This is a genomic window from Myxococcales bacterium, from assembly GCA_016703425.1.
Lineage (GTDB): Bacteria > Myxococcota_A > Polyangia > Polyangiales > Polyangiaceae > JADJCA01.
The window spans coordinates 113,903-169,928 of sequence record JADJCA010000008.1 but is presented as its reverse complement, the minus strand read 5'-3'; the positions used below and the strand labels follow the sequence as shown (position 1 = coordinate 169,928).

General features: G+C 67.1%; 53 protein-coding genes, 1 other RNA gene and 2 pseudogenes (2 of these 56 cut by a window edge). 30 read left to right on the top strand and 26 right to left on the bottom strand.

Annotated features, from left to right (window positions below; genetic code table 11):
- Positions 1–1,441 carry the 3' portion of an ATP-dependent DNA ligase gene (locus IPG50_15760; protein MBK6693642.1) on the top strand. The gene continues 428 nt to the left of window position 1, outside the view, so 1,441 of the gene's 1,869 nt are visible here — the last part of the coding sequence; its start codon lies off the left edge, out of view; its stop codon occupies positions 1,439–1,441.
- 44 nt (positions 1,442–1,485) lie between these two features.
- Here the strand turns inward: IPG50_15760 and IPG50_15755 are convergent, their stop codons facing one another.
- The 5 genes from IPG50_15755 to IPG50_15735 all read right to left on the bottom strand — a co-directional run bounded on the left by IPG50_15755 (position 1,486) and on the right by IPG50_15735 (position 4,287).
- Positions 1,486–2,496 (bottom strand): hypothetical protein, encoded by a 1,011-nt coding sequence (locus tag IPG50_15755; GenBank protein ID MBK6693641.1) that lies wholly within the window; start codon positions 2,494–2,496, stop codon positions 1,486–1,488.
- Positions 2,497–2,640: 144 nt separating this feature from the next.
- A complete protein-coding gene (locus IPG50_15750; GenBank protein ID MBK6693640.1) occupies positions 2,641–2,889 on the bottom strand; it encodes a hypothetical protein in 249 nt (82 codons plus the stop codon).
- Between the two features lie 98 nt (positions 2,890–2,987).
- Positions 2,988–3,647, bottom strand: coding sequence for a methyltransferase (locus tag IPG50_15745; protein ID MBK6693639.1), 660 nt, complete (start codon positions 3,645–3,647; stop codon positions 2,988–2,990).
- Entirely contained in the window at positions 3,644–3,964 is a 321-nt protein-coding gene (locus IPG50_15740) for a hypothetical protein (GenBank protein ID MBK6693638.1), read from the bottom strand. The genes IPG50_15745 and IPG50_15740 overlap by 4 nt, the downstream gene beginning before the upstream one ends.
- Entirely contained in the window at positions 3,961–4,287 is a 327-nt protein-coding gene (locus IPG50_15735; protein MBK6693637.1) for an FKBP-type peptidyl-prolyl cis-trans isomerase, read from the bottom strand. The genes IPG50_15740 and IPG50_15735 overlap by 4 nt, the downstream gene beginning before the upstream one ends.
- Positions 4,288–4,463: 176 nt before the next feature.
- Here IPG50_15735 and IPG50_15730 point away from each other — a divergent pair, with 176 nt between their 5' ends.
- Entirely contained in the window at positions 4,464–7,007 is a 2,544-nt protein-coding gene (locus IPG50_15730; GenBank protein MBK6693636.1) for an FHA domain-containing protein, read from the top strand.
- A 42-nt stretch (positions 7,008–7,049) separates the two neighbouring features.
- On the opposite strand, the gene IPG50_15725 is transcribed toward IPG50_15730, so the two are convergent.
- Positions 7,050–7,388 (bottom strand): hypothetical protein, encoded by a 339-nt coding sequence (locus IPG50_15725; protein MBK6693635.1) that lies wholly within the window; start codon positions 7,386–7,388, stop codon positions 7,050–7,052.
- 288 nt (positions 7,389–7,676) lie between these two features.
- On the opposite strand from IPG50_15725, the gene IPG50_15720 reads away from it, so the two are divergent.
- A complete protein-coding gene (locus tag IPG50_15720; GenBank protein ID MBK6693634.1) occupies positions 7,677–9,065 on the top strand; it encodes a hypothetical protein in 1,389 nt (462 codons plus the stop codon).
- 24 nt (positions 9,066–9,089) lie between these two features.
- Here the strand turns inward: IPG50_15720 and IPG50_15715 are convergent, their stop codons facing one another.
- Entirely contained in the window at positions 9,090–9,500 is a 411-nt protein-coding gene (locus IPG50_15715; GenBank protein MBK6693633.1) for a hypothetical protein, read from the bottom strand.
- A gap of 261 nt (positions 9,501–9,761) precedes the next feature.
- Between IPG50_15715 and IPG50_15710 the strand changes: the two genes are divergently transcribed.
- Positions 9,762–10,280, top strand: coding sequence for a bifunctional (p)ppGpp synthetase/guanosine-3',5'-bis(diphosphate) 3'-pyrophosphohydrolase (locus IPG50_15710; GenBank protein ID MBK6693632.1), 519 nt, complete (start codon positions 9,762–9,764; stop codon positions 10,278–10,280).
- Between the two features lie 33 nt (positions 10,281–10,313).
- Here IPG50_15710 and IPG50_15705 read toward each other — a convergent pair whose 3' ends face one another.
- Complete coding sequence (locus tag IPG50_15705; GenBank protein MBK6693631.1) at positions 10,314–10,586, bottom strand: hypothetical protein; 273 nt, start codon at positions 10,584–10,586, stop codon at positions 10,314–10,316.
- Between the two features lie 80 nt (positions 10,587–10,666).
- A complete protein-coding gene (locus tag IPG50_15700; GenBank protein ID MBK6693630.1) occupies positions 10,667–11,527 on the bottom strand; it encodes an extensin family protein in 861 nt (286 codons plus the stop codon).
- 215 nt (positions 11,528–11,742) lie between these two features.
- Between IPG50_15700 and IPG50_15695 the strand changes: the two genes are divergently transcribed.
- The 3 genes from IPG50_15695 (at position 11,743) to IPG50_15685 (ending at position 15,320) form a co-directional block, all read left to right on the top strand.
- Positions 11,743–13,332, top strand: a complete 1,590-nt coding sequence (locus IPG50_15695; protein MBK6693629.1) for a hypothetical protein — start codon at positions 11,743–11,745, stop codon at positions 13,330–13,332.
- A 33-nt stretch (positions 13,333–13,365) separates the two neighbouring features.
- Entirely contained in the window at positions 13,366–14,508 is a 1,143-nt protein-coding gene (locus IPG50_15690; protein MBK6693628.1) for a DUF4388 domain-containing protein, read from the top strand.
- Positions 14,509–14,624: 116 nt separating this feature from the next.
- Positions 14,625–15,320 (top strand): Bax inhibitor-1/YccA family protein, encoded by a 696-nt coding sequence (locus tag IPG50_15685; protein MBK6693627.1) that lies wholly within the window; start codon positions 14,625–14,627, stop codon positions 15,318–15,320.
- 104 nt (positions 15,321–15,424) lie between these two features.
- On the opposite strand, the gene IPG50_15680 is transcribed toward IPG50_15685, so the two are convergent.
- From IPG50_15680 to IPG50_15670, 3 genes are all read right to left on the bottom strand, one after another.
- Positions 15,425–16,216, bottom strand: a complete 792-nt coding sequence (locus IPG50_15680) for a hypothetical protein (protein MBK6693626.1) — start codon at positions 16,214–16,216, stop codon at positions 15,425–15,427.
- 298 nt (positions 16,217–16,514) lie between these two features.
- The gene (locus IPG50_15675; GenBank protein MBK6693625.1) at positions 16,515–16,748 is read right to left on the bottom strand and encodes a hypothetical protein; all 234 of its coding nucleotides are present in this window, start codon (positions 16,746–16,748) and stop codon (positions 16,515–16,517) included.
- Positions 16,749–16,844: 96 nt separating this feature from the next.
- On the bottom strand, positions 16,845–18,041 hold the full coding sequence (locus IPG50_15670) for a hypothetical protein (GenBank protein MBK6693624.1): 1,197 nt from the start codon (positions 18,039–18,041) through the stop codon (positions 16,845–16,847).
- Between the two features lie 317 nt (positions 18,042–18,358).
- Here IPG50_15670 and IPG50_15665 point away from each other — a divergent pair, with 317 nt between their 5' ends.
- From IPG50_15665 to IPG50_15650, 4 genes are all read left to right on the top strand, one after another.
- Entirely contained in the window at positions 18,359–19,129 is a 771-nt protein-coding gene (locus IPG50_15665) for a D-alanyl-D-alanine carboxypeptidase family protein (GenBank protein MBK6693623.1), read from the top strand.
- A 103-nt stretch (positions 19,130–19,232) separates the two neighbouring features.
- A complete protein-coding gene (locus tag IPG50_15660) occupies positions 19,233–20,150 on the top strand; it encodes a L,D-transpeptidase family protein (protein ID MBK6693622.1) in 918 nt (305 codons plus the stop codon).
- A gap of 95 nt (positions 20,151–20,245) precedes the next feature.
- Positions 20,246–20,947, top strand: a complete 702-nt coding sequence (locus tag IPG50_15655) for a hypothetical protein (protein MBK6693621.1) — start codon at positions 20,246–20,248, stop codon at positions 20,945–20,947.
- A gap of 209 nt (positions 20,948–21,156) precedes the next feature.
- On the top strand, positions 21,157–22,839 hold the full coding sequence (locus IPG50_15650) for a protein kinase (GenBank protein MBK6693620.1): 1,683 nt from the start codon (positions 21,157–21,159) through the stop codon (positions 22,837–22,839).
- A 7-nt stretch (positions 22,840–22,846) separates the two neighbouring features.
- Here IPG50_15650 and IPG50_15645 read toward each other — a convergent pair whose 3' ends face one another.
- Positions 22,847–23,818, bottom strand: coding sequence for a DUF72 domain-containing protein (locus IPG50_15645; GenBank protein MBK6693619.1), 972 nt, complete (start codon positions 23,816–23,818; stop codon positions 22,847–22,849).
- 87 nt (positions 23,819–23,905) lie between these two features.
- Between IPG50_15645 and IPG50_15640 the strand changes: the two genes are divergently transcribed.
- The 4 genes from IPG50_15640 (at position 23,906) to IPG50_15625 (ending at position 26,576) form a co-directional block, all read left to right on the top strand.
- The gene (locus IPG50_15640) at positions 23,906–24,346 is read left to right on the top strand and encodes a hypothetical protein (protein MBK6693618.1); all 441 of its coding nucleotides are present in this window, start codon (positions 23,906–23,908) and stop codon (positions 24,344–24,346) included.
- A 59-nt stretch (positions 24,347–24,405) separates the two neighbouring features.
- Positions 24,406–24,777: a transfer-messenger RNA gene (gene ssrA / locus IPG50_15635) on the top strand.
- Positions 24,778–25,490: 713 nt separating this feature from the next.
- On the top strand, positions 25,491–25,805 hold the full coding sequence (locus IPG50_15630; GenBank protein ID MBK6693617.1) for a hypothetical protein: 315 nt from the start codon (positions 25,491–25,493) through the stop codon (positions 25,803–25,805).
- A 48-nt stretch (positions 25,806–25,853) separates the two neighbouring features.
- Positions 25,854–26,576 carry a phytanoyl-CoA dioxygenase family protein gene (locus IPG50_15625; protein ID MBK6693616.1) on the top strand — a complete coding sequence of 241 codons (723 nt, stop codon included), beginning with the start codon at positions 25,854–25,856 and terminating at the stop codon, positions 26,574–26,576.
- 134 nt (positions 26,577–26,710) lie between these two features.
- Here IPG50_15625 and IPG50_15620 read toward each other — a convergent pair whose 3' ends face one another.
- The 3 genes from IPG50_15620 to IPG50_15610 form a co-directional block, all read right to left on the bottom strand.
- The gene (locus tag IPG50_15620; protein ID MBK6693615.1) at positions 26,711–27,715 is read right to left on the bottom strand and encodes a hypothetical protein; all 1,005 of its coding nucleotides are present in this window, start codon (positions 27,713–27,715) and stop codon (positions 26,711–26,713) included.
- Positions 27,716–27,783: 68 nt separating this feature from the next.
- Positions 27,784–29,127 carry a DUF4388 domain-containing protein gene (locus tag IPG50_15615; GenBank protein ID MBK6693614.1) on the bottom strand — a complete coding sequence of 448 codons (1,344 nt, stop codon included), beginning with the start codon at positions 29,125–29,127 and terminating at the stop codon, positions 27,784–27,786.
- Between the two features lie 228 nt (positions 29,128–29,355).
- Positions 29,356–29,967 carry a hypothetical protein gene (locus IPG50_15610; protein ID MBK6693613.1) on the bottom strand — a complete coding sequence of 204 codons (612 nt, stop codon included), beginning with the start codon at positions 29,965–29,967 and terminating at the stop codon, positions 29,356–29,358.
- 780 nt (positions 29,968–30,747) lie between these two features.
- Here IPG50_15610 and IPG50_15605 point away from each other — a divergent pair.
- The 3 genes from IPG50_15605 to IPG50_15595 are packed head-to-tail and all read left to right on the top strand — an operon-like array spanning position 30,748 to position 33,858.
- Positions 30,748–31,698: a hypothetical protein gene (locus IPG50_15605; GenBank protein ID MBK6693612.1), complete on the top strand. Its 951-nt coding sequence runs from the start codon at positions 30,748–30,750 to the stop codon at positions 31,696–31,698.
- Between the two features lie 58 nt (positions 31,699–31,756).
- Positions 31,757–31,948, top strand: coding sequence for a hypothetical protein (locus tag IPG50_15600; GenBank protein ID MBK6693611.1), 192 nt, complete (start codon positions 31,757–31,759; stop codon positions 31,946–31,948).
- Positions 31,949–31,995: 47 nt separating this feature from the next.
- The gene (locus IPG50_15595) at positions 31,996–33,858 is read left to right on the top strand and encodes a serine/threonine protein kinase (GenBank protein MBK6693610.1); all 1,863 of its coding nucleotides are present in this window, start codon (positions 31,996–31,998) and stop codon (positions 33,856–33,858) included.
- Positions 33,859–34,073: 215 nt separating this feature from the next.
- On the opposite strand, the gene IPG50_15590 is transcribed toward IPG50_15595, so the two are convergent.
- Entirely contained in the window at positions 34,074–34,655 is a 582-nt protein-coding gene (locus IPG50_15590) for a hypothetical protein (GenBank protein ID MBK6693609.1), read from the bottom strand.
- Between the two features lie 37 nt (positions 34,656–34,692).
- On the opposite strand from IPG50_15590, the gene IPG50_15585 reads away from it, so the two are divergent.
- From IPG50_15585 to IPG50_15570, 4 genes and pseudogenes are all read left to right on the top strand, one after another.
- Positions 34,693–34,887 carry a hypothetical protein gene (locus tag IPG50_15585; protein MBK6693608.1) on the top strand — a complete coding sequence of 65 codons (195 nt, stop codon included), beginning with the start codon at positions 34,693–34,695 and terminating at the stop codon, positions 34,885–34,887.
- Between the two features lie 287 nt (positions 34,888–35,174).
- On the top strand, positions 35,175–36,275 hold the full coding sequence (locus IPG50_15580) for a hypothetical protein (GenBank protein MBK6693607.1): 1,101 nt from the start codon (positions 35,175–35,177) through the stop codon (positions 36,273–36,275).
- A 197-nt stretch (positions 36,276–36,472) separates the two neighbouring features.
- Positions 36,473–36,664, top strand: coding sequence for a hypothetical protein (locus IPG50_15575; GenBank protein ID MBK6693606.1), 192 nt, complete (start codon positions 36,473–36,475; stop codon positions 36,662–36,664).
- A 184-nt stretch (positions 36,665–36,848) separates the two neighbouring features.
- Positions 36,849–37,211, top strand: a pseudogene (locus IPG50_15570) (transposase).
- Positions 37,212–37,377: 166 nt separating this feature from the next.
- On the opposite strand, the gene IPG50_15565 reads toward IPG50_15570, so the two are convergent.
- Genes IPG50_15565 through IPG50_15555 form a run of 3 tightly spaced genes read right to left on the bottom strand, consistent with a single transcriptional unit; the run spans position 37,378 to position 39,745 of the window.
- Positions 37,378–37,719, bottom strand: coding sequence for a hypothetical protein (locus IPG50_15565; protein ID MBK6693605.1), 342 nt, complete (start codon positions 37,717–37,719; stop codon positions 37,378–37,380).
- A gap of 12 nt (positions 37,720–37,731) precedes the next feature.
- The gene (locus tag IPG50_15560; protein ID MBK6693604.1) at positions 37,732–38,808 is read right to left on the bottom strand and encodes a DMT family transporter; all 1,077 of its coding nucleotides are present in this window, start codon (positions 38,806–38,808) and stop codon (positions 37,732–37,734) included.
- A 16-nt stretch (positions 38,809–38,824) separates the two neighbouring features.
- Positions 38,825–39,745 (bottom strand): cation transporter, encoded by a 921-nt coding sequence (locus IPG50_15555; protein ID MBK6693603.1) that lies wholly within the window; start codon positions 39,743–39,745, stop codon positions 38,825–38,827.
- Positions 39,746–40,047: 302 nt separating this feature from the next.
- Between IPG50_15555 and IPG50_15550 the strand changes: the two genes are divergently transcribed.
- The 7 genes and pseudogenes from IPG50_15550 to IPG50_15520 all read left to right on the top strand — a co-directional run bounded on the left by IPG50_15550 (position 40,048) and on the right by IPG50_15520 (position 48,998).
- Positions 40,048–40,398 (top strand): hypothetical protein, encoded by a 351-nt coding sequence (locus IPG50_15550; GenBank protein ID MBK6693602.1) that lies wholly within the window; start codon positions 40,048–40,050, stop codon positions 40,396–40,398.
- Between the two features lie 84 nt (positions 40,399–40,482).
- The gene (locus tag IPG50_15545; GenBank protein ID MBK6693601.1) at positions 40,483–40,776 is read left to right on the top strand and encodes a hypothetical protein; all 294 of its coding nucleotides are present in this window, start codon (positions 40,483–40,485) and stop codon (positions 40,774–40,776) included.
- Positions 40,777–40,780: 4 nt separating this feature from the next.
- A complete protein-coding gene (locus tag IPG50_15540) occupies positions 40,781–42,145 on the top strand; it encodes an efflux RND transporter periplasmic adaptor subunit (protein MBK6693600.1) in 1,365 nt (454 codons plus the stop codon).
- A 2-nt stretch (positions 42,146–42,147) separates the two neighbouring features.
- Positions 42,148–45,263, top strand: a pseudogene (locus IPG50_15535) (efflux RND transporter permease subunit).
- Between the two features lie 62 nt (positions 45,264–45,325).
- On the top strand, positions 45,326–45,802 hold the full coding sequence (locus IPG50_15530; protein MBK6693599.1) for a TlpA family protein disulfide reductase: 477 nt from the start codon (positions 45,326–45,328) through the stop codon (positions 45,800–45,802).
- 8 nt (positions 45,803–45,810) lie between these two features.
- Positions 45,811–47,139: a TolC family protein gene (locus tag IPG50_15525; GenBank protein MBK6693598.1), complete on the top strand. Its 1,329-nt coding sequence runs from the start codon at positions 45,811–45,813 to the stop codon at positions 47,137–47,139.
- 20 nt (positions 47,140–47,159) lie between these two features.
- Entirely contained in the window at positions 47,160–48,998 is a 1,839-nt protein-coding gene (locus IPG50_15520) for a hypothetical protein (GenBank protein MBK6693597.1), read from the top strand.
- A gap of 99 nt (positions 48,999–49,097) precedes the next feature.
- Here the strand turns inward: IPG50_15520 and IPG50_15515 are convergent, their stop codons facing one another.
- The 6 genes from IPG50_15515 to IPG50_15490 form a co-directional block, all read right to left on the bottom strand.
- On the bottom strand, positions 49,098–50,561 hold the full coding sequence (locus IPG50_15515) for an ATP-dependent DNA helicase RecQ (GenBank protein ID MBK6693596.1): 1,464 nt from the start codon (positions 50,559–50,561) through the stop codon (positions 49,098–49,100).
- 70 nt (positions 50,562–50,631) lie between these two features.
- On the bottom strand, positions 50,632–51,504 hold the full coding sequence (locus IPG50_15510; protein MBK6693595.1) for a nuclease: 873 nt from the start codon (positions 51,502–51,504) through the stop codon (positions 50,632–50,634).
- Between the two features lie 454 nt (positions 51,505–51,958).
- Positions 51,959–52,816 (bottom strand): hypothetical protein, encoded by an 858-nt coding sequence (locus IPG50_15505; protein ID MBK6693594.1) that lies wholly within the window; start codon positions 52,814–52,816, stop codon positions 51,959–51,961.
- 300 nt (positions 52,817–53,116) lie between these two features.
- Positions 53,117–53,971: a hypothetical protein gene (locus IPG50_15500; GenBank protein MBK6693593.1), complete on the bottom strand. Its 855-nt coding sequence runs from the start codon at positions 53,969–53,971 to the stop codon at positions 53,117–53,119.
- Positions 53,972–54,652: a helix-turn-helix transcriptional regulator gene (locus IPG50_15495; GenBank protein ID MBK6693592.1), complete on the bottom strand. Its 681-nt coding sequence runs from the start codon at positions 54,650–54,652 to the stop codon at positions 53,972–53,974.
- Positions 54,649–55,443, bottom strand: coding sequence for a TIGR04255 family protein (locus IPG50_15490; GenBank protein MBK6693591.1), 795 nt, complete (start codon positions 55,441–55,443; stop codon positions 54,649–54,651). The genes IPG50_15495 and IPG50_15490 overlap by 4 nt, the downstream gene beginning before the upstream one ends.
- A 299-nt stretch (positions 55,444–55,742) precedes the next feature.
- Here IPG50_15490 and IPG50_15485 point away from each other — a divergent pair, with 299 nt between their 5' ends.
- Positions 55,743–56,026, top strand: the 5' end (the start) of a protein-coding gene (locus IPG50_15485) for a hypothetical protein (GenBank protein ID MBK6693590.1). 1,120 nt of this gene lie beyond the right edge of the window; the window shows 284 of its 1,404 coding nt (coding positions 1–284); the start codon lies at positions 55,743–55,745; the stop codon falls past the right edge of the window.

Here is a 56,026-nt window from a genome sequence, read left to right as displayed (position 1 = left end):
GCCGCTGCGCGACGTCGCGGAGATCGCCGAGGCCTTGGCCCGCGCGCCAGCCCGCGAATCGAAGACCGATCTCGTCGCCGTGGCCATTGCCCGAACGACGGCGCGCGAGAGCCGGTACTTCGTCAAGGCCCTCCTCGGTGAGCTGCGCGTGGGCGTCCGCGGCGGTGTCCTCGAAGAGGCCATCGCGAAAGCCTTCGATGCCTCCCTCGACGAAGTCCGCGCTGCGTCGACCGTTGAGACCGATCCTGGCGCGTTGGCCATTCTGGCCGCTCGCGGCACCCTCGCTGCAGCGCGCGCGCGCGTCTTCAGCCCCATTGCGTTCATGTTGGCCTCGCCGGAGGAGGACGTTGCCGCGCCCGTCGACGTGGCGTTGACCGTCGTGGAAGACAAGCTCGATGGCGTGCGTGCGCAGCTTCATGCGGAAGGCGGCGTGGTTCGCCTCTTCGCCCGCGGGCAAGGAGATGTAGCCCATTCGTTCCCGGAGATCGTGGCCGCGTTTCGCGGCGCGGCCGGTCCGATGGTCCTCGACGGTGAGGTGCTCGCGATCTCTGGCGACCAGCGGCCGCGGCCCTTTCAGGCGCTTCAGCCGCGGCTCGGTCGCACGGCCCCGGAAGCGTCCCTCGTGCTCGAGGTTCCCGTGCGCTACTTCGCCTTCGACATCTTGATGGATGGCGAGAGCCTCCTCGCCGAGCCGTGGCAAGCGCGCCGCGAGCGACTCGAAGCACGCCTTCGCGACGTCGCGTCGGTGGCGGCGAGCGTGCTCCCCTTCACCAAACTGTCTTCGGATCGGCCCTTCGAGGAAGCGCTATCCGAAGCGTACGATGCGGCGCGCGCCCGCGGTCATGAGGGTGTGGTCATCAAGCGCGTCGATGCGCCCTACGAAGCGGGGCGGCGCGGGGCCGCTTGGCGCAAGGTCAAACGCGCCTTCGCGACGCTCGATGTCGTGGTCACGGCGGCCGAACGAGGCCACGGTCGGCGCGCCGCTGTGCTCTCCGACTACACCTTCGGCGTTTGGCGCGACGGCGAGCTTGTCGATGTCGGAAAGGCCTACAGCGGGTTGACCGACGCGGAGATCGTGTCGCTCACGGAGCGCATCGAGGCGCTCACGGTTGAGCGCCGCGGAGCCCTTCACAAGGTGAAGCCTTCCATCGTCCTTGAGGTTGCCTTCGACGGCGTGCAGCGTTCGAAGCGTCATCCGAGCGGCTTCGCCCTGCGCTTCCCGCGCATCGCCCGCATTCGCGATGACAAGCGACCGGAAGACGCCAACGACATTCACGTCGTCGAAGGGCTCTTCGCCGCCCAGGTGGCGAGCGGTCATCGCGAGGAGGAGCCCGAGGTCGACGAAGGCAAGTCGCCGCCGCGTCGGCCACGCCGAAGGCGCCATGGCGGTGACTCGCAAATGGGACTCTTCGCTGCGAGAGCCACCGGCGACGACGATTGACGAGGCGCGCTCGCACGCGCGAGCTTCCGTGCGGTCGCTCCGCTCTACAGCTCCGACGCGGCGACGGCCGACGCGCGCCGTCGGATCGTCGGCGGGTCGGTGAGGCGCAACGTCGGCGCGTCGCCTCGCGCTAGCGAGCGCACCGTCGCCGGTTCGTGCTTCGCTGGCGGGATGACCTTGTTGAGCAGTCGTCGTACGAGTGTGCGCAAGACCGCTGCTTCGTCCGGATGGGTCAGCTCAAGCGTCTTCGCGTCTTCGAGCACCATCGACGTGTCACCGCCGGGCCGTGCCTCCCGTACGGCGCGAAACACGATGGGGGAAAGGGGCCACTCGCGCAGCGCCACCGACGCGCCCAGAAACGCGGCCGACGCCTCTTCGCGCGAGAGCACCGCGAGGCGGCGAAGCACGCTTGTGGGCTCGGCGCCGCGGAGGAGCGCCGCCAAGAGAGCGCGCGCCGAGCCGCTCTTTTCGACGGCGGCGGCCCGGCGGATGCTTTCCGCGGTCGTTACGGGAGCCGCGACTCGCCTCAAGGTCTCGCGCAACGTCCGCGGATCGCCGCCGTCGCCGACGCCGCGGGCCATGGCCGCGAGGCCCTCGCCGAGCCGAGCGTTTGCGAAGAGCTCGCGCGCGTGTTCAAACCAATCCGCCGGCCCCCACAAGCGTCCGCCCTTCAAGCAGGCGCGGAGCGTGTCGTTTTCACGGGGCGTGAGGCCGAAGTCGCGCGAACAGAGCACGTTGCCGGACTCGTCGCGGAGGCGAAAAATTCCCGAGACCAAGCCGCACGAGAAGGAGCCCTCCTCCCACGCGGCCTTCGGCACATCGTAGACGTCCTCGTGAACGCGGCGTCGGTACGGGCCGTGGGGAAGGCCGTCGATGTAGTTGAGCTCGGCAACGCAGAGGCCCCGATAGAGCGTGACGACCTGCCCGTGAAGGATGTCGTCTCGAAAGTGCGCCGTGCCGATCAGCTCGCCGGAGGCGTTGAGGAAGCGGAACCAACCCTGCCTCATTCCGTACTCGTCGCGGTGACCCTCGACCGTCGCACCTTCAAACTCCATGGCGGGCAGACTCCATGGCGAGGGTCACTGCAACGGCCATTCCCGGCGTGCGGGCCCCAATTGTCCCGCGATTCTCCGGCTACGCTCCGCGCGATCGCAGGCCACCGGTTGCCGCGTTGCCTTCCATGACGACGCGGCGCCGCCTCAGCCGAGGAGCCAAACCGATTGCGACGGGGGCTTCGGCTTCGGGTTGGGCGTGGGCTGCTGCTCCTTTTTCTCCTCGCCGCATGCGACGACGCTGGTTGCCGCCGGCGGCTTCGGCTTGGGTTTGGGCTGTTCGCCCTTCTTTTCCTCGCCGCAGGCGACGCGATCCGTCGTCGTCGCCGCGCCAAACCCCACGGCGGAGCCGGCCACGCCGAGCGAAAGTGCAACCATCAGAGCGTGCTTGAGCATCGGAAGCCTCCTCGAAAGTCCACCATCCTTGGGGACGGAGACGTCGCCCGTCAATGCATGGCCGTTCCCGTATGTCAGGAAAGGTGCGTCTGGGGCAATCAGGCCGAGAGGCGCATGACACGGCTCACGACGCTCTCTTTTCCTTCGAGCTCCAGCGAGTCCGGTACCTCGACGGCACGGAGCAACGTTGCGGCCAAAGGCGACGCCACGCGACCCGGACAGCCGACCACGACGAGCGCTCCGCGGCGCGCCGCCTCTGTGAGGTCGGCCAGGAGCTTCGGGCTCTCGTGCCGGTCGTAGAAGACGTCGCCCGCCAGGATGACGTCGGCGTCCACGTCTCGCGCGTGCGTGGCGAGCCGCGTCTCGACGGATTCGTCGTTTGCCTCCGCGTTCAGGGTCGTGGCCACGAGCGCCATGGGATCGCGGTCGAGGGCAATCACGCGGGCCGCCCCTGCGCGCTTCGCCGCGATGGCGACGAGGCCGCTGCCGGTGCCCACGTCGACGACGGTGCGCCCTTCCACCATCGCCGGCGTATCGAGGACGTACCGCGCGAGCGCTTGGCCGCCCGCCCACGCGAAGGCCCAATACGGCGGCTCGATGCCGCGGTCGTGGAGCCACGCTTCCGTTGCCTTCCACAAGGGCGTGGCCTCGCTCGCCAGGTGCAAGATGAGCTCGGGGACCAGCGGCGCTCTTGCCTTCGCCGTGTGCGCGAGGATGAACGCGCGAGCGTCGTCGCCGCCGCCCGCGCCCTCCGTCATTCCGTCGCCGCGTCGCGAGCGTCAGCAGCCGTGGCGGCATCGAGACCCGCCGCGAGTCGCTCGCAGCAGCTTCCGCCTGAATTGCCGCAGTCGTACCCGATGGCTTCGATGAAGCCGCCGAGGCACCCCTTCACCTGGCATTGGTAGCCGGCGAGATCGACGCAGCTCGGCAGCTTCGCGCTCCCTTCCTTCGCGCCGTCGCTCGACGTGGCGCCTGCGTCAGACCCTCCGCCGGTCTCGCTGCTGCTCGAACAAGCCAAAGCGAGCGACAACGAGACTGCCGCGAGCAACGCCACGAAGGCATTCCGAGCGCTCATCCGACGCTGAGCAGCTCGACTTCGAAGACGAGCGTGGAGCCCGGCGGGATGACCGGCGGAAAGCCGCGGTCGCCATAGGCGAGATGCGGCGGAATCGTGAGCTTTCGCAGCTCGCCGATCTTCATGCCCGCGACACCTTGGTCCCAACCTTTGATCACGCGACCACCGCCCAGCGGGAACGAGAAGCCCTTGCCGCGATCGCGGGAGCTATCGAACTTCGAGCCGTCGGTAAGCGTGCCGACGTAGTGCACGGTGACGTTGTCGCCCTGTTTCGCTTCAGCGCCGGAGCCGGGTCGAAGCGTTTCCATTTGAAGGTCGTTCATGGGGCGCCATGGGAGCGGCTCGCTCTTGAGTCGTCAAGGGCTCGGGGACAAGCCCGTGAACGTGAACGTGCCCTTGGACGGCGTCCCCACGCTGCAGCCTGGCCCGCTCAACCCTCGAGATTTCCAAGAGCATTGCTTGACACTCGGGGGCGCTAGGGCTTCGCTACCCGCCAGCCATGAGCGGTTCCTATGTACTGGTCATTCACGCGCCCGGCGCTGCGCCGCAGCCGCGTGAATTTTCGCTCGCCCGCGTCGTCGTAGGTCGAGAGGTGGGCGACATCGTCCTGCCCGATCCTCGTTGCTCGTCGACGCACGGCGAGCTGCTCTTCGACGGGCACACGCTCCGGTTTCGCGATCTCGGAAGCACGAACGGCACGTGGGCCAACGGGCAGCGCGTTCAGGAGCTCGTATGGACGCCGGGGCTCACGCTCCAAATCGGAGGCTTCGGCCTCACGTTCCAGGAACTTCGCGCCGTCGCGCCCGCGAAGGGCGGTACCGTCGCCGGCAACGTCATGATGGGACCGCCGCCGGCGTCGCCCTACGCCCCCACGGCTCTTGCTCAACCGACGGGGCCCGCCGGCGGAAACTACGGTCCTCCGCCAGGTGGCGCCTACGGCCCGGCGCCCGGCGGTGGCTACGGACCGCCGATGGTGGCTTACGCGCAGGCGCCCGGGCCGGCTGGTGGCGCTTACGGGCCGCCTCCCGCTGCGGCGTCGCCTTATGGACACGCGCCGCCGGCGCAACCGCACGCAGCGGCGAAAAAGAAGTCTTCCGGCGCGCTCCTGATCGCGATCCCGGTGTTGCTGTTCGGAGCGTGCGTGGTTGGCGTGGGGGGCTACGCGCTCATGAACGCCGGCGCATCGTCCGACGCGCCGAAGATGGCGCAGGCGCAGGAGACGTCGGTGAAGTTCGTGTGGTTCGCGGGGCAGCCAGGTCCGACGGCCAAGGGCGGCACCGCACCGGCGCGCATTCGAGTGGGGCCCAACAGCTCGGGAACCGTCTCCGTGGGCGTCGCCGAGGAGTTTGCCGGAGGAGGGGGCAACCAATGGCGCACCGCTACGTGGCTCGCGGCCTTCAATGCGACCCGTACCGTTGGCGCGTCCCTCGCCGACTACGAGTTCAACGTCCACGTCGGCGGCCACGTCGACGGTCCCTCGGCGGGCATGCTCACCACGGCGTCGATGCTCGCGCTGATCAAGGGACAAGCGCCGCGCGCCGACACCACGATGACCGGCACCATCAACCCCGACGGCACCGCCGGGCCCGTCGGCGGCATCGTGCAAAAAATGGAGGGCGCGAAGGAGTCGGGCCTCAAGCGATTCGGCTTTCCCATCGGTTGCCGCAACCACAAAGACATGAAGACCGGCGAGACCGTCGACCTCATGGCGGTGGGGCAACGGCTGGGCCTCGAAACGAAAGAGATCGGCGACCTCTACGAAGGGTACGAGTTCCTGACCGGCGCGGCCTTGCCTCGCACCGAGCCCATCGCCGAAGCCGAGATGGAGCCCGACGCGCAAACGCAGGCGCTCCTGCGCGCCAAGATCACCGGCTGGAAGGCGCGCGTCGACCGCGAGCTCGGCAACCTGAAGGCGGAGGTCAAGCGCACCGGCGGTGCTGTCGCGTTTGCCGCCGACATGGTCAACGAAGCCGACAAGGCCTACGAGATCGCGCAGCGCTACGAGAAGAACGGTTACCTGCAAGCGGCCCTCGAGAACTACGCCGCCACGGCCATCCAGATCGCGCTCGCGACGCGAAAGACGAACCTCGTCTTCCTGTTCGCGAAGGGCAACATCGCGGGCCTGATGGAGGCCGTGAAGACCAGCGAGAACGTGAAACCGGAGGTCGACGCCTACGGTCAGCAGCTCGAGGTCAAGGCGCAGGGCAAGACGCTCGGCGGGCAGATCGCCGGCGTCAATGGCTTCGGCGCTTACGTCATCGCGCGCGCCGCGACGATGCTCGGCGACGACTTCTTGTCGATGGCGCTGACGACGCTTCAAAACATGCAGTCGGGCAAGGAGCGCATCACGCAAGAGAACGTCGGCAAGCTCATGGATCGGCTCATCCCGCCGACGCTCTTCTACGACATCGCGCGCATCTACCTCGACGTCGCCAAGGACACGCAGGACCTCATGATTGACGAGGGCCAAGCGAAGCCCATCGCGCCTGCGGGCGTCGATCGCACCGTGGCCGGCTACGCCTCCGCGTCCACGGCGGTGCTCGCATACTTCGATTCGCTCATCACAGACGAGCTGGCCAAGGCGCCCGGCTTCTCGAAAGACTCGGCCCAGTCGGTCATCGCCATGCGCGAGCCCGAGTACATGCTCGCTCGCAAGGCCAACGCCCTCTCCGAATACAGCGGCAAGTCCGGCGTCACTGAGGGCGTCAAGCTCATGCGCCTCGCTGCCGCGTCGACCGCCTACCTGACGGGCGCCAAGCTCGTGAACAAGTGGTACTCGCTCGACGGGCACTTTGATCAACAGGGCAACGTGCACCTGGAGAATCGTCGGGCGTTGACGGCGCAGCTCGACTTGGCGCGTCGCAACGCTCGCGAGGCAGCCGCGCGCGCCAAAGCCACCGCGGGCTTCGTGCCGTCGGCCGCGCGCCTCGCCTACCAATCAGGCAACGCGCAGCGCGAAGGGTCTGACGACGACAAGCTCAACGCGCTCACGTCGTTCTGGCAAGCGTCGTTCTGGAGCGAACTCGCCGCTGTTGGGAAGTGAAGATCGCGCGCAAAGGGCGCGACGCTTCACGACGTTCGTGATTTAGGCCGCAAGGATTCGACGGACGCCGCGCAACGTGGCCTGGACTTCCGGCGCGACGCGCGTGGGATCCCCGCCGATGGCGCCGACGTAGAGCGTCTGGCCGTGCACCCCGAAGGCCGTCGTGCGAAGCCGTCCGACGGCGCGACGACGGTCCGGCTCCGGCAGCACAGCGGCGACCTCCTCGACGTCGAGCTCGTTGGGCGCCGCCGACGCGACGAGCAGGCCTGCGTCGTCGGAGACCACGATGGCGTCGAAGCGACCGCGTGTTCGGCACGCGTCGAGCAGCCGCGAGAGCGCGTCGGCGGGGACGTTCGAGCGGTGACTGCGGCGTTCTTCCATGGCGGACCTCCGGGCTGTTCGAGCAGCCTGTTCGAGGGCGCGATGGTCTGATGTGCGCTTGCGCGCGGCCAAGTTTCTTGAGCGGTTCTTCTCCTGTTGAAAGAAAACCGCAGGGGGTGGAATCGTCGCGTTTTTCCGGGCCGATTTCGAGCAGTTGCAAGCGATTGACGCGCGCTTGCCTGCCGCATGCGGCAACGCCGCGGTGCCCAGCCCGAGTGGCGTTACGTCATTCCGGGAGCTTGCGGCTGGTACGCCGGCTGCAGTCAGGGTGAATCGAGGAGACGATCCATGTCGCAAGCTCGGCGCTCACAGGTTGCACAGCCCCCCACGCAGCAGGCTCCCGTTGCTCCGGTCAATCAGGGCTACCCGCAACACCCGCAGGGCTACCCTCAGCCATACGCGCAGCAGCCCTATCCGCCGCAGCACGCGTACCCGCAGCAGGCCGGCTACCCGTCGGGTTACCCGTCGAACACCCCAGACGCCTACCCGCAGGCCTACCCGCAGCCGTACCCTCAGCAGGCTTACCCGCAACCCTATCCGCAGCAGGCGTATCCCCAGCAGTCGGGCTATCCGCAGCCCTACCCGCAGCAGGCCTACCCGCAGCAGGGCTATCCGCAGCAGCCGTACCCGCAGCAACCCTATCCCTACGCGCAGCAGCCGCAGCCGTCGTACCCGCCGCAGGCCCAGGCCCAGGCCCAGCAAGGTTACGGTCAACAAGGCTACGGTCAGCCCTACGCACACGACGACCGCGAGAGCGGCGTCCACCCGGCCGACCTCGAAGGCCGCACGGTTGTGCGCCCGTCGTTCGTGGCGCCGCGCGCGCCGGCGCCTCAAGCTACGCCGGCCCTCGCTCCCTCGGCGCCGAGCATCGCGCACAACGATACGGTCATCGCGGTGTCGCCCTTCGCCGATCAGTTCGACGTCGCGCGCCTGCAGCGCAAGTCTGACCCCGTTGCGGATCTCAACGCCACCACGATCGCGTCCCCGGCCGGCTACCCGCACCACCCGCAGCAGGCGCGCCCGGCCGCCCACGCGGTGACCGCGCCCGTTGCCGCGCCCGTCGTTGCGGCTCCTGTCGTTGCCGCTCCCGTCGCGGCCGCGCCCTCGATCGCGGCGCGCGCGCCCTCGCCCTCGCCCAAGCAGACCACGCCGAAACAGTCCACGCCCGCGAAGGCGATGGCACCGAAGGCGGCGCCCGCCGCCGCCGCTCCCGTTGTCGCGATGACGCCCAACCCCATCGAGGCGCCGCGCTTGGGCATCCGCGGCGTCGGCTCCGTCGATCTCGCGAAGATGAACAAGTTCGCGGGTCGCTTTGGAAGCGGCATGGCCATCGTGCTCGGCCTCGCGGCGATCCTCGTGGCGACGGCCTTCGACGTCCTCTTCCTCAAGCTCCCCATCGGCGGCGGTTTCATCGCGCGCCTGTGGTACCTGACGACGGCGGTCTCGTTCGCCGCCTTCGGCTACGGCTCGGCCGTCACGACGCGTGCGTCGAAGGGCCTCGTGTTCGTCACCGCGGTCCTCGTGGCCCTCGGCTACGGCGCGGCCGACATCGGTCTGCAGTCGGTCCTCTCGGGCCTCTCGTTGAAGACCGCGCTCTTCGTCGCGGCTCAAGGCGTCGCCATCGCCGCCATCTGCGGCATCGGCGCGGCCATCAAGGGCTTCCGTCAGCGCGGCTGAGTCAAGGCGCGAGGGCGGTGCACATCAGCCAGCCTTCGCGACCTCGTCGCTCGTGAGCACCGTCGATGAATCACGCTCGAGTCGAGGTACCACTTCGCTCGGGCGTGTTCGCGTCGAAGCGCACAACGCGTAGCCCGACTTCGTGGTGGTGAGCGCGTGCGCGAGGCCCATGCCGCGCAGCGTGGAGATCGCCACGCGCAATCGGATGCGGGCGGCCTTCTGCAAGATGCGCTCACCGGGCCAGCCGGCTTCGATGAGGCTCGCTGCCGAGAGGCCCGCGTCGCCGGCGGCGAGCAACGCGGCGACAAGCCGCGCGAGCGGCCGGCGACGCAACAGGCTCGTCACGACGCCATCGCGCTCGAACCACCCACCGTCGGGCGCAACTTGGACCACGGGCGGTTCGGCGAGGATGGCGACGCTGTGGATGTCGGGCATGTCGGCCATGACAGCAACGCGCGTGCCCTTGCGGCGGCGTGACGAGCCCCGGACAAAGGCTACGAAACCGGGAGCTCCGCGCTGCACGGCCCGCGAAGCCCCGGCATTTGCCCCAGACGCCGATCCCCGATCGGGACGACGCGTCGCGGGCGCGACCGTCCGTCCCGATGGACCGTTCTCGCGGCTTCGTCGTCGCATCAGCAACGCCGAGCGCATCTCGGGCGGGCGGCGTACGCTAGGCTCATGGCCTCGCACGACGACATGTCCCTCGTGGTTCGCGCGCTTGCCTTCGCGGCGGAGAAGCATCGGGATCAGCGGCGCAAGGATCGCGTGGCGTCGCCCTACATCAATCACCCCATCGCGCTGACCAACATCCTGCTCAACGAAGGTGGCGTGGGCGAAGTCGACGTGCTTTGCGCCGCGCTGCTTCACGACACGGTGGAAGACACGGAGACCACGCCCGACGAGCTCGAGCGGCACTTTGGCGCGCGGATTCGGGCCATCGTCCTCGAGGTGTCCGACGACCGAAGTCTTCCCAAGGCCGAGCGCAAGCAGAGGCAGATCGAGCACGCCTCGAGCATCTCGCGCGAAGCGAAGCTCGTGAAGCTCGCCGACAAGATCAGCAACGTGCGCGACCTTGTGCACAGTCCGCCGGCCGACTGGACCGAGGAGCGCAAGCGCGAATACTTCGACTGGACGAAGGCCGTCGTCGACCGACTGCGTGGCGTCCATGGCGGCCTCGAAGCGACCTTCGACGTCGCCTACGCCAGACGCCCGTGATCGGCCGATTCGCGCCTCGGCGGGGCGCTCTCGCTACAGCGCCTCGACGCTCTTCTTGAGCTCCTCGACGAAATGCAAGCGCGGCTTGATGAGCATGGCGCGCATGGGCCTGCCGCGGAGCGAGAGCGTCGCGCCGCTTGGATCGAGACCCGGCGCCGTCATGGGATCGTCCTTGAAGATGACCGAGGAGCCGTCCTGGCTCTTGGCCTCGAAGTAGTCGTTCTTCTTCTCCGTCGTCTGCGCCGCGGCGACGGCCGTGGTGAACGAAAGGAAAAGGACGGTGCCGAGCAGCATCGATGAGCGCATGAGTCCTCCGCGCCAGTCGGCCAGCGCCGACAGGCATTTCGTCTGACTCTCGAGGTCGCGATTCCTTGGTTCGGTGCCCGTCAGTGGCCGCCGCACGCGTCGGCGTGCTCGCCTTCGTCAATGCCCCAGCCGGTGAGGGAGCGAACCTTCGACCCCGCGACGTCGTCGCCCTTGTCGCCGATATCCATGTGCCAGTGGTTTCGATGCGCTTCGTTGTAGTTGGGCGTGAGGATGTTCTTGAAGACGAGGGCCGCCGCCGTGTCACACGCGATCGAGTAGAGCGTCTTGCTCGCGCCTTTCTGCTTCGAGAGTCCCGTGCTGCAGGTGCCCGACGAGGAGCCGATGAGCCAATCGTTGCCATCGTTGATGTCGTAGACGGCGCCGCTCTTGAACTTGAGGTAGCGGACATCGACGGCTCGGCCCCACGAATGGTTCGAATAGCCGTTTTGCCCGCAGTTCGGCTCCGCGTCGCTGGGCGAGCGGCAATCGTTGCTTGGGCTCCAGGCGCAGCAGCAGCGGTAGCAATAGGACCCGAGCGTCCCGACCTGGACGACGTCGTATTTAGCGAGCACCTCGGCGAAGCGATCGAGCGTGAGCACAAAGGAGCAGGCCATGGGATCGGTCGCCAACGTGTCCGTGTCCTCGCGCGTGAAGCGGATGCCGCGGATGGCGCTCGTCACTTTCACCGCGTCGACAATGCCGCGAGCCGTGGTCGTGGTGAATTGAATGCCCCTCGCGGTGAGCGTCTCGAGGCACGTCTTGGGGCCCGAGTCGAAGCCCGCATCGATGAGCGTCGGGGCAGGGGGCGGAGGCGGCGGCGGCAGAGGAGGTGCTGCGGCGTCGACGGTCGGCTCCGCCGCGATGGCAGGCGAGTCCGCTTCGCTGCTGCACGCGGCGAGCGCTAGGAGAACGAGGGAGGTTGCGACGAGCCGGGGCGACATGGCCATACCTTGCCTCCAATGGCCGGCGTCGAAAAGGTCCCAATTGCGTAATAGTAATGTGTATCTCGATGGTTACGAGTATCCGTCCGGCGACGACTGGCTCGCCCGGGTGGATCGAACGCACGCCGACGCGAGCGACCGTTCCGGCCCCACGGAACGATTTCACCGCGGTAGACGATGTGGGTGGGTGGCATGAATGGTGCGTGACGCCAGCCATGCTTTCTCGCGCCCCTTTCGCGTGGTTGACCCTTCTCGCCGCCTGCTCTGCCGCCGATGTCGCCGACGACGATCTCGCCGACGAGGCCGCCCTCGAGGGCAGCTCCGTCGACGTCATCTTCTCGCCCCAACCCGCCGCGAGCACGCACACCGTTCGCATTGCCCAGCTCATCGCCGACGCCCGCTATTCGGTGGACGTGGCGATGTACAGCTTCTCTGACGCCGAGGTGGCACGCGCGCTCGAAGCCGCCGTCGCCCGGGGCGTCAAGGTCCGCATGATCTTCGAAACGGCCGGCGAGGACACGCGCCTCACCGGCGACGCCAAGGCCAACTCGAAGTCCGGTCGCCTCGAGAGCAAGGGCATCGACGTTCGCTACGTGAACAAGATCATGCACCACAAGTTCGTCATCGTGGACGGGCCACGAGACGTGAAGAGCCGAGCGCGCACGGCGAAGGTCGCCAGCGGCAGCGCCAACTGGTCCGGCGGTGCCGGCACGAAGTACGACGAGAACACGATGTTCTTTTCGAAGGTGCCCGAGCTTACGCTGCGCCTGCAGCGGGAGTTCGATCACCTCTGGAGCCATTCCCGCGACTTCGCCTTGGCGACGCCCATCGCGCAAGAGCTCTCCACGCTCGCCATCCCCGACAGCCTCATTCCCAACGACAAGAACGTCGACGCGCTCTTTACGTCCGACAACTTCAAGGTCACGGACACGACCTTCTCGACGAATGCCAAGAACACCATCTCCGACGCGCTCGTCCTCGCCATCAAGGGCGCCAACGAATCGATCCACATCGCCTCGGGCCACCTGCGCTCGCGCCCCGTGGCACTGGCCCTCATGGAGAAGAAACAGGCGTCGCCCAACGTCGACATTCGCGTCTACCTCGACGGTCAGGAGTTCATTTCGGTCACGGGCCACAACGAGCAGCAGGCGAAGCTCGACGGTTGCCTCGCCGACGCCGGCGCGAACGAATCGAAGCAGAGGAAGTGCACCGACAAGGGCTTCCTCTACGGCTACGCCGTGGGGAAGGCCGGCGTCGACGTTCGCTACAAGTACTACGCGTACCGTTGGGACGCCTCGTACGCGAAGCAGATGCACAACAAGTTCTTCCTCATCGACAAGAAGACGCTCTTCTCCGGCAGCTACAACCTCTCGGACAACGCCGAACACGAGACCTTCGAGAACGTCCTCGTCTTCCGTGCCCCGAAACACTCGGCCCTCATCAACGCCTTCGAAGAGCGCTTCTCTACGCTGTGGGACACGGGCCGCGATGGAACGTTCGCGCGTGTGAAGTCGACCATCGCCACGGCGGGGACAATCCCCCTCGTCTTCGACGCGTCGGCGCTCACGCACGATGAGGTCACGTCGCTCAAGCGGCTCATTCGCGACAACTGCCCCGCCGCCGACAGCGCCGCCTACCGCCAAGACGCGGCAGGTCATCAGAGCTGCCCGCGCGGACGCCCCGGGACCGGCAGCACCGCCGGCCGCGCCGCCGGAGCCGGAGGCGCCGCCCGCCGAAGAGGGGGCCGGTGGCGGCGGATGACGACGCGTCTCTCGTGCGGACAGGCGCGCGGACGAGCGTGCTGACGAAATCAGGCGTTTGGCTCTACGCTGGGCGCCATGCCTCCTGAGCGCCGCCGCAGCCCTCGCGGTTGGACCAAGATCTGGATCGCCGTCGACGGACTCGACACCGAGCTCCGGCCGCAAAGCGGCAACGTGAGCGCAACGGGCATCTACTTCGAATACGACCGCAACGTCGGCGAACCGGGCAAGGTGGAGTGGCTCTACCTCTCGAGCGCCGATCGCATTGTCTCGCTCCAGATCATGGCCTGCGTGGTGCGGTCCGTTGCCTTCCCGGGGCCCGACGGAAAAGTCACGCAGGGCGTCGCCCTCCAGTTCATGCCGGAGAGTGACGAGGCCATCGCGCAGCTCCGGGACTTCTTGCACTACGTGCTCGCGCTCGCCGCCGACGGCGTCCGCGCGCACGACGCGCGGAGCGTCGGTCGAGAGACCGGCGTACGGTCCATCGTGCTCGAGTCCGACTGGGAGCTCCCCGTGGGGGCGCCGGTTCGCGTCGCCATCATCACACGTGAGCTTCCTCGGACCGTGCGCGTCGAGGGGCGCGTCGTGCGGCACTCCACGGACGCGGCTCGCGGCAAGCGCATCGAGATCGCTGTGCAGCAAGCGCTCGATGGGCCCATTCGCCGCTTCTCCGCCGGCACGATGTCGGCGGTCGTGGCGCCAACGGAGAAGGTTCAGGTGCGCGCGCGCCGGTTCACGCCCGCCTTCGGCATTCCCTTCGCCAAGAACGAAGACTTCAAACAGGACGAGCGCGATCGTGAGGAGTCCGTCAATGAGGCGCTCGAGGGCCTCTTGGGCACGCTCCTCGAGGTGCGCACACAGCCGAAGGGCGCAGTCCGCAGTCACCTCGCCGGCGAGCTTGAGCGCATCAAGTTGCCGACGCTGCTTCAGGTCATCGATATGGACAAGATGACGGGGGAGCTTGAGCTCCGGCGCGGCGACGCGACGCGGCGGCTCTTCTTCCGTGAGGGACGCGTCGTGGATGTCGAACCGGTGCTCTTGGCGTCGCCGCGCGACGAGCTTCGAAGCGCCTTCGGTTGGGCCGACGGTAGCTTCGACTTTAACGTCGTGCCGGTCGAACGTCCTGACCGCCTCGACACGACGACGATGGCCCTCCTGCTAGATATTGCTCGCCAGACCGACGAGGAAAATCGCGCCGAGGCCGCCGACGAGACGATCTAGAAGAGACGAGCTAGCTGAGGCGTTGGGCCAGGCCGGCCGACCACGGGGGCTGGCGCGGCAGGATTGTGTGCCCGTGACCTCGCGCGACCCAAAGAGGCGAGTTATCCTCCGCTCCTATGAACTACCGAACCGCAGGAGCAGTGGCGCGTCGCCCGGCCGCCGAGGTCGAACAGCGTTTCATGTCGGCCGTTTACCGATGGATGACGGTAGGCCTGTTTTTGACCGCGACGGTCGCCTACGGCGTCGCCAGTTCGCGCACCCTCCTTGAGATCATCGTGGGCAACCGCATGGTCTTCTGGGGCCTCATCCTCGGGGAGTTCGGGCTCGTGTTCGCGCTCTCGGCGTCCGTGCACCGCCTCTCGGCGGCGGCCGCTGGCGCCATGTTCCTCCTTTATTCCGCGCTCAACGGCGCCACGCTGTCGATTCTGCTGCTCATCTACACCGGCAACTCGGTGGCCGCGGCGCTCGCCGTGACGGCCGGCACTTTTGCGACGATGAGCCTCTACGCCACCGTGACGAAGAAAGATCTCTCGAGCTGGGGCTCGTTCCTCTTCATGGGGCTCGTGGGCGTCGTCATCGCCGGCCTCGTCAACATGTTCCTGCAGAGCGGCATGATGTCGTTCATCATCTCGTGCGCTTCGGTGGTCGTGTTCACGGGCCTCACGGCCTACGACACGCAGAAGCTTCGTCAGGTCGCGGCCGCCGGCGGCGGCTCTGGCGCGCTCGCGGTGAGCGGCGCGCTCATGCTCTACCTCGACTTCATCAACCTCTTCCTCGCGCTGCTTCGCCTCTTCGGCAGCCGCCGCGACTGAACGCATCGCCGCCCGTCGCAACAAAAGCACGAACGCCCCGCTGTCGGGGCGTTCGCGTTTTGTCAGCTCTGTTGGGAGCCGCGGAGCGCAAAGGGCGCGAGCCGCTACTTCAGCGTGAGCGGCTTCGAAGCCCAGAGTCCGTGCAGGTTGCAGAACTCGTAGGCCGTCACGGACTTCGTACCCGCCGGCAACACGAACGTGACCGAGGGCGGCGCCGCGTCGCCAACCTTCAGCTCGAGCAGTCCCGCGACGACCCCCGTGTCGGTCTTGACGTAGATGGTGGTGACGTAGTGCTCGGGCACGCTGATGGGGCCCGTGGGTGGCGGCGGCGGCGGCGGCGCGGCATCGATCACCGGCGTACCGCCGTCCGTTGCGCCGCCGTCACCGGCGTCGTCGACGGCCCCGTCGCCGAGCGTCCCCGCATCCATGCCGGCGTCCATCGCGCTCCCAGCGTCGACCGCTGCTGGGCCTCCGTCGACGACGATGGTGCTGGCCTTCTGCATGACGTGGTTCACCAGCACCGTGACGCGGTTGGCGAGCACGGTGTCGGCGACCATCGTCGGAAGATGGCTCGCGATGCGGTCTTTCCAAGGGCCCGGCGCCGCTTCCGTGTAGATCGCACCTGCCTCGAGCTGTTTCGCGCGCGCGTCCCACGCCGGGTTGGGCAAGGTCGGCGCTTCGACGACCGGGGTCGGTCCCGTCGGACCTCCGGGCACGTACTCGTCGGCCTCGGTCGGTGTGGGCGTCGGCTTCGGTCCCGTCGTCGCGCCGCCGCCGGTCGGGGTCTCGGTGCCGAGCCGATTTGGTTGGGTCGCTTCGGAGCAACCTTGCAGCAGCCACCCGAGCCCGCCCGTGCTCGTGAGCCCCATCACCGCCAGGAATGATCTCCGCTCCATCGCGCCCTCTCCCTTCGTTCGGTTTCCCGCGAGGGACGACCTACGCACCCAACGTGCCATGGAGTGGGAGACGCAACGCGTTCGTGTTTTGTCACCGCCGTGCGACAGATCGCGACCTGGCACCAAGCTCCCTACACTCACCCCTGAGGGCTCGATGGATCAGCGATGGGTGTGCTGGGCCTCGGGGCCGAGGTGCCGAGAGGTGCCGACAAATTGCTTTAACGCCGGGAATTTCCAGCGAGTACGTCACCGCCGCAGGAAGACTATTTCAGTCTGGCGGGCGCGAGGTGCGCGCCTCTCACTCCTCGTCGACGGCTTTCTGGATCTTCGCTTCGGTCTCGGCTTTGGCCGCCTTTTGCTCCGGGCTCGGGTCGAGCGTGGCCGACGTGATCTCGGTGACGGAGATCTTCGTGGGCTTCAGCTCCTCTTGGGCGCCAGGGACGGGCACTGCGAGGGCTTCGGTCGCGGACTTGTTGCATCCCATCGCGATGGAGGCGGAGACGAGTGCGAAGGCGAGAGCGAGTGTACGCATGGCGAGTGTTCCCCTGGGGCGATGCTTGGTGCGAGATGACGGGTGCTTCACGATAGCGTCCCACATGGGGTGCGCCAGGTGTTTTTCGGATTGGCTCTACGGCGCAGCGGATTCCTCTTCGATCTCATGGGCCTCATCCCGATCGCCTACGAACTCGCCTTCGCTCGGCTCCTCAAAGAAGCCCTCGGGAACGTCGCGTTCCGAGTCGCCGTTCGTGGGCCGCGCGAGCTTCGGAAACGCGCCGGCTCGGTAATCGGCGCGCTGCTCCGCCGTGAGCCCTTCGAGGTACTTCACGAGCTCCTTGTAGGTGACGCACTTGACCTCGGGCTTGCCGCAGACCTCCTTGGCGAAGTCCTGCATCGCGGCCCAGTACGCGCCGCCGTTCCACTTTGAGAAGTGGTGGCCGATGTGCAGCGGCGCTCGGTTGCCGTAGTAGTTGCCTTTGAAGTAGGCCATGTACGTGTCGATCATCTGCTTCCGATAGACGCCCGAGTTGGCTGCATCGGCGACGCCGCGCGAGTCGGCGAAGTAGAAGTTGTAGTCCATCGACAACGTCTTCTTGCCTGAGCCGACGATGCGCAGCTGCGCGAGGGGGAAGTTCCAAACGTTGCCGAGCTTCTGCGGCCAGTAGCTCGCCTCCGCCGTCTTGCTCGTGTCGTACGCGTAGCGGCGCTCGCCGAGGACTTGAAAGAGGCCCGTGCTGTGGCCCAACTGCGGCGCGCGGAATCCGCCGATGTCTTCGAGGCGCACGGCCGAGAGCTTCTTGACGGCCTTGGCGCCGAAGAAGATTGAGTCGAACTGATCGAACTCGCTCTTCCAGTCGTCGTGGGTCCACGCGCTGCCGTCGAAGTGTCCGTTGGCGTGCGAGGCGATCTCGTGGCCTTCGTTCGCGGCGCGGTCGACCCAGTCGACGCGGCTTTGAATCTTCGCTTCGTCGCCGCCCCAGCCGATGGCGCTCTTGCCAACACCCAAACCGTGCGGCGCCGTGTAGCGCGCCTTCTTGGCGTCGGGGATGAAGTAGACGCCGCTGATGAAGTACGTGAACGCGAGCGGCTTGCCCGACGCGGTCGTCGTCTTCGCGAAGGCGAGCGACTCCTCCCAGAAGGCCAAGTTGAGCGAGCCATCGAAGCCCATGACCACGAACTGCGGAGGCCTCGAGGTCTGGAGCGCGGCTTGGTCGGAGCTCTCCTCCTTAGAGGAGGCACACCCTGTGGCGAGCGCCGCCGACGCCACGAAGGCGGCGAGGGGAACCCAGGACGTTCGGAAGGACTGAAGGAGCGAGAAGGGGCGCATACCCACACACGAGCACCTGCGGTGCCAGCGCGTTGGCGCACCCGGGAAGGGCCCCGGCGATGAATTTCGCGGTGGAAACCTGGTCTTGCGCGCCCCTGGGGCGATGTCTCCCAAACCCGCGGATCGCCGAAACAGCTTGAGCTTCGTCAGTTTTCTAGGGCCTGTTCGGAGGTGTTTTTCGTCTCTCCGTCGCAACGGTGGGAGACAGGGGGGGGAGACACTTAGGGCCCAGGAGGTGGCTTTTTTCTCACCCAGGGCCCTTTTTTACAGTTTCACTGCGTGTTTTGAAGGGGCCTATTTCCTGCTGTAGGCGGGACATGGTCATCGCACGTTCTGCTCTCCTCTCGCTCCTCCTCCCACTCGCTGCCATGGCCTGCTCGGCGGCGCCTCGTGACGACGACAGCGAAGACGACGGTGAGATGGAGACCAGCTCCGACGAAGCGGCCCTCTCGAGCGCCGTGAGCTGCGACCGCGAGCGGCAGCCCGCCTACTCGGGTGGTTCGAACATCGGGACGATGGACGTCGTGAAGGTCGGCGGTAAGCGCGTGGGCATCAAGACCGCGCACGCTTTCCTCAAGCTGCAGAAGGCCGCCGCGGCGCAGGGCGTCGACGTGTGGATCAACAGCGGCTTTCGCACGATGGACGAGCAGCGCTACTTCTACGGCTGCTACCAGTCGGGCAACTGCAACAACGGCAACCTCGCCGCGCGCCCGGGCTTCTCGAATCACCAGAACGGTCGCGCCCTCGACCTCGGCACGAGCAACCGTTCGCGGCTCAACCAGATCATCTCGCAGCAGGGACTCGACTGGCGCCGCACGGTGCCGAGCGAGGCGTGGCACTACGAGTACTTTGGCGGCAACGTGAGCGGCCCGTGCGATGGCAGCGGCGCGACGCCCGACGAGCCGTCGACACCCCCGTCGAGCAGCGGCTGCTACTCACCGACCTTGGGGCGTCGCGTCGCCCAAGCCGCCTGCGTTCAAGGCGCCGCGACGGGCGCGTGGTTCCAATGCGACAGCGGCAACTGGGAGCGCGGCGTGAACGGCAGCCGCGGACCGCTCGGCGCTTGCTCGGCTTCCCACCCGCTCTGAGTCCTGAAAAAGACGCCGAGGCCGCGTTCGTTGTGTCGATTTACGCCCCGTGGCGGTCTATAGCCACGTCCGACCTGGCGTCGTGCCGGCGTCCCGGAGAACGATGCGACACTCAGCGACGGTAGGCCTGCTTTCGGTAGCGATCTTCGCATGCAGCGGCGCCCTTGAAGCGCCGCCTGCGCCCGCTGGCGGAGCGGCGAGCGCCGTCGAGATGCTCGCGCTCTCCGTCACAGTCGAAGGAGACGGACGCGTTCGCTCCGAACCGGAGGGCATCGCCTGCCCCGGCGCCTGCACCGCGACCTTCCCGCGCGGCACCCGCGTTCGCCTGGTGTCAGAGGCGAACGCCGGCAGTCACGTCGACCAATGGGGCGGCGCTTGCGACGGCGCCGCGTCGGTGTGCGAGGTCGAGGTCAACGGGGCCGCGTCAGTCGTTGCCGGATACGCGGCGCACGACACCAAGTGGGAGCCGTCGGTGGGCGAGGCCGATTGCCGTGACGCGTGGGGCGGCGGCGGCGAGAAGCTCTCGCCATGCGACAAGACGCCCGATGACTACGTCGTGGTCCACAAGTCGCGTCGAAACCTTGCACTCTGCAAGGAAGGCCGCGTGATGAGGAACTTCCGCGTCGGTCTCGGCTTCACGCCCGCCGGCGACAAGGTCAAGCAGGGCGACGGCAAGACACCCGAAGGCGTCTTCTTCATCCCGCGCGTCTTGCCCGACTCCGACTACCACAAGGCGTTCCTGCTGAGCTACCCGAGCCGCGACGACGCGGCGCGCGCCGCGAGCGAAGGGCTCGTGAGTCGCGCCGAAGCCGACGGGATCCTGTCCGCCCACGCGAACTGCACCGAGCCGTCCCAAGAGACGAACCTCGGCGGCGCCGTCGAGATCCACGGGCAAGGCGGCAAGGCTGGCCAAGACGGCTCAACCGATTGGACCGCTGGCTGCGTGGCGCTTCAGAACGAGCAGGTCGATGCGCTCTGGAGCGTCCTTGAGACGGGGGACACGATCGTCGTCCTGCCGTGATAGGCGCACGTCGGCGTGCATGAGGTGGAAGGTGTGCGCTCGCGAAATGCTGTCGGCGACGGGACGCGAAGCGCTTCGCACGATATGTTGAGCGCGTGGCGTTGGTCTTGCGCTCGGCGCTGGGAGCTCTGCTTGGACTCGCTTCGCTAGGGGCAACGCTCGGCGTGTCAGCGTGCTTCAGCGCGGAAGGGGAGCCGTCGTCATCGTCGTCGGATGCGGGGCCCGCGCCGCAAGTGATCACGCTCCCGGACGGGGCGGTGATCATTGGCGTCGTTCTCCCCGACGGCGCCATCGTCGAAGTGCCGATCCCCGACGCCGGCGATAGCGGCATCGCGCCGGTCATCCCCGGCATCGATGCGGGCAACGGCTTCGACTACGCGCCGCCCTACGTCCAGACGCTCGGGCCATCCTCGCGCAGCGACGCCGGACACAATTTCGCCGCGAACAAGCCGCCGTCGAATCCCTGGAAGACGCGGTGCGTGGACTGCCACAAGGCCGGAGGCTCGGCGGCGAGTCGCCCATTTTTCGCCGGAGGTTCGGTGCGCAACCGGCCCGACGGTGGGCCCGCCGTGAGCGCGGAGGTTCGCCTCAAGACGTACTACGCCCCGAACGCGGTGAACGCGTACACCGACGACGACGGCAACTGGTTCATCCCCCTTGCTGCGGCGCAAGACGCGGGCGTCAACTTCAGCGTTCGGCCTGGGATTCGAAACGCGGCCGTCACGCGGATCATGCCGGCGTCACCGGCCGCGGGCTGGTGCAACCAGTGCCATAGCGGCTCCAACTACCTCTTGTGACCCTTGTGACCTCGGCGGCACCGTCTCCCATCCGCGACGGGTGAGTCGGACGCGAGTCTGCGGTCATTGAGGCGCTTCTCTCACGCCGTCCTACATGGCGACTCCAACGAAGACGCGCAGTTGCTCCTCGCTGTTGTCGTGAGGAGAACGCCTAGCGCTACCCACAGAAACGCCTACCGGTTGGCGTGCCCGATGCAGTGCGTCTAGGCATGACCCCGTCACGCGCAACCTCCGCTTCCCGTCCTCATGACTACGCGCAGGAGAGCGACGTTCGCCACTCCGAGCTCTTCGCGCTGCCGCGCAGTGGCTCGGTGTGCAACTTCCCCCCGGCGCCGTTCCGCGAAGCGGCGCCGACGTTGGTCGAAGAGCCGTGGTTCGAAGAGATCATTGACGCGCCGACCTCGTCGGCCGCGGGTCTCTCGAGGGTCGCCGTTGGCACGCACCTGGGGCGCTACGAGTTGCTCGCGCCGTTGGCTACGTTTGGCGCCGCCTCGTCCTTCATCGCGCGCCAGCGGGGCGAGATGGGCCTCTCGCGCATCGTGTCGCTCTTGGCGTTTCCGTCGTCGATCAGCGAGACGTCGGGCTGCGCCGAGCTCCTCTCCGAGGACGTGCGTCGCGCCGCCGCGCTCAGGCACCCGAACGTATGCGAAGTCCTCGAGCTCTGTGACGAAGGCTCGCATCTCCTGGTGGCGACCGATTGGGTGCAGGGCGTGTCGCTCCAGGAGCTGGTCGTCAGGGGGGAGAGGGTGGAGCCGCTCCCTGTCGAAGTCGCAGCGTTCGTGGTCGCAAGCGCCGCCGCCGGGCTTCACGCCGCGCACGAGTTCGTCGACACCGACGGTCGCTCGATGCCCATCGTGCACAAGAACCTCTCGCTTCGTTCGATTCACGTCTCGGGCGTGGGGCACGTCCGCGTGACGGGCCTCGGCATGGTGCGCGCGCTCAGTCGGCTGGAGGAGCAACAGGCCGAGTCCACACGGGCGTATCCGAAGAGCGCCGGCATCGGATACCTCGCGCCGGAGGCGATCTCGGGCGGCGGCGTCGATCGGCGCACCGACGTCTTCTCGCTCGGCGCGATGCTCTACGAGCTCACGACGGGCGTCTCTCCGTTTACCTGCGGCAACGACTTTCAGGCTGTCGAGGCGCTCCTCTCGGGCTCCTACGCGCGGCCGAGCGAAGTTGTGCCCGGCTTTGCGCCGGAGCTCGAAGCGATCATCGCGCGGGCTCTCGACCGCGAGCCGCTCAAGCGTTTCCCAACGACCGAGGCGATGCGCGCTGCGCTCGAGCTGTGGCTCATTCACTCGGGCTTGAAGACGAGCCCGGCCCAGCTCGCGGAGATCGTGAACTCGCGCTGTGGCGAGTTCATGGCGTCGCGCCGAGCCGCCCTCACGGTCCAGAGCGACGAGGTCTACGCGTCGGGCGTGCGTCGCCTCGTGCCGCTCGCGGAAGCGCCCGCGTCCCCGGCGGTCGTTCGCCGCGCCGAGGCGCTCTTGCTCGATACGCCCACGCTCTCGCGAACGGTGCTGCTCGGTGGGCCCCGTCGCATGTCGTTTGGCCGCTCCATCGTTGTGCTCGCGGTGGCGGCGCTGGCGGGGAGCCTCACGGCGCTTCTGCTCTACACGTTTCGCTCGCCGCCGCCGCCGGTGAAAGCGGCGACCGCTGACGCCGTCGCCATGCGCGCCGAGCCGGTCTTGCCGGCGCCGGTGGTCGCGAGGCCCGTCGTCGTCGTTGCCGAGGCCGCGTCGGTGCCCGCAGCGGCCGTGAAGGTGGAGACTCCGGCTGCCGCGCCCTTGCGCCCTGCTCCGAAAGCCGCTGCGGCGACCGCTGCTCCCGTCGCGCCGATCGCCGCTGCCGTCGCGCCCACAATGCCCGCGCTCCCCGACAGTCCTTACTGAGTGGGCCCTACGGAGCGGGAACTCTCTCGCCGAACGCGGCATCGGCGATGCGACGCAAGGTGAGGGGAGCCGCGCCCTCGGCCTTGTTGTTCGCGATGAGGAAGACCGCGTGCGCGTGTTCGGCGATGGCCTCGGCGAGCGCCGACACGGTCGCGTCGTCGGGCGCTTGGATGGCGTCGAACGGCGCGAAGGTGCGCTTGGCTTCGTCGTAGCGTTGCGGTGCGGTTGCCAGGCGCGTCAGGTTCCACCGCACGACGAGCGGTCCCGGCGGCTGGCTCGCTGCGAGCGCGAGCTGATGCTTCGCGTCGGGCATTCGAGGATGAAGGCCCACGGCGTAACGCACGCCGTGCTCCGAGAGCGTGGTGCACAGCTCGGCGGTGGCCAGCGACGCGTCGCGAACCTCGACGGCGTAGAGCGGGCCTTTGGGTAGGCGCGCCAAGAAGCGATCGAGCTCCGCGATGATGCGGGCCACGTGGAGCGAGTTGGGCATCGGTGAGAGCTGAAAGAGCAGCGGGCCGGCGTGGTCGCCGAGGCCCTCGCGCACCGGCTCGATGAACGCGGTGATGGCGGCGTCCGCGTCGAGGAAGCCGCTGTTGTCGCCGATGGGCGTGCCCGTTCGATCGCGCAGCGCTCTGTCGGTGATGCTCGCCGGGGCTTTGATGAGGAAACGAAAGTGGGGCGGCACGGCCGCCGCGTAACGCGCGAACTCCTCGGCGTTGAGCGGCGCGTAGAAGCCCCGGTCAATGCCGACGGAGCGAAAGAGCGGATGCCTCGCGTAGGCCGCGAGGCCCTCTTGGGCGAGGAGCGCGGGCGTGGCCTTGTGGTCGTAGACGAGGCCAGCCCAGCCGGGAAACGCCCACGACGACGTGCCGAGGTGCACGTGGAGCGGAACGCGATTCGCGAGGGCGCGGAGGTCTTCGCCGAAGGTCGCTGCGCCGACCGTCGGTGCGCCGAAGCTGCCTAACGAAAGCTGTTTCAAGGGCGCCTCCAAGAGATGGATAACACGCGGTCCAGGACGATCCTGCGTCCACTTGTCGAGGGCGCGCGCGCGCGTCACGTTTCTCTCATGACGCTTGTGCGGTTGGGGGAGGCGATGGTGCTCGGTGCACTGCTGGAGCTCTTGCGCCCGGTGGGCTACGAGCTCATCGCGCACTGGAAGCAGGGCGAGTTTCACCACGACGTGGTTCTGCGCGTGCCCCGTGCGGCCGCGCTTGGTTTGCCCGGCGAGGTGCTCGTGGTCGCGACGAACTGCAACGGCGGCATCAAGGAGGTTCTCTCGTTCGATCGCGTGCCCGAGCGTTACGCCTTGTGGCACTGGCGCTGCCCGCACGTGGCGGACTTCAGTGGAGAGCTGCCGTCGATCTTGGGCACGGCGACGACGGCGCATTGGTTCGACCCGTGCGAGCTGCTCGCCGAAGACGCGCGGAGCGAGCTCAAGGAGGAGGCGCGCGAGCGTCAGCTCGGCGGTGGCTTCACGATGAAAGGGAGCTGCTCGAAGGGATCGTGAGGGCGCCGGTTGACGTAGCGGCGGCCCGACGTATCTTGAGGCGGTCCGGTTCGTTCATCGGGGGCGATCGGTTTCGACGGAGGTACTCGACTTCTTTGCTGCGTGCCGTGGCATCCGTAGACCCACGTAAAAATCCACGGAAACCCTAATTGCGAACGATAACGCAATGCCGGAAACGGCACTCCTCGCGGCCTAAAGAACCGACGAAGACGTCCACCCCAAGAGTCCGTCAGTAGTCTGGGGCTGGGCGTAACGAACTGACTAGCCAAACGTCGGGCCACCGGGCGTAAGGCGAAAATAAACAGGTTGCTAGCGCCGGGGAGAGGTTGTCGATGATCGCGACCCGGTGCGAAGCAAATCACCGACTACGCACGTAGAGGCAGGAAGAACGCGGCTTTCGGACCTGGGTTCGATTCCCAGCGCCTCCACCCTGTTCACGAAACGCCCTCGCACCTTCGGTGCGGGGGCGTTGTCGTTCCCGGGGCGCTGGTCATCTGTCATTTCTGTACTCGTCCACTTCGCCCGGCCTCGCAAGGCCTCGGCCGGCTCCGTGGACTCGTACAGAAAAGAATCGATTCCCAGCGCCTCCACTTATTGCTCAGGGGTGCTTCGCATCCCTTCGCCTGTCGCGCTGCTCATCTGTCATTTCTGTACTCGTCCACTTCGCCCGGCCTCGCAGGGCCTCGGCCGGCTTCGTGGACTCGTACAGAAAAGAATCGATTCCCAGCGCCTCCACTCTGTTCACGAAACGCCCTCGCACCTTGCGGTGCGGGGGCGTTGTCGTTCCCATCCCAGGGCGCGCTGGTCATCGCCTCGCCTGTACTTCGCAGACTCGTACAGGCGAGGTCGATTCGCGGTGAGGCTGCGGGCGTCGTGGGGCGGCTTCGTGGACTCGTACAGAATCGATTCCCAGCGCCTCCACCGGCGCAGCAGAGCGCCAGCTTGACATGAGAGGTGCCATCGCGAATTGTTGGGGAGCGGGCTATCCGAGTCCGGCTCTTCGACGCTGCCGCCGGCACGGCCTCGCGTGGAAGAGCGAAGAGGGCTCAGCCCTTCGGTGTTGCACCTAATCGCTCGTCATCCAGTTCGTTCCGTCGGTGCCGGCCGACACGAGAATCGAGCTCGGAGATCGTCTGGACAAGCGATGGGGAACCGGCACGGCAACAAGAAGCTACGGCTCGCGGCTCGGGCGAGGATGGCGAGAACGGGAGAGAGCTATCAGAAGGCCCTCTCCTCGCTCCACCACGCCGACGTTCCGGAGCAGACTTCAGTGCGTTGGGGAGCAACGGAGAGCGGCGTCGACCTTCTGCCGATCCGCTACTTCGGTGCTCCCGCGGCGATTGCGACCTTCGAGATCGCGGGGCGGTTCGCCGTACTCGTCGTCTCCAGCCAGCATCGTCCCGCTCCGTTTCCGCAAAACCCGCTCGTCGCGCTCGGGCCACCACGCGCTGTCCACTGAACGATCGTCGGCTCACGACGGCCGCAGCCTGCGGCACGGGAGAGCACGATGAACCTTCTTCAACGCGAACGTCTGCAGTCCTTTCGTCTCCACGGCTACTTCGTCGTGCCCGCGTTCTTGAATCCGACCGAGCTGGGCGAGCTCCGTCGCGCATGCGACATCGCGCTCGATCGCGCCCGCGCGGAGTCGACCGAGCACGGCCACACCACGCCGAAGATCGGGGTGTTGACGGAATCGAGCTACTTCTCGCATCAGCCTGGTGCCCTCGACCGCCTCACGAAGTTCGCGGGCTCGGCGCGAGTGTGCTCGCTCCTCGAAGGCTTGGCTCTCGAAGGCGAAGACGACACTCCTCACCTCAAGAACACGGACTACTACCACGAGCAAACGAAGCACGACTGGGACGGCGACTGGCATCGCGACAGCCAGTTTGGGCAACCGGATCCAGAGCTCGAACGCAGGCGCATTCTCACCACGACATCGGTGCACGTGCGGGTGGCGCTGGTGGACGACGATCGCCTGGAGATCGTGCCGGGCTCGCACCGGCGATGGGACACGTCAGAGGAACTCCAAATCCGAAAAGGCTCGAAGCGGACGTCACCTGCCATGCCAGGGGCGACACGCATTGCCGTGGAGGCTGGCGACGCTTGCGTCTTCCACGCGTGGTCGATCCACCGAGCCACCTATCAACGCCTGCCGCTACGACGCACGCTCGACTGTCTCTACGCGTTTGGCGGTCTGCCGATCCGACACTGGACGGCGCCGAACGGGTGAGGTCGGAGGTCGGTTTCGGGCGCCTCCACCACGGGACCTCCGTTTTTCCGTGGTCTCGCCGTCTTGTGGGGACGCGCACGAGAAGGAGGAACCGCGCCACGGCGACGACGTGGCGCATTGTTCTAACTGGCTCGTCAATCGTCGACGAGGAAGGCGACGTCGTCGGGGTCGAGCGCTGTGGTCGGCGTGCGCGCTAGGAGGGTGCGCACCTCGTCGCGCCACCGCGTGAAGCCGCCGGGGAGACGCCACGCGCGTGTGTGGGCACCATAGCGTTGGTGTTCAGCCATGGCGCGCCGCAGAGCGGACTCCAGGCGCTCGGTCGGCGGGCCGGCCGGCACGCGCGGCGCGGCAGCGACGAGCGATGCTGCCGTTGTGGCGGTAGGCGGCCGCGTCGGCCACAGCGCGATGAGCGGCGGCGGCGAGTTCTCTGCCAAGGCCGCCGCGATGCGGTCGTGACCGTCGAGGACCACGTAGCCACCGATCGCCGACACGTAGAGGAGTAAAGCAGGGGCGAGGAGGCCATCGCGGGCCCGCTTGCGAAGCGCATGCGCCCGAGCGCCGTCGCTGGAGGGAGCGCGGAGCGGCCACACCGCGCCCATGGGAACGAGCGCGTCTCCCCAGCCGCACGCCCAGTCGTCGCGCGTGAGCGGCCGCGGGGAAGCGACAGCCTCCAAGCGCCACGCGAGGGGCGGACAGCCGTGGAGGCCATCGGCGGGGTTGCGTGGATACGCTTGCGCGTCCGCGCGCGCGCCGACCGGGACCGGTGCCATGGCCCATGTCCCGTCGAAGAGCGGCGTCGCTTCGGGCGAGAGGCTCGCCAGAAGGTGCCGCATCCACGCGCGCACGTGACCCTCGCCCCTGGGCGCGCGTGCGCCCGCGACGAGCCGCATGTCGTCGGCCGTGATGGGCGCGACAACGCCCGTCGACGACGCGTGCGGCCCGAGCCAAGCGATCTCTTCCCACGCGCCGATGCGCGCGTACGCGAGCGGGCCGTTCGGGCCCGAGAAGCGAAGCGCGAATCGCCCGGCGTACTCGACCCGCGTGGCCGGTCGTTGCGGCGCGCCCGACACCGACAGGAGGAGTCCGGGCTCCGCCCGCCCGCCGACGACGAAGGTCGTCTCTACCGGAACCGCGCGCATGGCCAAACCATAGGGCATGTCGTGCTCGAACGCGCAGATCGCGGCACGGCGGCGACCGTCGCGCTGCCCTAGCCGCTGCGCGTGATCTTCACGGCTGGGTAGGTCCCGGAACGCAAGTAGGCCGTGGGCGTAGGAGCCGCCGCGGGGGCCACGAGATCCGGCGAGGTGCTCGTGGACTCGCGATTCGAGGGCGGGACCATGGAATCGCTTGCCCGTTCGAGCAGCGCCAGGCGCTCCGCAACGCGGACGTTCAACGCTGTCGCAACGTCGCGTTCAAGCAGGGACGTCGTCAAGAACAGCGCAAAGGACACGAGCTCGTCGAGGCGTCGAATCAAGAGCGCGATGGGCGCCTCGCCGGGGCGGGCCGCTAAGTTGCGCGCGACGCGTTCGGCAACGACGGTGCCGTCGGCGAGAGGCCAGGCGCTATCGAGTAGCGCGGCCAAAGAAGGATTCCCCGCGACGAAGCGCGACAGACCGACCCGAAGCTCGGCCCCCACGTAGCTCTCGTCGCATCGTCGGTGAATCTCAAACAGCGCGCCGTTGTAGATCTCGACGATCGCCCCGGCCCCGCGTGGACGCGGTGGCGCCATGCGGACGAGCCCGGAACGGACGAGCTCGGCGAGGCCCCTTCGGGTCTCGTAGTCGAGCCATCCTGCGCGGCGGCCGACCTCCGCCACGGAGCGCCGACCATCACAGAGGGAATACAGCGTGACGAGCTCGCCCGGCACCGCGCGCGGCTCGAGCGGCTCCGGAATGTGATGTTCGCTTTCGATGGTCGAGGCGAGTTGGTCCAGCTCGTCGAAGCGTTGGGCGCTCTCCATGAGGAGCTCCATGAGCGAAATGCTCTCGAGGAGCCGCGCGGGCGAAGAGCGCGAGAAGAAGCTGAAGGCTCCCGTCTCCGCCGCGAGGATCCCGTAGACGACGAGCCGCGCCGATTGCTCCACGGCAAGGGCGAGGTCTGCCGCCACCACGGCGCCCGACTGCTCGAGGGCTTCAACGAACGAGCCGCCGGAGACGACCGCCGTTCGCGCCACGAGGTCGACGGTGTCGCGCGAGGCGACGCCGCGAGTGAGGATCACGTCGACGACCTTCTCGCCGCGGACGTCGCTGGTCGCGTCGATGACCCGACCCTTCTCGAGGGCCACGCTGCGCGTCGCGCCGCCACTTCGAACGATGAGCGTACCGCTCCACCGCGATTGCCCCATGAGCGCGAGCACATCGAACATGGCCCCGCGCGTCTCGATCTCGCCGGCGAGGCGAAGCGTGGGTTCGGTGGGGCGACGCATGAGCATGTGCCCCGCTGAGCCGTCGACGATGCACCACTCGCCGGAGCGCTGCTTGAGCTCCTCGGCGGCCACGCGCCCCACGGGCGTCACCATCCCCTCGCCAATCCGGACAACACGCTCCGCCATTCAGACGACCTCCAAGAGGGGTACTCTTCGGTACGGGCGCCCTGGTCGCTACACTTACCATTCACTTTTGTGGTGCAAGTGGAACGGTGACCTACTCCGTCGCACAACCATCGCGGGCGCGCGGGGCTCCAGCGCGACGGTGTACGAGGTCAATTAATTGATACGATTCATTGGCTTGAGCGCGGTCCGCGAAACGCCGGCCCAGGCCCTCGGCGTTGGCGTGGTCGCTCAATGGGGATCGCCACCGCACCGCGAGGGTAGGAGCCCGCGTGGGGCCAACCGATGGGGACGCTCGAGGGAGATCCTGCACGATGTGCCCTGGCACGCGTTAGGCGCCAGCTCACGAAGTTTGGCAGCCGCCGCTCGTGCGAGCGTGAAATCACGAACGTTCGTGGCCTCCTCGAACTCCGCCGGCAACACGCTCTCGTTATCAGCGAGCGGTACGTGCCCGGCAAAGTAGCAGTACACATCCTCGGCGATGAACCCGCCGCCCTGACGCCAACTTCCAGTTTGAAGGCAGCGCAGGTGCGAATTGCGCTCCGCGCCGCATCGGTCGACGAACGGCGCATCGCTCCACGGGATCTTCGTTTCGCCCGGCAGCGACGCAACGAGGGTTCCTTTGGGAACGGCGTTGCGCGCCACCGCGGGCACCAGGAGCAGTGCCGCGTGCAGCGGAGAATCACGCGAAATTTCTCCCGTGACGAAGGCGGTCGTGGGCGCTCCAAAGACGCTCAAGTTTCCAAGGTCGGTCGCCCCCTCGTCGGCCGGCGGCGAAGAGCAGCCGACCGTTGTAGCGGCGAGGGCAAGGGCGAGAACAAGAGAACTCTGGCGAAGTGACATGGTGGACCTTTCGTTGCGCATGCCTCGCATGGAGCACGGTGCGTGCCTCGCAACGGGCGACGTGGCGCGGCCAATTTCGCGCAGGTTTGCCACGCACGTGGAGGTGCCGACTCACCGCTCGACGAGTTGCGTCACCTGCTCGCGACCGGGAACCAAACCGCCGACTCTCGCGATGTCCTCACATCGAGTCGCCTCCTGTCTACACACTTTGGGAGCGCAAGCGCTGCACCACTTGGACACTCTCGGGCGGTGGCGAAAACTCCACGTGCGCCCGGCTCTCTAGTGCGCACCCCGCTTGCGAAGCGAGGCGACGGCAAAACCCAGACTCATCCAGTTACCGTGTCCCGCGACCTCCCGCCCGGAGCGGCCTCCCAACCTGCTGCGTTCGACATGCGTGGGCACTGTCCTTGGAGGATTCAGGACGTAAAAACACTCCTGCCCGTCCCGTTCCGTTGAATCGTTTCTCGCCTGAGCGGAAGCGGCAACGCGATGCACCGCCTGCGGCAATCGGCCGCCGACCAAACGGCCGACGGGCGCTCGCTTTTGCACATCGCGTGCGCCGAGGACGACGTGGCCACCCTCCGGGAGGGACTCGGTTGCACTCGAGAGGCAACGCGCCGCTCCGCGCGACTGTGGCGTGACGGTTGCTGATGCTCCTCGTTGAGGAGCGCGCCGTTGACCGTTCGCTCTCAAGCGTCGTCGACGCGCAGCCCTCACGCGACGGTCACTCCTGACCGCCGCTTCGCCATGCTTTGACCAGTTTGACCAGAAGGAACGCTCATGAACCTGTCGACCGTCCGCTTGTCCGCAACCCTGCTCGTAGCCAGCTGCACCGCGCTCGCGGGCGTCGTCGCCGCGGGGTGTTCCTCGTCGGCCGACGAGGGTAACCAGCCGCAGTCAAGCAACGCGGCGCAGACTGGTGACGGAGGCCTTGGCGCGAGCTCGAGCGGCTCTGGCGCTGACGGCGCGGCGAGCCAGCCGGAGGGGCCCGTCAAGACCGGCTTCGTCACGCTCGCGCAGACGAAACAATCGAGCCTCGTCACGTACGCTGCGACCGCCGCCTTTGCCACGAGCCCTCGCGGCAACAGTGGCAGCGAGGCGTCGTGCAAGGTCTCCACGGAGGGCGCGTGCCAGGTGACGACGTGCACCATGGGCACTTCGGACGCGGGTGTCAGCGACGCCGCAGCGGCGGGTCCGACCTCCGAGAGCGCCGGCATCGTGAGCCTCAGTGGCGGCAAGCTCGCGAGCGCGCTGCAGCTCACGCCGGGCGCGCAGAACGCCTACGCTCCGGCCAACGGGACGAGCGCTGCATTCGCCGCCGGTGACTCCGTGAAGGTGAGCGCCGCAGGCGCGACGGTGCCCGCGTTCGAAGCCACGGCCATCGCCCCCGGTGACATCACCGTCACGGCGCCGGTCTTCGCGTCGTTCCAGACGAGCTTCAGCAAGTCGAAGGACCTGGCGGTGTCGTGGACCGGCGGCGCAGCCGGCAACGTCAACGTCGCGCTCTCTACCTATGGCGCGAAGCTCGTCAGCGTCCTGTGCACGTTCCCAGCGAACGCCGGATCAGGAACGGTGCCCGCCGCGGCCCTTACGGACCTCGACCCTTCGGGGCCGCTGGGGGCTTCGATCTCGATCCTTCCCTCTGTCACCAGCACCGTGACGGCTGGCGACTACAAGGTGACGTACACGCTGAGCGGAACAGGAGCCGCGGGCACGTTCACGCTGAAGTGACCGCCGAAGTGACGCGCCGAGTTCGCCGACGCACGGACGGAGACCAGAGGAGATGAACATGTCGATCTATGCGCTGCTGCTCCACATGGGAATCGAGCTCGACCCGGCGAGCGACGCGTCTTGTGACGCCGATTCGGCATCCATCAACGGGGGCCGCGCGCCCATGCCGCCAGAGCGACCGGGGCTCCCGGCGGCGCCGGAGCCCGCGCCGGAGACCTTGCCGAGTCCTGGTGATCGGACCGGTGCGTAGCGGCGGACTGGCGTACGAAGCCCTGTGAATCACGTACACTCATCGCCGTGACAAACCCGACGCTCCAACAGGTGCTCGGCGGCCGCTATCGCCTCGAGGCGGTGCTCGGTCAGGGGGGAATGGGGGCGGTCTACGCGGCCACCGACCTGACGATCAACCGTCGCGTGGCCATCAAGCTGCTGCGCCGGGAGCTCGCCGACGATCGCGACAGCCTCGAGCGGATGCGCGAGGAGGCCGTGTCGCTGGCGGCGCTCCGCCACCCGAACGTGGTGCAGCTCTACGACTTTCACGCGGCCACGCCGGAGACGACGTTCCTCTTGATGGAGCTGGTGGAGGGCGAGAGCCTAAGCCGGCGACTCGAGAGGCAGGGGCCGATGCCGGTGGCCGTGGCCGTCGACTACGCGCGTCAGGTCCTCTCGGCGCTCTCCGCGGCGCACGCGCGAGGCATCATCCACCGCGACATCAAGCCCGGCAACGTGCTCGTCATGGCCGTGCCTATGCAGAAGGATCTCATCAAGGTCCTCGACTTCGGCATCGCCAAGCTCACGGAGGACACGATACGTCGAAAGCCGACCACCGCCGGGATGCTCATCGGGACGCCGGCGTACATGAGCCCGGAGCAGGCGGCTGGCCGGCCCGTCGACACGCGCAGCGACATCTATGCGGCGGGCCTCCTTCTCTACACGCTCTTGGCCGGCAGAAATCCCTTCTCGGGCTTCGAGCTGGCGGCGACGCTGGTGCGCGTCCAGAACGTCGACCCCCCGCCGCTCGCGGCGGTGCGTCCCGACGCAGGAGCGGCCCTCGCGGAGGTGCTCGCCGTCGCGATGGCCAAGGAGCCAGCCAAGCGTTTCCAGACGGCGCAGGAGCTCGTGGCTGCGATCGACTGGGCGACGACCGGTGGCGCCGACGCAGCGCCCAGCCTACGGGGCGCGGTGTCGACACCACCGACGGTCGACGCGCTCACGGCTCGTCCGAGCGCCGCGCCCCCGTCACTCACGGCGCCGCAGGTCGGAACGACGGAGTCCACCTGGACGGCACGCGGTACGACGATGCCGCACGGTCAGAGCACGATGGCGTCCGCAACGGCGGCGCCGCTGTCGACGCACGCGCCTTTGGTCTCCTCGCAGGGAAGCGCGACGCAGCCTGTTCAACAAGCCAGGAGCGGCGGCTCGACCGTCATGGTCGTGGGGCTCCTCGTGATGGGGATGGCGCTCGTGCTCGCCGTCGGCGCCCTCGCGTACTTGCTGCTTGGGCGTGACGCGCCTGGCGCCACCACCGCCACGTCGCCGCCGGCGGCGAGCGCGGACGCGGCGGCGACGCCGCCACCGACCTCCGCCGCGCCGCTCGCGAGCGCACCGCCGACCTCCGGGACGCCGCGCATCGTGCCCAAGACGACGCCGTCGGCGAAAGACCCGACGAAAGACTCCATCGCAGCGGGGACGACCGATCGCTGCAATTGCAGGCCGACCATCGACAGCGTGAACTCTCTCCACGGCAGGGGCTCCCCCTTAGGCAAGCGAATCGTGCCGCTTGATTGCCGGTGCGAGGGGGTCGGTCAGAGCATTTGCCCCACCGAGATCCGCGCGTGTTCGCCGAAGGCGACGCAGTCCGGCGAGCTGACGCCCGCAGGGTGCCGCCACGACGGATTCACAGAGTGCCCGGGCGGCATGGCCGCGACGAGCATCAAGGGCACGAAGGCCGGCGAGGCCTGCTCCGGCTGGAACAGCGTCGGCCAGAAGGCGAGCGGTACGCTCACTTGCCGCTTTCCCGAGTCCGTCATCCACTACACGGGCCCGAAAGGTACGTCGCCGGGCCTCCGCTCCGCCTTCGACGAAATCCCAGGCGTTCCGTGCAAGGGTTTTCGCGTCGACCTTGTGGAAGTCGACGGCTTTCTCTATTGCCCGCGATGAGGGGCGACCCCGACACCCTGGTGAATGGCAAGCGCCAAATAGTCGCTTGATTCACCTACGCTCCACGAGTGGTCCTCGTGAATCACCAGCAGGCGAATGACCTCTGGAGCTATCCATGAGGCACATACCCTGACCGTGAGCCACACGGAGTCGATGGCGTCTGGAGCCACGCCAGCGGGAGCTTGCAACAGCGACAGGGACCGCTCGGCGGCGCTTCACTCACACGAGTTGGGATCCTGTGCGCACAGTTCCGCGAGGTGCGCTTTGCCCGCGAAAGAGGCGCCCTTCGGCAAGAGCTGGTGGTCGATGGTGTAGAGCGAGAGAGCTTTGCTGAAGGGAGGCGGATACGGAAACTCCGCCGCGAAGGTCAGGCGCAGGACGCTCCAGTCGCGACGAACGATGTCGACCACGACAGGTTGGCCATCGGCAATCCCACCGAGGCTCAGGCACGTCTGCGTGGGGAGGAAGCCACCGTTGGAGTGAATGGGCTCAAGCTGTCCGGCCGCTCCAATGAAGCGCGCGAACGGAAGGCCTTTGGCGTCCGAGTGAACCGCGTCGCCCAGAGCGCTGATGCAACCAGTCAGACGCCTGAAGCGATCGCGCTCGACGCCCAACACGAGCGACTCGAGACTCGTCTCGGAGAGTGCTCCCGCCGCGGTGGCGGTGGAGCGAGGCGTCGTTTCGCGAAGCTCGTTCCGGGCTGTACCGGCGGCTTCAGTGTCGTCTGCGCCGCAACCGCTGGCCAAGGTGAACGCGAGAAACGCCGCGCTGCGGCAGGAGAATGTCATCGAGCTCATCGCCTCCTCTACGCTACGGAAGTCGAAAGCTCCCTTCATGGAGATGAAGTCCAACCTCACGCGAAAACTCTCGACGACGTCATCGTCGGCGCTCTCCGACGGCGGGCTTGTTGCGGGCGTACGTCATAGGACGCTCCCGTGGTGGACTGCTCCCTGCGACACGCGCGTGTCGTGCCGGGGCTTTCGCGTCGACCTTGTGGAAGTCGACGGCTTTCTCTATTGCCCGCGATGAGGGGCGACCCCGACAGGCGACGACCGGTCGTGTGGAGGTGATGGCCACACGCTCCCGTGCAGCGCCACTGACCTGTGCCCTCGGAAACGCCCTCGCACCTCGCCGACGAAATCGCACATGGCGAACGGGACCCCAAGGCCCGGATGACCTTGACCTTCGCTCCCGCTCCCGCTCCCGCTCCCGCTCCCGCGGCCAAGAGGCCCGCCTGGCCTGCCCCGAAGGCGAGCGCATGACGAAACGTCATCGTCGACGACTGGCGTGCCTCGTGCCATAGAGGCCCCACTACGATGCGCCTGCTCCTGGGTTCTCCGCTTCTCGCGTTCGTCGTGTCCGCCTGCACCGTGGTGGCTTGCGGTGGTTCCACTCTCGGCGCCATCCCCGACGACACCAGCTCCGACGCGGGGTCGATCGACGCGGAGCTCGACGGACCGGGCGGTGACGATGCCGCGGACGGCGGCGCCCGAGACGCGACGCTCTCCGACGCCTCGCCTCCCGACGCGCTCGTCCTCGACGCCACGGTCTCCGACGCCACCTTCCCCGACGCCCCAACCCCCGACGCTACCGTTTCCGACGCAGCGCTAGCCGAGGCCGGCGTCGACGCTACGGTCGCCGATGGCGCCACTCCGGACGCTGGCACCGACAGCGGCACGGCTATCGATGCGGCGGGAGCGGACAGCGCGTCTCCCGACGCCGCGCTCCCCGACGCGGGCCCCTTCGCGGTCGCGTCGCTGCCGGGCCTTTCGATGTGGCTTACCGCGTCTACCGGCATCGTTGCCGATCCCGCCAAGGCAGGCCGCGTGAAGCGGTGGCTCGATCAGTCCGGCAACGCCAATCACGCAGAGAAGCGACCAAGCGAGAACGGGCCCCTCTTCGACCCGCAGGCGCTGAACGGCTACGACGTTCTCGAGTTCGACGCGGACACCACGGGCCTCACCGTCGCCGACGCCGCGAGCCTCAAGTTCGGCACTGGCGCCTTTGCGCTCGTCGCCGTGGCGCGGGTCCAGACCGGCGATCAGGATTGGACCGGCCTTTGGTGGAAGGGAAGCCCGGGGTTCATCGTTGGCTTTGGCGCAACCCCCGGCTCCTTCGACGTCAGCGCCAACGGCCTCGTTGCGAAGTGCTCGTTCCCGGGCGGGCCCGTGGCGTGGCGCGTCTACACCTTGAGGGGCCCGGCGTTGCGGCTCACGGCGGGCACGTCGACGGCGACCGGCTCCACCTCGACCTACGACCTCAGCTCTGGCAACGACTGGTGGATGATCCTCCCGCAAAATGGCGGCAGCCACCTGGCCACCAGCAAGCTCGCCGAGCTCATCTTCATCAACGGCACCCTCAGCGACGCGAATCTCGCCGCGCTCGTCGCGCATCTGACGGCCAAATACGCGCTCTGAGCGAGCTGACGCGCTCGCGAATGCCCAGTCGCTCGCACACTCTCCGTGCTCGCCGACGAAATCGCGCATGGCGAACGGGACGCCAAGCTCCTGATGACCTTGACCTTCGCTCCGCTCCCGCGGCCTAGATGCCCGCCTGGCCTGTCACGAAGGCGCGGTCGGAGCCCTACGAACCGACCGGTGCTAGGCTTTCCCCTATGACCGCGAAGACGACGCCAGTGGATCCCGTGCAAGCGGCTTTCGACAACGCCCCCATTGGCGAGCCCGAGACCGACGAAGAGCGGCGCCTCGTGGCGGAGGCTCGCGAGAGCCGTGCGCGCGGGGAGCGCACGTACACCCAAGACGAAGTCGAAGCCCTCTTGGCTGAACGTCGGAAGCGCGAAGGATGAGAGCCGTCGACTGGTCCTCCGCCGCGACGGCCGACTTGCTCAACATTCCGAACATTGCCAGTGCCGAGCAGGTTGCGCGCGCCGTGCGCCGCTACGCCGAAGACGGCATCGGCTTCGTGCTTCACGTCCCGACCGCCGACGCCCCCGACGAGTTTGATCCCCCGCACGCGAACCTACGTGCGACGTTGTCCTCGACGCGCTCAACATGGCGGTCGCCCAGCGAAAGCCGACGAGCGTGATTCACCACTCCGATCACGGCTGCCAGTACACCTCGCTGGCCTTCGGACGACGTTGCCGCGAGGTCGGCGTCCGTCCGTCACGAGGCTCGGTCGGCGACGCGTACGACAATGCGATGTGCGAGAGCTTTTTCGCGAGCCTCGAGTGCGAGCTCATCGACCGACGGCGCTTCCGCACCCACGCCGAAGCTCGCATGGCCGTCTTCAAGTACATCGAGGCCTTCTACAACCCGCGACGTCGGCACTCCGCCCTCGACTACCTCTCTCCTATCAACTACGAGAAACTCACGCGGCTCGACGAAAGCGCTTAACCGTCCACCGAACTGGGGCGACTTCAGTCCTTCGCAGGGACCGCTCGGGTCTTGTCATCCTCGACGTGCCGTCGGAAGAAGTGGATGCGCCACGGAATGGCGGCGGCTCGCGGCGCAGGCTCTCGCTTCTTCGTAGAGGTCCCCTTAGCCATCTCGGCTTCTCGGTCTACATCAGGTCGCCCCGACGTACACGAACGACCTTGCTCATTGCTGAGCGAACGCGCGTTTTCACAAAGATTTTTCCCGACGCCTCCAATAGCGGAGCGTCGGTTGCGTGGTCTCCGTCGTCCGAACAGATTCCTAAGCGGTTCTCCTCTTTCGAGATGACAACCACGGCACCGGGGCTCGCCCGGCCGTTGAGTGCGAAGTCGGGCTGCTTGTAGATCTCGCAGCCAACCGGGCGGGCATTCCAACGCTTCGTCACATGACGCCGCAGTCCGTCTTTGATCTCGTTCGTCGTGTCGCCTGGGCAAGACGCCGGGGCGCGTACGCCGGGGTCTTGCGTCATGAGGCGTCAACATCAGGCGTGTCGATGGTGGTGGTGGGCGTCAGGCGCGTGAGGATGATCGTGGGTCCGATCGTCATGACGGTGGGGATGGCTATGCTCCGTCTCGACGGGCGGGACGTGCCGATGGTCGTGGTGGCCGTCGTCGTGACGATGGGCGTGCTCATGCTCGACGGGCTCGTGGATATGGCGATGACGGTGACGCTCCGTGAGGTGGAGGCTGACACCGAGCCCGAAGAGCCCCGCGGCCAAGAGTGTCATGACTCCCACGGACCGTTCACCCATGGTCCAGGCGCACGCGGCCCCGACGAAGGGAGCCAGCGCGAAGATCGAGCCGGTTCGGCCCGCACCGATGCGACGCTGGGCAAGGAGATAGAGCCGTAGGCTCAGGCCGTAGCCTGTCGCTCCGCACGCGAGGAGACCGAGCATCGCGAGGGCCTTGGGAAAGGTCTGATTGAAGACCAGCGACACGATCAAGCCGAACGTCGCCCCGAGCCCCGCCTTCCACCGCACCACCTGAGTCGGATTCAAGTCCGCCAACGGGCGGGTGAGCGCGTTGTCGAGCGCCCATCCGAATGTCGCGAGGACGACAGCCACGGCTCCCCACCCGACGCCTTCCTCCCGCTGCTCGCCGAGGACCAAACACAGCCCTCCCGCGGCCATGACTGCCAAGGCGAGGGCAACACGACCGCCGATGGGCTCGTCGTACAGTCGCCAAGCGAACAAGACCGTGAACATCGCCTCCATGTTGAGGAGCAACGAGGCGCCCGAACCGCTCGTATGCTGGAGGCCCCAGGCAAGGCAGACGGGGGCGAAGAGGGCTCCGACGATGGCAATCACGACAAGACGGCCAGCGTGCCGTCTACGCACCGGGGCTTCGCGGCCTTCCTTGGAGCCGAATCCAGTCATGGAGACGGCGGCAGCTCCCGCGTACAGGAGTGCTGCGGTCGGAAGCGCACCGGCGTTATGACCGAGCCTCTGGATGATGGGCGTGGTGATCCCGAAGGTCACGGCGGCGAGTGCGGCAAGCAGACCTCCCCACGCGAGGGGGTTCGGTGGTTCGGCTCGATTCGACGCGGACTCATTTCTCATCTGGGTGCCTCCGAGATCATACGGTTCCCTCGGCCGCCAGGTGGCAGGGATCCGGGGCCTCGGGAGCTTCGACCTGCAAGGTCGAGTGCTCGATCTTGAACTTGTCGTGCAAGACCTTTCCCACGTCTCCCAGAAACCTCGGCTCGCACGTGTTGGTCGCCATCACGAGGTGGGCCGTCAGGGCGGTCTCGGTGGTACTCATCGCCCAGATGTGGAGGTCGTGGACCTCCAGGACGCCGGGAAGGCCAGCGAGGTACGTGTTGACGGCCTCGGCGTCGATGCCCTCCGGGACCGCGTCCAGGGCAAGGTTGACCGATTGCTTCAAGAGGCCCCAGGTGCCCAAGAGGATCACCACCGAGACCACGAGGCTGACGAGGGGATCGAGCCACATCCAGCCCGTTCGCAGGATGATCGCTCCGGCAACGACTACCCCAAAGGACACGGCGGCGTCGGAAGCAAGATGCAGGAAGGCGCCTCTCAGGTTTGCGTCCCCCTTCCGGCCCTTCGCGAACAACATGGCCGACACGCCGTTGATGACGACACCGACGGCGGCCACCGCCATCACTATGCGACCCTCGATGACTGCCGGGTGGCGGAGGCGTCCAACGGCCTCCCACGACACTCCCCCGATGGCGACGAGCAGAAGGACGGAATTTCCGAGGGCGGCGAGAACGGTGGTCTTCCGAAACCCATAGGTTCGTCGTCTTGAAGGCTTCCGTTGAGCCAGAAGGAACGCGGCCCAAGCGAAGGCCAGACCAAGAACGTCGCTCAGATTGTGGGCCGCGTCGGCGACGAGCGCAACCGAGCCGGAAGAGATCCCGTAGACCGTCTCGACGACGACGAACACGAGGTTCAACGAGATGCCGATGATGAACGGTCGACCGTAGCTCTTCGGGCTATGGTCGTGGCGGTGGTCATGCGCGTGGTCATGCCCCATGGCTCACCTCCGTGCCGTCAGCGTCAGGAAGGACAGATTCACCCGAACGGTTGTTGCTCGTCGCCCCTCCGAAGGAGGCGTAGTCAGTGGGCAAGAGCAGCATGGTCAGAGGGGTGGCGGAGATGATGCTCTTAATGACGACCGTGGCAAGCGGGCTATGAAGCAGCACCTAATCACGCGCCGTCGTCCCCTTGAAATTCCACACCACCGTCACGAGTGCTTCGACAGGGCGCCGCCGCCTGGCGCAGCGAGGTCGCCCCCTCTTGAGCGCTTCCCGTTTCGCGGTGCTATGCTCCACCGCGATGACGCCGAAGGTTCAATTCCTCGGAAGCCTCGTGCGGTGGCTTCGCCTTACGGCGATCGCCCTCTCGCTCGTTGCGCTCCTCCCGAGCCTCGTCATCGACGCCGATTGCCTCGTCGCGGATGCGCTCGCGCAAGAGCCCTGCGAAGGCGACACTGGCCGCGACACGCCCTGCGCCTGTCCAGTTGCATGCGGCTCGTGCAATTCCGTCCGCGCTGTGCCGGCTACGCCGACGGCAACAATCGCCACCGACTTGCAGCTGCGATCGACTCCCGCGGGGCCGCCTATCGAGCTGGAGCGCCGTCCCGCCAATCCCGATCCGAACGAAATCGGGCACGTTCCAAGGGCCTGACGCTCTTTCCGAGCCGCGCGCTTCCGTCTGTTTCCCGGACCAGAGCTGCGCAACGTCAACGACTCTTTGCGAACGGAGTGGTCCATGCGCCACCTGCTTTGTTTCGTTCTCGCGATCACCTTTGCGATTTCCGTCGGTTGTAAGAAAGACGCGCCTGCCGAAGCCAAAGGCCACGCAGCCGCCAATGTGAAGCCCGGCTCCCACGAGGACTGGTGCGATGAGCACGCGGTGCCCGAGTCGCAGTGCGTGCTCTGCAACGCGTCGCTCATCCCAGCTTTCAAGGCCACTGGCGACTGGTGCGACGAGCACAAGCTGCCGAAGTCCCTCGACGCCAAGTGCAACCCGGCGCTGAAGATCGTTCGGCCCCCGAAGAGCTGAGCGCATGAAAATTCCGATGCTTGTTGCGCTCGCCGCGTTGGCGAGCGCCGACGTTGCTTGTCGAAAGGAAGCGGCGCCCGTCACCACACGCGCAGCGCCCACCGAAGCGGGTGCGAACGGGGTCTGCGCACACGGCGTGCTGCAGCCCATTTGCCCCAAGTGCAACCCGAAGGTCGCTGCCGTTTTCCAAGCAAAGGGCGACTGGTGCAAGGAGCACGGCATGCCCGAATCGGTCTGTCCAATTTGCCATCCCGAGCGCGGGGGCCGGCCGGCGCGCGACATTTCGGTCAAGCCGTCCGACAAGCCGGCAGACGCACTTCCGCCCGACGGGACAAAGATTCGACTCAAATCCAAGGAGGCCGCGAGGCTCGCAGGCATCACCGTCGCCGTCGCCGACTCGCGAAACGTCGGCGCAGGGGTGACCGTCGTCGCCAAGATTTCGTACGACGGCCGCAAGCTCGCGCACGTGAACGCCCGATCGCGAGGCGTCGTGCGCTCGCTGTCGGCGGAGCTCGGAACCAAGGTTGACAAGGGAACGACGCTGGCCGAGATCGAAAGCGGAGAGGTTGGGGCTGATCGGTCGCGCGCACGCGGGGCCTCCGTGCGCATCGAGAGCGCGAAGAAGAACTTCGACCGCGTCCAATCGCTCCGGACCGACGGGCTCGGCACGGAGAAGGACCTCAACGAAGCGCGACGCGAGCTAGAGGCGGCAAAGGCGGAACACGCTGCGCTGTCCGCGGGCCTCGTCGTTGCCGGAGGAGGAGGCGCCGGCGGCGTTTACCTCCTCACCTCGCCGCTCGCCGGGATGGTCACCAAGCGTGAAGCGACCATCGGCAAGCTCGTGGGCACCGACGAGGTGCTCTTCGAGATCGTCGACACGTCGACGATGTGGGCAGACCTCGAGATTCCCGAGCGCGATCTCACCAGCGTCGCGCGCGAGCAAGAAGCCGTCATCGAGCTCGACGGCGTTCGTGATCGGCAGTTTCGTGGCAAGGTCGACTTCCTCAGCCCCGCCCTTGATGCACACACGCGCACCGCGTCCGCGCGCGTACCTCTTTCGAATGCAGACGCTGCGCTGCGCGCGAACATGTACGGCAAGGCGCGGATCCTCAGCGGCAAGGCACGAACGGGCACGTTCTTGCCGGTCGGCGCTGTTCAACGGGTGAAGACCGAGCACGTCGTCTTCATCCGCACTGCCGAGGACGTGTTTGAAACGCGACGGGTGACGTTGGGGGCTCGTGAAGGGGCGACTGTCGAAATCGCGACTGGCCTCAAGCCGGGGGAGACCGTCGCCCATGACGGCAGCTTCCTGCTGAAGACCGAAATCTCCAAAGATGCGATCGGCTCCGGCTGCTGCGGAGAGGACTGAGCATGCTCGCGCGCGTCATCGACCTTTCGCTCAAGCACCGGTTCGTGGTCGTCCTCGCGTGGCTGGGCATCGCGATCCTCGGAGTCGCCTCGTTCCAGCGCCTTCCGCTCGACGCATTCCCCGACACGACCCCAACGCAGGTACAGATCAACACCGCAGCGCCGGCCCTCTCTCCGCTGGAGATCGAACGACAGATCACCGCGCGCATCGAACAGTCGATTGGCGGATTACCCGGCCTCGCCGAAGTGCGCTCCGTATCGCGGTTCGGGTTCTCGCAGGTCACGGCTCTCTTTCACGACGGGGTCGATGTCTATCGCGCGCGGCAAGTCGTGAGCGAACGGCTGGTCGCGATTTCGCTGCCGCACGGCATCGAGCGGCCGCAGCTCGGCCCCGTAGCCACCGGCCTCGGCGAAGTTTCTCACTACCTCGTATCGGGCGAGGGCAAACGCCTGGACGAGCTTCGTTCGGCGCAAGATTGGATCGTGAAACCGCAGCTTCGTTCCGTGCCCGGCGTGGCGGAGGTCAACGGGTGGGGCGGCGACGAACGTCAGATTCAAGTCGTCGTCGATCCCACCGACTTGGTCACGCGGGGACTGACGCTCGACGAGCTCGCCGTCGCGCTGGAGCGCAACAACGCCAACGTGGGCGGCGGGGTCATCGATAGCGCCGGCGAATCGGCGGTGGTCCAAGGTGTCGCCATCGTCACGAAGCTCAAAGATATCGAAGACACTGTTGTCGGTGCCCGCGATGGCGTGCCCATTTACGTGCGCGACGTGGCTCGCGTGGTCGAGGGTAGAGAGATTCGACGCGCCGCCGTGACCGCCGACGGCAAAGGCGAGGTCGTCCTCGGCCTCGGCTTCATGCTCATCGGGGAGAACAGCCGCGCGGTCTCGAACGGACTCCGCAATCGACTCCTGGAAGTGCAAAAGAGCCTCCCACCAGGCATCAAGGCCACGGTCGTTTACGACCGCACGGAGCTCGTCGATCGAGTGCTCGCTACCGTTCGCAAGAATCTTCTCGAAGGGGCGCTCCTCGTCGTTGCCGTGTTGTTCGCCTTTTTAGGCAGCGCACGGGCCGGCCTCATCGTAGCCCTCGCCATTCCGCTCTCGATGCTCTGCGCGTCGAGCATGATGCTGCGCTACGGAATTGCCGGGAGCTTGATGAGCCTGGGAGCCATCGACTTCGGACTGGTGGTCGACAGCTCGGTGATCATGGTCGAGAACGCGTCCCACCATCTCGCGCAAGAAGCGGAAGGCCATCGCTCGATTACCGACGTCGTTCGCTCTGCGATGCTCGAGGTCCGCGGGCCTACCATGTTCGGCGAGCTGATCATCATGATCGTCTACTTGCCGATTCTGGCGCTCGAAGGGGTCGAAGGAAAACTGTTCCGCCCGATGGCCCTGACGGTGATTTTCGCGCTCCTCGGCTCGATGGCCCTCTCCGTCACCCTGGTCCCCGCGCTTGCCAGTCTGTTCTTGAAGCGTCCCCGCAAACGGCGGCGAACCGAGCTCATGGCGCGGCTCGCGAGTGCGTACCGTCGTGGAGTCGAAGTCGCGCTCGACCACAAGGCGCTGGTGCTGGGCGTAGCGGTGGTCTTGCTCGGGAACGCCGTGTTCCTCGCCACGCAGCTCGGGACGGAGTTCGTGCCTCGCCTTCAGGAGGGCACGCTCGTCGTGAACACAGTCCGCGCCGGTGGGGTCTCCGCCGACGAAACGATCCGTATCGGCCTGAACATCGAACGTGCGCTGCTCACGAAGTTCCCAAACGAGATCGAGCGCGTGTGGACGCGATCAGGCGCGCCGGAGGTCAACACCGACCCAATGGGCCTCGAAGTCTCCGATGTGTTCATCACGTTGACGGACCGTGTGCGCTGGAAACGCGCTTCGACACAAGAGGAGCTCGCCGCGGCGGTTCAGAAGGAGCTCACGGTTTTTCCCGGCATGCGCGCCATCTCCACGCAGCCCATCGAAATGCGCGTCAACGAGATGGTCGCCGGCATTCGCGCCGATGTCGGCGTGAAGATCTACGGAGACGACTTCGCCGTCCTCAAGGAGAAGGCGATGCAAGTCGACACGATCTTGAAATCGATTCGCGGCGCCACCGACGTATCGGTCGAGCAGCTGACGGGACGACCCGTGCTGCAGGTCGAGGTCGACCGCGGCGCCATCGCCCGCCACGGCATCTCGGCGCGCGCGGTGCTCGACGTGGTCGAGACGTTGGGCTCGCGCGTCGTCGGCGAGCTGAAGGAGGACGAGCGTCGATTTCCAATCACGCTACGGCTCCACGATCGGTACCGGACCGACCCGGACGCTCTCGGCAAGGTGTTGGTCACTGCGGCCAACGGCGATCGCCTGCCACTTGCGGGCTTGGCCAAGATCGAAGTCATCGAGGGCCCGCTGGCGATCAACCGCGAGTGGGCGCGCCGCCGGGCGGCCGTGCAAGTGAACGTCCGGGACCGCGACATTGGTTCGTTCGTCGAGGAGGCCAAGGAGCGGATCTACAGCGAGGTCTCGCTGCCTGCCGGGTATTACGTTCAGTTCGGGGGGCAGTTCGAGCACCTCGAACGCGCACAAGCGCGCTTGTTCGTGGTCGTTCCGCTTGCACTTGCGCTGATCCTGACGCTCCTCTACTTCACGTACGGGCGCATCATCGACGCGCTGCGCGTATTCACGGGCGTTCCGTTCGCGGCGATTGGCGGCGTCGTGGCGCTGTTCATTCGCGGTTTGCCGTTCAGTATCTCGGCCGCGGTCGGGTTCGTGGCGCTCTCCGGCGTCGCGGTCTTGGGCGACATGGTCCTCGTCTCTACGATTCGCCACCTGCTCGATCAGGGCGTGCCTCTGCGAGACGCGGTGGTCGGCGCTGCGGAGCGTCGTCTGCGGCCGGTGCTCATGACGGCGCTCGTCGCGAGCCTTGGCTTCGTTCCGATGGCGCTCAATACGGGCTTGGGGCCGAGGTGCAAAGGCCGCTCGCGACCGTGGTGATCGGCGGACTGATCTCCTCGACACTGCTCACCCTTCTCGTCCTTCCGGTCCTCTACGACACGGTGGGTCGACGGTTTGCAACGGTCATCTCGGTGAGGCCGCCACCCCTAACCCCGAACCCCCAGCTGGACCGATGACGCGGGAAGCACGTCGCTGGTTCCTTCCGCTCGTTGCAATCGGTTTGCTGCAAGTGGGGTTCGTGCTGCTTTACAAGAGCGTCTCGGCTCGGAAGCGTACGTCCTCACGTTCGCAGCCGCTCCGGGTCGGCGAAGTCGCGCCGCCGCTGGCTGCGGTTCGCGGCGACGGTTCCCCGAGCACGTTCGCGCAAATCGGCGGCGGTCCGGTGCTCGTTCATTTCTGGGCCACGTGGTGCGAGCCGTGCCGGAAGGAGCTGCCATCGCTCCTCGCATTCGGAAAATTGACCGACGGCGTCCCGGTGATCGCTGTCAGCGTCGACGACGACTGGGACTCCATTCGCGGCTTCTTCGAAGGCGGCGTACCCGAGAATGTCGTGCGCGCTGCGAGCGCGGCCCACGCGGCCTATGGAGGGAGCATGCTGCCCGATAGCTACTTGCTCGACGGCGAACGCCGCCTCGTCGCCCGCTTCGAGGGAGCGCGCGATTGGGACGCTCCGACCTTTCGCGCCCAGCTCGGGCGCCTCGTCCACGGAAAATGAGGAACATCGTGCGATTCAAAGCGAAGCGGGCACTCACGATTCCACTCGTCGTTTCCGTCGTCCTTGCGGCGACGACGGCCCGAGCCGAGCCCATGACCCTGGAGCGCGTGCTCGCCCTCGTGAACGAGGCGCCGCGCGCGCATGTCGCGCGGGCACGAGCGGTAGCGAGCCGCGCCGGAGTCAGGACGGCGAACAAGCTGCTCCGTCACAACCCCACGCTGCGCGGGAGCCTCGAGACGGATGCACCGTTCGACAACGACGGAGAGCGATCCCTCGGCGTTGCGATCGAGCAGGCGTTCGAGCTGGGTGGACAGCAGGGGCTTCGTCGCGATCTCGCCGGCGCCGAGAGCGACGAAGGGGCGGCGAGCAGCGCTGGGGCAGTCGCGGATCTCAAGACCGAGGTCGTCGCGCGATTCTTCGAGGTCGACACGCTCGCGCGAGAGCTCGCAGTCGGGCGGCAAGTCGCGGAGGTGTACAGGCGGCTCTCGGTGAGCGCGGCGGCTCTCGTCGAGCGAGGCGCAATCACACGAATCGACCTCGCGGTCATCGACCTGGAGAAGACTCGCGTCGAGGCGCAGCTCGCGCGCGACAGCGGTTGGCTCGAAGCAGAGAGCCGTGAGCTCGCATCTCTTGCGGGTAGGCCAACGTTGGCGATTGAGCCGGTCACCAGCGACGCGGTCGCTCCGCTCGCCGCCTCGGCGGATGCGCTGGTTGCCGACGCCGTCGTTCGACGTCCGGAGCTTGCGGCGACCCGGCACCGACAGCGAGGGGCGACGGCAAAGGAGTCGCTGGCGCTGCGCGAGGTGTGGTTGACGCCGACTGTCGCAGTGGGCGTAAAGCAGGAGAGGCTCGTATTCGGTCGCGGCGGCCTCCGGCTCGATGCGGGAGCGGCGCCAGGACTGAACGGAGTCGATCATCGCATGTGGGTCGCGGCCGTCGACCTCTCGATTCCGCTTCCGGTTTTCGAGCAGCGAAACACCGACCGTGCGCGCGCCCAAGGCGAGCTCGCGATCGCGTCGGCCGAGGAGCTGGCGACACGCGACCGGATCGAAGGCGAGGTTCGGGCAGCCGCCGCTCGTGCCGATGCCGCGTGGCGCGCCTTCGAGATATCTTCGACGACCCGGACCGTGGCGGAGGAGACGTCGGCGTTGGTGGAAAGTGCATTCGCGCGCGGTGCTGTCACGGTGAATGAGGTGCTGGTCGCTCACGAGCGGATCTTGCGTGCACGGCTCGGCGTCGTACGCGCACGGGGCGACGTGTTGCGTGCGCGAGCCGTGCTTGCGGGGGCGCGCGGGCATTGGTCAGGGGAGCCGAGCCGGATTCCGGCAGGTCTTTGAGGGCGTGAAAGGGTGCTGCCATGCGTATGAATCCACCAAAATCCCGCCTCCGTGGCGCTTCCGTCGCCGCCGCAGCGGCGCTGGCCTTCCAAGCGTGCTCGGGGAACGACGCGCCCAAGCCTGCGGCTCTAGCGCCCAGCGCCGATGGCGGCGATGCCGCTCGGCCGGCAACCGCCAAGCGTTCTCTTTGTGTTGACGGCACGAGCGTCGACGGGACGTATCCCCAAGAAGAGTACGGATTCGCGATCGGTCGCACTCTTCCGAACCTCTCGTTCGATACGGCTGTCGGAGGCCTGCGACTCGAAGAGTACTTCGAACCGTGTGCACCGACCTCGCGGCTCCTCGTCTTGCGCGTCACCGCGCCGTGGTGCGGCTCGTGCCTATGGCATGCCGAGCACGGCAAGACCCTTCCGTCGCTCGACGTGGGAGCGCGATTAATCATGGTCGACGTCCTCGCCTCCGACCGCGACAATCTCCCGCCACGCGCGAGCGATCTCGATGAATGGCAAACGCTCGTCGGGAGCGGTCCGCGCGTCGCCGCGGATCCGCGAGCGCGTCTGCTCGCAGTGAACCCGACGGCCGCGCCCTTGCCGCTCTACGTCCTGGTCGACACGAAGCGGATGGAAGTCGTCAACTACTTGAACGACCCCGACCCGGAGTTTCTAGAGCTTCGAATTCGGCAAGAGCTCGCCGCGGTCGACAACGCACCGGTCGTGCGCGAGGTCGAATCGACGAAGGTCGACGGCTACTTCTACCGAAATCAGTGGGAGCTCCTTCAGGACATGAAGGTGCCGGCGGCGCCGCCTGCGGATGCGACGAATTCCAAGGCGGACGACCCGGCCGCCGCCGCGCTCGGCGAAAAACTTTTCAGCGAAACGGGGTTCGGCTCGGCGGCCGTGTCGTGCGCGACCTGCCATGAGCCGGGAAAGGCGTTCGCGAGCGACAAGCCCGTCGCGGTCGGGGCCGGCACGGTCGATCGGAACGCGCCGTCCGTCTTGCTCGCAGCGTACTCGCGCTGGCAATTTTGGGACGGCCGCGCTGACTCGTTGTGGATGCAGGCGCTCGGTCCACTCGAAGCCGCGGACGAAGTTGCAAGCACGCGACTCCAAGTCGGTCACACGGTGTTCGCAAAGTACCGCACCGAGTACGAAGCGATATGGGGCGCCATGCCGGCCTTCGACGTGGCCGCGCGATTCCCCGCGAGCGGAAAGCCGGGCGACGCGAGCTGGAGCGCGATGTCATCTGAGGATCAGACGGCGGCAACGCGTGTATTCGTCAACGTCGGCAAGTCGATCGCGGCCTTCGAACGAACGCTCCGCGTAAAACCGAATCGACTCGACGCCTACGCCGGCGGGGACACGAGCGCGCTCACCACCGTCGAAAAACAGGGCCTCTTCGACTTCTTCGTGGGCGGTTGCATCCAGTGTCACTTCGGTCCGCGGCTGACCAACGATGCATTCCACAACGTCCGCTTTCCGACAGGTCGGAAAGACGGGCAGGCTGATCGAGGGCGACCGGACGGCGTTACCGCCCTCCTTGCCGCCGAGTTCAATTCGGCGAGCCAGTGGAGCGATGCCCAGAGCTCCACCAAACTCGCGGCGCTCGAGAATCGAATCCATCCGATCGGAGCGTTCAAAACTCCGACCCTCCGCGGGGTTGCGAACACGGCGCCGTACGGGCACGGCGGTTCGGTGCCCAACCTCGTCGAGGTCACGATTCTGTACGGCAAGGCTGGCCTCGAGGCTTCTGACCCGCGCGCGATCGGCACCATCGAGCCTTGGGTCGCGAAGTTCAGCGAGCATCACCGTCCGGGAATCGAGGCGATCCTCAACGTGCTCACCGGGACGCGAAGTGAATAGTCGGCAGCAAACGGGGGCCGCGGTGCTCGACGACCTCCTCGCCGCGTGCTCATCGCCGAACGGTCCGGCAACCGGAGCGGAGACACATCGGTTCGCTTCTCACCCTCGCGCACCGCCGTCCCGGCACACGTCGCAGCGCCCGCATTCGGCGCCGCCGTCCTCTCCGAAGTACGCGATCAGCGCGCGCGCGCGACACACGCTTCCCTGCGCGTAGTGCATCATCGCGTTGAGCTTCCGCGCATCTCGATCTCGGCGCGCGGCGAACGATGACGCGAGGGCGTCGACCACGTTCTCCCGGTCGCGCTCCCGTTCGCCCTCGCCCTCGCCCTCGCCGTCGCCATCACGCTCACGCTCCCCCTCGCGCGTCGCCCGCAACCGCGCCCACTCCGCAGCAATCGTCTGCACTCGCCGCTCACCAACGCCCGTAGCAGCCACGAGCTCGTCCAGACTCATCGCCCTCGCCCTCGCGCTCGCCGGCGCGCTCGCGAGCGCCGCGCACACCTTCTCGATGTCCGCACGTCGCGGATACCGCCCCGCGAGAAAGTACGTCTGCACGCGCTTGTCTTCGAGCCGATAGAAGAGCACGCATCGCGCGGGCTTCCCGTCACGCCCGGCGCGTCCCGCCTCTTGGTAGTAGCTCTCGATCGAATCGGGGAACTGGTAGTGCACCACAAACCGGATGTCCGGCTTGTCGATCCCCATCCCAAACGCCTTGGTCGCCACCATCACGCGAACGTTCCCGTTCATGAACCGCGCGCGACTCTCCTCGCGCGCATCGGCGCTCATCTGCGCGTGATAGCGCGCGACCGGCACACGCGCCGCGCTCAGCCACGCGAACAGCGTGTCGGCCATCTTCACGGTGGCGACGTACACGATGCCGGCGCCCGGCTCTTCTTCGACGAGCTCCTCGAGTGCCGCGCACTTGGCCATCTCGTTGACGGTGCGCCGCACCTCGAACGCCAGGTTTGGCCGCACGACGCTCTTGCGAACGATCACCGGATTGCGAAGCTGCAATTCCTCGGCGATGTCGTTCGCGGTCTCCGCTGTCGCGGTCGCCGTGAGGGCGAGAATCGGAGGCCGCCCGAGCTTCTCCGCCGCCTGAGCGATGGCCAGGTACGCGGGGCGAAAGTCGTGTCCCCACTGGGAAACGCAGTGCGCCTCGTCGACGGCGATCAGACCGACGCCGCGCACCTTCAGCATCTCGATGCACGCGTCCGAAGCGAGACGCTCCGGCGTGACGTAGACGAGCGGATGCTCTCCGGCGCGGATCTCGGCGTTCGTTTGGCGCTCTTCGTCGGCCGAGAGCGTCGAGTCGAGCTCGGCCGCGTCGACGTGGGCGCGCCACATGTGATCGCACTGATCTTTCATCAGCGCGATGAGCGGAGACACGACCACCGTGGGCTTGCCCAGCACCAACGAAGGCAACTGGTACGTCAGCGACTTGCCTCCGCCGGTCGGTAGAACACCCAGCGCATCGTGCCCCGTGAGCACGGCTTCGATCAGCTCGCGCTGCCCGGGTCGGAAGCTCCGCACGCCGAAGCGTGCAGCGGCGAGCCGCGCCATGACGGTCCAGCGTGGATCCTCACCGTCTTCGATAGCGTCTTCGATCGCAAGCGTGGCTACGGCAGCCATGTCACGTCTCCACCCAAACGAGGTCGAGCAGATCGGTCGTCAAGGCGACGTGCCTCTCGCGTTGCTGCACGAGCGACGAGAGCAACACGTTGGCGGCGTGCCTGAGCACGACGCGATCGGGCCGCGTCTCGCCACCCGAGCCGTGGCCAGAGAGCCAATCGACGAACGATCCGTCGAACCCTTGAACGCGGTCGGCGAAGTAGTCGATGCATCGCCTAAACAGCTTCGGGAAGATGAGCGCTCCTCGTGGGCCGACGGAGCGTGCGCCGCGCAAGTCGAAGCCGCGCGCGGTGGCATCGTCGCTCCACACGCCAAGCCGTTTGGCGCGTGCCTTCCGGGCGGTGGCCCGGAACATGTCCCGGTGCTCACGGGGCTGTGACGTGTACGCGAGCGGGTACACGTGGCCTGCCGCAAGGAGCACGTGGTTCGCGGTCTGCTTGAGGACCGCCGGCGTCACGCGATGGCGCCGCGCGCCGGCACTTGGACAAGCGCGGAGCAGATACGCGATCACCCGGCCGTGTGCGTCCGCCGCGCCCGTGAGAATGGTCGCGGGAACGATCGCCGGGGCCGCCGAGTCGATCGTGGTGCCGTCGGGCGCACACCGAACATCCGTGACTCCGAGCCACCCGAGGAGCGCATCGCGTGCACTTGCACCGCGCGGCTGGCCGGCGGCTGCGTAGTGGAGCTCGGGGGCGTCGACCCCTTCGAGGCGCAACTGCACGCTGCCACTCACCGGGCTCCACCGTATTAAGGACGAGCGCTGCAAGTTGGCGAGCGGAGCCGAGTCGTTCGGCAAAAATCGGATCGAGTCACCGTCCGGGGCGTACCCGGTGAGCACGATGTGCCCGTCCAAACATTCGTAGAGCGGTCCCATGGCTGGAGTTCCGGTTGAGGATCGTGGGTGAGGAGCTTGGGTAAGGCTCCGCGCACGCTCGGTAAGCGGGCGCGAAGCCGCGATGACTCACCGCGGCGCTGCGGTAAGCGTGGTGGGAGGCGCCCGGGATCAGCCGCGTGCTCGAGTGCACGAGGGCGGATGCTTCACGCGCCGGATTGGAGCTTCGGTACGCCGCCGACGAAGGTTGGTCGTTCGACCTTTCGCTGGGTTACGCGCGTACCAAGCTTGGGCGCTCGTCTCACGAGACGCGCGCCAGAGAGCCTTCGTCGCTGCGCTGCCACTGGAAGCCGAAAAGGCGGCCTACTTCGGTGAGTTGGCGGCGACCTTCAGCACGAAGCCGCCGCCGGACGTCTCACGAGTCGTTTACTCGAGCTGCGAGCTCGCTCATGAGACGTTCCGGCGGCGTACCAAGACGTGGGCCCCGTGCACGAAGTCACGCAAACGGGTTGGTGGGCGCGACGGCGCCGTTAGCGGGTTTGTTTGAGGACGCGGAGAGGACGGGGACCGTCGTATGCGGCGTCGGGTTCGGTGCCGGGCTCTGTGCCAAGGCAGAGCCCGCCGACTCTTCCGTCTCGGCGCTCTGGCCTCGATCGGCTTTGCGTCGCTTTGCGATGCCGAGGGCGATGCGCTCGTTGCGTCGAGAGACGACGGCGCGGGCGATCTCCGCCCACTCGGTGTACCAAGCGTAGAGCGCGGCGAGATCGTTCGTGTGCGCTGCGTTGACCTCGGCGAGCGTCTTGGCGCCGAGGGGAAGCTCGGGCTCCGCTTGCGCGGCGTCGACGAGCGCGCGGAGACGCGCACGCTCGGCGCTGTCGATGCCACGTTTTGCGAGGACCTCGAGCGCTTGCTTGTCCGTGTCCGCAGTGGCCGCGCGCCCCTCGCCCTTCTCGAGGATGTCGAGGCGATCGAGGAACTTCACGATTCCGACGACGCAGGTCGGGCCTTGCGAAGCCGCGAGACCGTCGAAGACGAGCTTGGCTTGCTCCGGAAAGCGTCGGGCCAGCGTCGCGTAGGCCTTGCGGAAGCCGATTTCGTCCCAGGCATCGAGCTGGGCGATGGCCTCGCTCGTGGCGACGCGCAGGCCGCCGAGACCGCCGTTCGGACCGGACGTCTTGGTCAAGAGACGCCAGCCTTCGAGCTGATCGTCTTGCGTGTACCCGTGCGACTTCATGATCGCGCGGACGTTGAGCTGCGTCCCGAGCGCGTGCAGGAACACGAACGCGCGCTTCGGGATGTCGTTGAGGGTTTGGGGACCGGGCATGTCGATGTTGAGAACGTTTGAAGTAGCCACGAGAATTCTCCGATGAACGTGAGGGTTGAACGCCGCGCGCTGGGCAACATGCTCAGCGTCGCGACGGAGACCTCTTACGCATCGGGCGTGCCGCTGCTGACGCGCGGCGGCGCGACGAGGGTTCGCGGGGTTAGGGTGGGGGAGGGCGGGGGAGGGGGCTGAGACGGCGCTTCAACGGCGCGGTTCGCTGGAATTCCAACGTTGGAAGTTGGAAAGGTTGGAATTTGGCTGGAGGGCTCGGGGGAGGGAGGCGACGAGGGTCCACGCTTGCATGGGAGCGTCGATGCGGAGGCGCGAGCGCTATTCGCTGTCGCTCGTCGATAGGTGATCAAGATCGAGCGGATCGCTGTCGACGTAGTCCTCGGCCGTCATCTCGTGGAGTGTGGCGACCTGGCCGTCGACCCCTGTGAAGCGGCCGGTCGCGGGGACGAGCATCAGCCAGACCTTGAGGAGGTCCGCCCAGCTCTTGCCTTCGAACGTCGCGTCCGCGTCGTCACGGATGAACCAGAAGAAGACCTCCGGCGACCCGGCATCCCACGACGGCGATGCACAAACGCGGATCTCGCGTAGCGCGCGGAGGCCCCGCCCCTCGTCGGTGTTCTTGTCGTGCTTGTCGCCGAGGCGCGCTTGGAGCTTCTTCACGAGGGATGTGAAGTCGTCGGGGAACGCAAACCTCACGCGCTTGCGCGCGAGGGCCTGAGCGAACGAGCGTCCGTCAGCATCCCGCGTGAATCCCGGCGTTCGCTTCCACGACGCCACGATCGACTTCTCGACCGTCATGACGCGGTCGAGGTCGGCGACGAGCAGCTCCTTGTCGAGAGCTGGCAACGTCGCGTGGGCTGGCCTTCGACCTCGCTTCACCTGATGCAGGTCGTCTTCGCTCACGGGCACGAGCGGGGCAACCTCGACGTACGGGCGAGTCACGCAGCTCCGAACGACGTCACAGGTCTGCGTGACGACCACCAGCCCGAGGACCTCGGAAGTCAGCGCCTGTACGCCGCTCCCCGCTTCCGCGGCAGCCGCGGAGAGTGGCGCCGCACCGTCCCCGACGTGGACGAACCACGACTCTTCGAGCGCGAGGTCTCCTTGACGCCACTCGTTTAGTGACGCATCGATCCGCTTCGCCTCGTCGGAGTCAGGGGCGAGCGTCGCCACTTACTTCCTCCGCGTGGTCGCGATTGGCTTCGACGCGAGGAGACGGCCGCTGGTTGGATGAATGCGGTCCTGGAGCACGCCGACGAGCTCCTCGGGTGGGCGCGGCGCGCGTGCAGCTCGAGCCTCTTCGGAGAGCCTGGGCGGCGTGCCGCGTCGTCCATCGCCTGGCCCCAAAAGTGGCCCCAAGAGCGAAAGCGCGCTCTCGTACTTACCGGCGACGAGAAGGTCGAACGGAATGCTGCCGTCCTCGCGAACCCCAAGCAGCGCGCTGCGATTTGCGCTCGCTGCTCCACGATCGATCTTTCGCAAGACCGCGAGCACTCGCTGAAGATGCTCCTCGTTGCTCGGGGCCATCGGCTTGCCGCTCGCCCAGAAGTGAAGCGACCGACGGCTCACGCTGAACATCCGCGCGAGCTGGTCCCACGTGAGCCCGCTCAGCCGCCGCAGCTCGCCGATCGCCCCGCCAGCCGGCAGCGCCGCGGGCACCATGGCGCCGGCCGTCGTCTGCGGAGCGGCGCGTCGCGATCGCCACACCATGTCCGGCGGCGCGGCGTACGCAGTCGACGTGCCCAGTCCGGCAAGCATGCAGCCCACAAGGACGGGCTCTCTCACTTGGCGCATGAGCATCGCACCGGCAGCCGATGTCGAGTCGAACGGCGGGCGCATCTGGGGGCTCGTCATGGCTTGCCTCCGTACCGCACGAGAAACTCGTCGGTCACCGCCCAGCGGAACACCGTGTAGATGCGTTCCGCGTAGTGCTGCGCCCGCTCGACGACCTCATCCACTACGAACGGCATCGGGCTGGCGCTGAACATGTCGAGGTCGAGAAGCCAGCTCTTCTCCGTCGCCGGCTCGATGGCGGCGGGATCGACGGTTGCGCCGGCCGGGAGAAAGCCCCAGCGTGCGAGGACGCGTGCATCCTCGACCTCGAACATCGACTCCGAGAGCGCGTGCGCAGCGTGCGTGGCCGCGATCGTCCCCGTGATCCCGCGGACCTCGGCGCGGACGAGCCGGGCGATATCGTCGACCGCCGCTCCGGTGATGCGATCGATGTAGCGAACGCCGAGACGATCGACCTGTGCGGGCTTGATGTGATCGTCCAACGCCGTCGCGACGGCTTTGAGGCGGCCGAAGAAATCGGAACGGCTGACGTACTTCGTGGTCTCAAGCGCCAAGAACTCTGGGGTGAGGGACACGCGCCAGTGACCGTCCGCGGCGCCGAACCGCCAAGCCATCTGCGGCGTAGCGGGCGCAAACACGGCGGGGCCGAGAATGACGCCCGGCGTCTGCTCCTGCCGGAGCACGGGGTAGTTCGAGCGGATCGCCTCCTGGAACGGGGCGACGAAGTCTCTCTGCGCAACGGAGAGGATCTCCGGAAAGCGCAGCTGGGCGATCACCCGCACCAAGGGCGCGTTCGTAAGGGGTACCTCCGAGGGCGGCGGAGCTACGAGCGGATCCACGGCAACGCTCATAAGAGGACAGTAATCTCGAAACGGATCACTGTGAAGTACAGTGTGAAGTGGACGGAAAATGCTCGTGAGTTTCACTGGTTACTGGGGCTCGCCCTCGGCGACCACGGCATGGAGGAGCTCAACGACCTTGCTCGCAATGCGGAGCGACCCCCCCCCGCGATCAGGACGACTCTGACCGCACGCTGAGGAGTACCGGGGTCGAACATCGCCTCGGCGTGAGAGGACCCCGAGTACATCTTGAGCGGCTACAACGGAGCCCGAGCGAGCGCGGTACTCTGACCGGCGGAAGTGAGCGAGGGATGAGCGCAACGCCCAACGAGTGCATCTACTGCGGCTTCCCGGCAGGTTCGGCTGAACACACGATTCTCGCTGCCCTCGGAGGTCTCCGCACTGACAGAGGGATCCTCTGCGGTCCTTGCAACAATGGGTTCGGCGAGACCATCGACCGCGCCCTTGCCGATGACATGAAACCCATCAACGCCATCGTCGGCGTAATGAACGGGCGAACTCGGGAACCAATCGCGGCGACGGTTGAAGACGCTGCGACCGGGCGGACCTTTGTTCTCACAAGCGGGCGAAGGCT

Bases quoted from the DNA above. Each gene is read 5' to 3' on its own strand.
- IPG50_15755 (MBK6693641.1), bottom strand. From the start codon at position 2,496: ATGGAGTTTGAAGGTGCGACGGTCGAGGGTCACCGCGACGAGTACGGA.
- IPG50_15750 (MBK6693640.1), bottom strand. From the start codon at position 2,889: ATGCTCAAGCACGCTCTGATGGTTGCACTTTCGCTCGGCGTGGCCGGC.
- IPG50_15745 (MBK6693639.1), bottom strand. From the start codon at position 3,647: ATGACGGAGGGCGCGGGCGGCGGCGACGACGCTCGCGCGTTCATCCTC.
- IPG50_15740 (MBK6693638.1), bottom strand. From the start codon at position 3,964: ATGAGCGCTCGGAATGCCTTCGTGGCGTTGCTCGCGGCAGTCTCGTTG.
- IPG50_15735 (MBK6693637.1), bottom strand. From the start codon at position 4,287: ATGAACGACCTTCAAATGGAAACGCTTCGACCCGGCTCCGGCGCTGAA.
- IPG50_15730 (MBK6693636.1), top strand. From the start codon at position 4,464: ATGAGCGGTTCCTATGTACTGGTCATTCACGCGCCCGGCGCTGCGCCG.
- IPG50_15725 (MBK6693635.1), bottom strand. From the start codon at position 7,388: ATGGAAGAACGCCGCAGTCACCGCTCGAACGTCCCCGCCGACGCGCTC.
- IPG50_15720 (MBK6693634.1), top strand. From the start codon at position 7,677: ATGTCGCAAGCTCGGCGCTCACAGGTTGCACAGCCCCCCACGCAGCAG.
- IPG50_15715 (MBK6693633.1), bottom strand. From the start codon at position 9,500: ATGCCCGACATCCACAGCGTCGCCATCCTCGCCGAACCGCCCGTGGTC.
- IPG50_15710 (MBK6693632.1), top strand. From the start codon at position 9,762: ATGTCCCTCGTGGTTCGCGCGCTTGCCTTCGCGGCGGAGAAGCATCGG.
- IPG50_15705 (MBK6693631.1), bottom strand. From the start codon at position 10,586: ATGCGCTCATCGATGCTGCTCGGCACCGTCCTTTTCCTTTCGTTCACC.
- IPG50_15700 (MBK6693630.1), bottom strand. From the start codon at position 11,527: ATGTCGCCCCGGCTCGTCGCAACCTCCCTCGTTCTCCTAGCGCTCGCC.
- IPG50_15695 (MBK6693629.1), top strand. From the start codon at position 11,743: ATGCTTTCTCGCGCCCCTTTCGCGTGGTTGACCCTTCTCGCCGCCTGC.
- IPG50_15690 (MBK6693628.1), top strand. From the start codon at position 13,366: ATGCCTCCTGAGCGCCGCCGCAGCCCTCGCGGTTGGACCAAGATCTGG.
- IPG50_15685 (MBK6693627.1), top strand. From the start codon at position 14,625: ATGAACTACCGAACCGCAGGAGCAGTGGCGCGTCGCCCGGCCGCCGAG.
- IPG50_15680 (MBK6693626.1), bottom strand. From the start codon at position 16,216: ATGGAGCGGAGATCATTCCTGGCGGTGATGGGGCTCACGAGCACGGGC.
- IPG50_15675 (MBK6693625.1), bottom strand. From the start codon at position 16,748: ATGCGTACACTCGCTCTCGCCTTCGCACTCGTCTCCGCCTCCATCGCG.
- IPG50_15670 (MBK6693624.1), bottom strand. From the start codon at position 18,041: ATGCGCCCCTTCTCGCTCCTTCAGTCCTTCCGAACGTCCTGGGTTCCC.
- IPG50_15665 (MBK6693623.1), top strand. From the start codon at position 18,359: ATGGTCATCGCACGTTCTGCTCTCCTCTCGCTCCTCCTCCCACTCGCT.
- IPG50_15660 (MBK6693622.1), top strand. From the start codon at position 19,233: ATGCGACACTCAGCGACGGTAGGCCTGCTTTCGGTAGCGATCTTCGCA.
- IPG50_15650 (MBK6693620.1), top strand. From the start codon at position 21,157: ATGACCCCGTCACGCGCAACCTCCGCTTCCCGTCCTCATGACTACGCG.
- IPG50_15640 (MBK6693618.1), top strand. From the start codon at position 23,906: ATGACGCTTGTGCGGTTGGGGGAGGCGATGGTGCTCGGTGCACTGCTG.
- IPG50_15630 (MBK6693617.1), top strand. From the start codon at position 25,491: ATGGGGAACCGGCACGGCAACAAGAAGCTACGGCTCGCGGCTCGGGCG.
- IPG50_15625 (MBK6693616.1), top strand. From the start codon at position 25,854: ATGAACCTTCTTCAACGCGAACGTCTGCAGTCCTTTCGTCTCCACGGC.
- IPG50_15620 (MBK6693615.1), bottom strand. From the start codon at position 27,715: ATGCGCGCGGTTCCGGTAGAGACGACCTTCGTCGTCGGCGGGCGGGCG.
- IPG50_15615 (MBK6693614.1), bottom strand. From the start codon at position 29,127: ATGGCGGAGCGTGTTGTCCGGATTGGCGAGGGGATGGTGACGCCCGTG.
- IPG50_15610 (MBK6693613.1), bottom strand. From the start codon at position 29,967: ATGTCACTTCGCCAGAGTTCTCTTGTTCTCGCCCTTGCCCTCGCCGCT.
- IPG50_15605 (MBK6693612.1), top strand. From the start codon at position 30,748: ATGAACCTGTCGACCGTCCGCTTGTCCGCAACCCTGCTCGTAGCCAGC.
- IPG50_15600 (MBK6693611.1), top strand. From the start codon at position 31,757: ATGTCGATCTATGCGCTGCTGCTCCACATGGGAATCGAGCTCGACCCG.
- IPG50_15590 (MBK6693609.1), bottom strand. From the start codon at position 34,655: ATGAGCTCGATGACATTCTCCTGCCGCAGCGCGGCGTTTCTCGCGTTC.
- IPG50_15585 (MBK6693608.1), top strand. From the start codon at position 34,693: ATGGAGATGAAGTCCAACCTCACGCGAAAACTCTCGACGACGTCATCG.
- IPG50_15580 (MBK6693607.1), top strand. From the start codon at position 35,175: ATGCGCCTGCTCCTGGGTTCTCCGCTTCTCGCGTTCGTCGTGTCCGCC.
- IPG50_15575 (MBK6693606.1), top strand. From the start codon at position 36,473: ATGACCGCGAAGACGACGCCAGTGGATCCCGTGCAAGCGGCTTTCGAC.
- IPG50_15565 (MBK6693605.1), bottom strand. From the start codon at position 37,719: ATGACGCAAGACCCCGGCGTACGCGCCCCGGCGTCTTGCCCAGGCGAC.
- IPG50_15560 (MBK6693604.1), bottom strand. From the start codon at position 38,808: ATGAGAAATGAGTCCGCGTCGAATCGAGCCGAACCACCGAACCCCCTC.
- IPG50_15555 (MBK6693603.1), bottom strand. From the start codon at position 39,745: ATGGGGCATGACCACGCGCATGACCACCGCCACGACCATAGCCCGAAG.
- IPG50_15550 (MBK6693602.1), top strand. From the start codon at position 40,048: ATGACGCCGAAGGTTCAATTCCTCGGAAGCCTCGTGCGGTGGCTTCGC.
- IPG50_15545 (MBK6693601.1), top strand. From the start codon at position 40,483: ATGCGCCACCTGCTTTGTTTCGTTCTCGCGATCACCTTTGCGATTTCC.
- IPG50_15540 (MBK6693600.1), top strand. From the start codon at position 40,781: ATGAAAATTCCGATGCTTGTTGCGCTCGCCGCGTTGGCGAGCGCCGAC.
- IPG50_15520 (MBK6693597.1), top strand. From the start codon at position 47,160: ATGCGTATGAATCCACCAAAATCCCGCCTCCGTGGCGCTTCCGTCGCC.
- IPG50_15515 (MBK6693596.1), bottom strand. From the start codon at position 50,561: ATGGCGCGGCTCGCCGCTGCACGCTTCGGCGTGCGGAGCTTCCGACCC.
- IPG50_15510 (MBK6693595.1), bottom strand. From the start codon at position 51,504: ATGGGACCGCTCTACGAATGTTTGGACGGGCACATCGTGCTCACCGGG.
- IPG50_15495 (MBK6693592.1), bottom strand. From the start codon at position 54,652: ATGACGAGCCCCCAGATGCGCCCGCCGTTCGACTCGACATCGGCTGCC.
- IPG50_15490 (MBK6693591.1), bottom strand. From the start codon at position 55,443: ATGAGCGTTGCCGTGGATCCGCTCGTAGCTCCGCCGCCCTCGGAGGTA.